Here is a 55,250-nt window from a genome sequence, read left to right on the forward strand (position 1 = left end):
CCAGGCTGAAAGTGCAGTTGACCGTCACGCAGCTGGATATACAGGCCAAGCTGCCGCTCCTCGGGTGTCGCGCCCTTGAGCAGCGAGCCGGTGTATTCAAAGATGGCCAATGGTACCCGACCCTTGGCCTCACTTGCGGCCAGCCATTTGGCCAGCGCCGGGCTGAAAGCCGGAGCACGCAGCGGCAGATAGGGTTGGTGGTGCTCTGCACTTGAGTTGCGCAAGGCCACCCGCAGATCCATGGTCGGTGTCTGGCCCTTTGGCGGCAGGTGCAGATCAAGCGCCGCGCTGGCCTGCCCCTGTGGTCCGCTGACTGCCATGCCCGGTGCATTCAGCTGCAGGCCCTGCTCACGCGACCAGCGCCAATTCAGCGCCCCCTGCGCCCGAGCATACTCCCAGGGCTGGGGGAACAGATTGGGCAGCTGCATGCTCCAGCTCTGACTGTCGACGCGCAGCTCACCCGCTGCCGGACTGCCGCTGATGGTGCCAGTGACGCCGCTGATCGCCGGTGCGTTGTGAAACGCCTGCACACCGACCTGCTCCAGCGCCGCGCTGAACTGCAGTGACTGCAAATCGGTAACCGCCCCCTGACCGCTGGCCGACAGTTGACGCAGTGTGCCTTGCGGCACCAGCTCCGACACCAGTTCGGCAACCGGCTGGTCAGGCGCCAGCGTAGTCACCCAGAGTGCCGCGCGATCCAGCCTCAGCCGGTCCAGCGCCAGAGACCAGTTGCCAGAGCTGCGCTGATGCTGACCTTGCAGGTTGGTTGTCGGCCAGACCTCTTCGCCAAGGTGCATGCTCAGATCCTGCACTGCCAACTGCTGCAAATCGCCGTCATCGCGATATTGAAACCGGGCAAACAGGTCATTCAGAACCGGCTCATCAGTCGCCGTCTGCAGCCCGATTTCGGGCGCAACCAGCGTGCCCTGAAGCAGCTGGAGACGGGCATCCTGCCAGTTGCCCCAGAAACGCCCGCCCAGCGTCAGCTCGCGCAGATGGGCGCGCTCAAGCCAGGCCGCTGGCAGCCAACGGCTCCAGTCGCTTGCAGGCAGCTCGAGGAAGAAGCCGAATGACGCCGCGTCTAGATTGCCTCCGGGCACCAGGGCACTGATCTGCCAGCGCAGCCGCTCGCCATCAGGCAGACTCAGACGACCATCCAGTCGCTGCCAGCCCTGGCCATTGAGCAGCGTCATCTCGCCACGGTCAAACCGCCACTGGGGTTCACCAAAGGGGCTGACCTGCACGCTCGTATCGAGCAGGGTGATCCGGTGATGCTCGCGCAGGGCGGCCAGCGCCTGCTCCAGCCCGCCCACCTGACGGGTGCGCTCGCCCAGCCCCTGCAGGTGCCAGCGTCCCTGCTCGTCCTGGCTCAGCGCCAGCGCCAGACCACGAATCTGCAGGGCATCCATCACCGGCCTGCGCAGCCAGAGGCTGCGCCAGACATCCAGCCGCGCCGTCACATCGTCCAGATCGAACAACACCGGGCTATCGGGGGCGGCATTTTCGTGAACCCGCAGCCCCCGCAACGTCAGCACCGGCTGGCTGCCCTGCATCTCGCCACTGAGCGAGCGCAGCTCGATGTGCCGGCCAGACAACGACTCGGCCTTGGCCACCAGCTCAGCCTGATAGTCGGCGACCACCGGCACCAGTTGGCGGCCAAGGCTGACATAGGCGGCCGCCGCCAGCAGCCAGGCGACCAGCAGCCAGATCAGGCCATTCAGACCACGGGTAAGCCAGCGTTGCCAGAGCACCGGATCAACGTCCCATTACATCAGCACCACGTCATACTGCTCCTGGGTGTACATGGTTTCCACCTGGAACTTGATCGGGCGCTCAATGAACAACTCAAGGTCAGCGACGTTCCCGGACTCCTCGTCAAGCAGCCGATCCACCACCGACTGTGAGGCCAGTACCATATAGGCTCCCGCCTGATAGGCACGCGCCTCACGCAGGATTTCCCGGAAGATTTCGTAGCACACGGTTTCCGGGGTCTTCTGAATGCCCCGGCCCTGGCAGCTGGGGCAGGGCTCGCACAGCACCTGCTCGAGACTCTCGCGGGTGCGCTTGCGGGTCATCTGCACCAGCCCCAGCTCGGTGATGCCGATGATATTGGTCTTGGCGTGATCGCGCTCCAGCTGCTTTTCCAGCGTGCGCTGAACCTGGCGCTGATGCTCCTCGTCTTCCATATCGATGAAGTCGATGATGATGATGCCGCCGAGGTTACGCAGCCGCAGCTGACGGGCAATGGCTGTCGCCGCCTCCAGATTGGTCTTGAAGATGGTTTCCTCAAGGTTGCGGTGACCCACGAAGGCACCGGTGTTGACATCGATGGTGGTCATCGCTTCAGTCTGATCGATCACCAGATGCCCGCCGGACTTGAGCATCACCCGGCGCTCCATGGCCCGCTGAATTTCATCCTCGACACTGTAGAGGTCGAAGATCGGTCGCTCGCCCGGGTAGTGCTCCAGCAATTCTTCGACCCCAGGCATCAGCTCACGGACGAACTGCTCGACCTTCTGAAAGGTCTCCCGCGAGTCGATGCGAATCTTTTCCAGCCTGGGGTTGGCCAGATCGCGCAGGGTGCGCAGGGCCAGCGGCAAGTCTTCGTAGATAACCGAAGGGGCAGGCGCGGAGCCCATCTGCTGGCTTATCTGCTGCCACAGGCGGCGCACGTAGCGGATATCGACCAGGATATCTTCCTGCCGGGCGCCTTCGGCGGCGGTGCGCAAAATATAGCCACCGGCTTCCTGAATCCCCTCCTGCTCAAGCGAGTCGGCAACCACCTGCTTGAGCCTTTCACGCTCGGCCTCGTCCTCGATTTTCAGGGAGATACCGACATGCGGTGTCCGCGGCATATAGACCAGATAGCGCGAGGGCACCGACAGATGGGTGGTCAAGCGTGCACCCTTGGTACCGATCGGATCCTTGGTAACCTGCACCACCAGCGCCTTACCCTCATGCACGAGTGCACTGATCGGCTCGACCGCCTGGCCCTCACGGTCGGAAATTTCCGAGGCGTGGATAAATGCGGCACGCTCAAGGCCAATATCGACGAACGCTGCCTGCATGCCAGGCAGCACACGAACCACCTTGCCCTTGTAGATATTGCCGACAATACCGCGGCGCTGGGTGCGCTCGATGTGGACTTCCTGCAGCACGCCGTTCTCGACCAGCGCAACGCGGGTCTCCATCGGCGTGATATTGATCAGAATTTCTTCACTCATGGGCTCTACCACTCCTGTTCTGTCACCAGAATACCGGTGATCCGAGCCCTGGAACAGCCGCGTCAGAAGCGCTGCCAGCAGGGGATGCCAAAGGATTTGAGTAACGTCGCGGTTTCCTGCAGCGGCAAACCCACCACGGCGCTGTAGCTGCCCTCGATACGCTCGACGAAAATCGCGCCCAATCCCTGAATGCCATAACTGCCTGCCTTATCAGCCGGCTCGCCGGTATCCCAGTAGGCAGCAATCTCATCAGCCTGCAACGCCCGGAAGCGGACCCGGGTATCCACCCGAACCAGCTCGATGCGTTGATCGCAACCAACGGCGACCGCAGTCATGACCACGTGCTCGGCGGCGGACAGGGCGCTGAGCATCTGCAGTGCATCGGCGCGATCAACCGGTTTGCCGAGAATCCGATCGCCCAGCACCACCGCCGTGTCGGCCGCCAGGACCACCCGCCCCGGCGCGGCCTGAATCGCGGCGCGGATCTTGTCACGGGTCACGCGTTCAACATAGTCCACCGGAGCCTCGCCCGGTCGGACCTGTTCATCAACGCTGCAGAGCAGGCGTGCTGTTGGCACCCCAATCTGTTCGAGCAGCTCGCGCCGGCGCGGGGAACCGGAGGCCAGCAACAGTTCAGTTGACATGGAATCGCCGCCTTACCCCGCGTAACAGGGAGACAACCCAGGGCCACAGCACTGCGCTGACCACGGCCGGGAGCAAAAACAGCAGCGTCGGCGGGCGATTGCCGCTGAGGCTGTTGAGCCACAGCAGAACCATCTGGGCGATGCCAAACACCGGCAGCATCACCAGGCTCTGCTGCCATAGCGGGAAGCGCCGGATGCGCTGGTACAGCAGCAAAACCATCCAGACCACCAGCGTCATGACCAGCGCATTCTGGCCGAATAGCTGACCGAAAAGCACGTCCGACACCAGCCCGGCCAGCCACGCAGTCAGCAGACCAACCCGGTGCGGCAGCGCCATGACCCAGTAGGCCAGCACCATTGCCAGCCACATGGGCCGCCCCAGGCTGACCGGATCAGGCATCGGCATGACACTCAGCAACAGCGCTGCCAGAATACTCAGGATAATGGCCAGACTAGTCTGCATTGCCTGCCTCCTCCGCTTCAGCATCCGCCGCAGATTCGACGTCCTCGGCAGCGTCCGGGGCGTCATCAGGCAACAGCTCCAGCGCCGGCAACACGTCGCCGTAGCCACTTTCCGGGCTGAACACCAGCAACAGGTAACGGCTGCGGTTAAGCTGGGCCGAGGGCGTCACCCGGACTTCGGCAAAGGACTGGGCCGGGTGACGAATCACCGAATGCACCCGACCAACCGGGTAGCCCGCCGGAAAGCGTTGCCCCAGCCCGGAGCTGACCACAATATCGCCCTCGCGCACATCGGCGGTATCACCCACAAAGCGCAGCTCAAGCCATTCGTTACGCCCGGTCCCGGCAGCCAGGGCGCGCAGGCCATTGCGATTGATTTGCACCGGCAGGCTGTGGGAGACGTCCGTAATAAGCAGTACCCGGGCACTGTGCGGCAGCACCTCGACAACCTGTCCCATCAGACCGGTTGCATCGAGCACCGGCTGACCGAGGAAAACACCATCAACCTCGCCCTTGTCAATCAGAATCCGCTGGGTAAAGGGGTTGGGATCGACGCCGATCAACTCGGAGACCAGCACCCGCTCGTCGACCAGAGAGGAGGAATTGAGCAATTCGCGCAGCCGCACGTTCTGCTCCGTCAGCGTTGCCAACTTCTGCAGCTTGCGCTGGGTCAGCAGCGCTTCGGCGCGCAGGCGCTCGTTCTCGGCAATCAGCTGAGCTCGGCTGGTCGTCAGTTCAGCCGCCATCTGCCAGGCGCGCACCGGTATCTCAGCAGCGGAATACAGCGGTGCGACCAGCAGACCCAGCTGGGCACGCAGCGGTTTGAGAGCGTCGAAGCGGGCGTCCACCACCATCAGGGCGATGGACAGCACCGTCAGCACAACCAGGCGAACGCCAAGCGACGGCCCCTTGATGAATAGCGGTTTGATGGCAGGCTCCTCGCAGCCACAGGTTAGTTGCCGTCAGCGGCAAGCCGGACAGAGCCGGCACTCCCGTCCCGCGCGGCTTGCCACCAGCCTGATCACTCGGTCGACAGCAGATCCATGGTGTGCTGGTCCATCATTTCCAGCGCCTTGCCGCCACCACGGGCAACGCAGGTCAGCGGATCTTCGGCGACAATCACCGGCAGACCGGTTTCCTGAGTCAGCAGCTTGTCCAGATCACGCAGCAGCGCGCCGCCGCCGGTCAGAATCAGGCCACGCTCGGCGATATCGGAAGCCAATTCCGGCGGAGACTGTTCCAGCGCGCTCTTGACCGCCTGAACGATGGTCGCCAGCGACTCCTGCAGCGCCTCAAGCACTTCGGTTGAGTTCAGGGTAAAGCTGCGCGGCACACCCTCGGCCAGGTTACGGCCACGCACATCCACTTCCAGCGTTTCACCGCCGGGGAAAGCCACACCAATTTCCTGCTTGATACGCTCGGCAGTGGATTCACCGATCAGGCTGCCATAGTTGCGACGTACATAGGTCACAATGGCTTCATCGAAGCGGTCACCACCAACTCGGACAGACTCGGCGTAAACCACACCATTGAGGGAAATCAACGCGATTTCAGTCGTACCGCCACCGATATCGACCACCATGGAGCCACGCGCCTCTTCCACCGGCAGGCCGGCGCCGATCGCCGCGGCCATCGGCTCCTCTATCAGATAGACTTCGCGGGCACCCGCGCCCAGAGCCGACTCACGAATGGCACGACGCTCGACCTGGGTCGATTTGCACGGAACGCAGATCAGCACGCGGGGGCTGGGCTGAATAAAGCTATTTTCATGCACCTTGTTGATGAAGTACTGCAGCATCTTTTCACAGACGCTGAAGTCGGCGATGACGCCGTCCTTCATCGGACGAATGGCCTGAATGTTACCGGGTGTACGACCAAGCATGCGCTTGGCGTCGGTACCGACGGCGACGACACTTTTCTGATTGCCCGCTGTGGTACGAATCGCGACCACAGACGGCTCGTCCAGTACAATACCGCGATCCCGGACGTAAATAAGCGTGTTGGCTGTACCCAGATCGATGGACAGATCACTGGAGAACATGCCACGAATTTTCTTGAACATGCGTTGACTAGACCCCGAAGACGCGTGGGTTAATTGGAAAAAAGCACGGATAAGCCACCTGACCCTGACGCTGCAAAAACGGGAACTGGTGGCCAAAGGCCTTGACTGACGGCCTTCTGCGCAGTGCGTGCAGGTGACTGATCGGTACTTTCAGAAGTGTCGCAACTCTAACAATGGCGGGGTTTTTGGGCAAGGCGCGACTGTGGTAAATTCGCGCCTTTGCCCGCATTTTCCGTGGCGAACCACCAAACGGCGCCTGTCGCCAGCATACGACCGGAAATCACCGGCAACATGGAGCATACGTACATGTCCCTGGACCGCACCGATGTGGAAAAGATCGCGCATCTGGCCCGAATTGCCCTCAGCGAAGACGACATCCCCGCAACCACCGCCAAACTGTCCGGCATTCTTGAGCTGATCGACAAGATGCAGGCGGTGGATACCAGCGCCGTCGCACCACTGGCACACCCGCTGGAAACCACCCAGCGACTGCGCGCCGACGAGGTCACCGAAAGCAACCAGCGCGAGGCCTACCAGGCCATTGCACCGGCTACCGAAGCCGGCCTGTATCTGGTTCCCAAGGTCATCGAATAATCCTGCCGCGCCGAGACAAGAGACCCACCCATGCACGAGAAAACTCTGGCCGAACTGTCACAGGCCTTGCAGAACAAGACGCTCTCGAGCGTCGAGCTGACCCAACACTACCTCAAGCGAATCGAACAGCTTGATGGCAGCCTCAACAGCTATATCACCGTTACCGCCGAATCGGCCCTTGAGCAGGCCGCCGCAGCGGATGCCCGCATCGCCGCCGGCAACGCCACTGCGCTCACCGGTATTCCGCTGGCGCACAAGGACCTGTTCTGCACCCAGGGCCAGCGCACCAGCTGCGGCTCGAAGATGCTCGACAACTTCATTTCGCCGTACGAATCGACCGTCACCCAGCGCTTCCTCGACGCCGGCGCGGTAAGCCTCGGCAAGACCAACCTCGACGAATTCGCCATGGGTTCGTCCACCGAGTCCAGTTTCTACGGCCCGACCCGCAACCCTTGGGACACCGACCGGGTACCCGGCGGCTCCTCCGGCGGCTCTGCTGCCGCTGTAGCCGGCCGCCTGTGCGCTGCGGCTACGGGCACCGACACCGGCGGCTCGATCCGCCAGCCCGCCGGCTTCACGGCTCTGACCGGCCTGAAGCCGACCTATGGTCGGGTTTCGCGCTGGGGCATGGTGGCCTACGCTTCGAGCCTGGATCAGGGCGGCCCGATGGCCCGCACCGCCGAAGACTGCGCGCTGATGCTGCAGGTCATGGCCGGTTTCGACGCCAAGGATTCCACCAGCGTCGACCAGCCGGTGCCGGACTACAGCGCCAGCCTGAACGACTCGCTCAAGGGCCTGCGCATCGGCCTGCCAAAGGAATACTTCGCCGCCGGCCTGGACGCTGCGACCAGCGACGCCATCAGCGCCGCGGTCAAGCAATTTCAGGCGCTCGGCGCCGAAGTCAGGGAAATCAGCCTGCCGAACGCCGAGCTGGCGATTCCGGCCTACTACGTCATCGCCCCGGCTGAAGCCTCCTCCAACCTGTCCCGCTTTGACGGCGTGCGCTTCGGCTACCGCTGCGACCACCCGGCCGACCTGACCGACCTGTACAAGCGCTCACGTGCCGAAGGTTTCGGCGCCGAGGTCAAGCGCCGCATCATGGTCGGCACCTACGCGCTGTCGGCCGGTTACTACGATGCCTATTACCTGAAAGCCCAGAAGATCCGTCGCCTGATCAAGAACGACTTCATGGCCGCCTACGAACAGGTCGATGTGATCCTCTGCCCGACCTCGCCGACCCCGGCGTTCAAGATCGGCGAGAAGATCGACGACCCGGTCAGCCTGTACCTGACCGACATCTACACCATTACCGCCAACCTGGCCGGGGTTCCGGGCGTTGCCCTGCCCGCCGGGTTTGCCAACGGTCTGCCGCTGGGCATGCAACTGCTGGGGCCCTACTTCAGCGAAGCCCGCCTGCTCAACATCGCGCACCAGTACCAGCAGGTTACCGACTGGCACCAGCGCGCTCCGGCCGGCTACTGAGAGGATTGACAGCAATGCAATGGGAAATCGTCATCGGGCTGGAAATCCACGCCCAGCTCACCACCGCGTCGAAGATCTTCTCCGGCAGCGCCACCACCTTCGGCGCCGAACCCAACACCCAGGCCAGCCTGGTTGACCTGGGCATGCCGGGCACCCTGCCGGTGCTCAACGCTCAGGCCGTGCGCAACGCGGTCAAGTTCGGCCTGGCGATCGACGCCGAGATCGGCATGACCAACGTCTTCGCGCGCAAGAACTACTTCTACCCTGACCTGCCCAAGGGCTACCAGACCAGCCAGATGGATCATCCCATCGTCGGCAAGGGCTACCTGGACATCACCCTGGAAGATGGCACGGTCAAACGCGTCGGTGTTACCCGCGCGCACCTGGAAGAAGATGCCGGCAAGAGCCTGCACGAAGACTTCCATGGCATGAGCGGCATCGACCTCAACCGCGCCGGCACCCCGCTGCTGGAGATCGTTTCCGAGCCGGACATGCGCAGCGCCAAGGAAGCCGTCGCCTACGCCAAGACCATCCACTCGCTGGTGCGTTATCTCGGCATCTGCGACGGCAACATGGCCGAAGGATCCTTGCGCTGCGACTGCAACGTCTCGGTGCGCCCCAAGGGCCAGACCGAGTTCGGCACCCGCTGCGAGATCAAGAACGTCAACTCGTTCCGCTTTATCGAGAAGGCAATCAACACCGAAGTCCAGCGCCAGATCGAGCTGATCGAGGATGGCGGCAAGGTGGTCCAGGAGACCCGCCTGTACGATCCAAACAAGGACGAAACCCGGTCCATGCGCAGCAAGGAAGAAGCTAACGACTACCGCTACTTCCCCTGCCCTGACCTGCTGCCCGTGGTGCTGGAACCGAGCTTTATCGAAGAAGTCCGTGGCGAGCTGCCGGAACTGCCGAAGCAAAAACGCGAGCGTTTCGAAAGCCAGTTCGGCCTGTCAACCTACGACGCCAGCGTCTTGAGCGCCAGCCGCGAACTGGCCGACTACTTCGAGCAGGTGCAGCAAACCTGCGGCGACGCCAAGCTGGCGGCCAACTGGGTGATGGGCGAGCTGTCCAGCCTGCTCAACAAGGAAGGCCTGGAGATCGAGCAATCGCCGGTCAGCGCTGCGCAACTCGGCGGCATGATCCTGCGCATCAAGGACAACACCATCAGCGGCAAGATCGCCAAGATGGTATTCGAGGCGCTGGCCGCCGGCGAAGGGGACTCTGCCGATGCGATCATCGAAGCCAAGGGGCTCAAGCAGGTCACCGACAGCGGCGCCATCGAGGCCATGCTGGACGAGGTACTGGCCGCCAACGCAGCACAGGTCGAACAGTACCGCGCCAGCGACGAAGCCAAGCGCGGCAAGATGTTCGGCTTCTTCGTCGGTCAGGCGATGAAGGCCTCCAAGGGCAAGGCCAATCCGCAGCAGGTCAACGAACTGCTGCGCAAGAAGCTGGAAGGCTGAACCGGAAGGCGGCGGCGCGGTCATACAGGCTCCGCCGCCTAACCGGACGTCACCCCATGCTGCGCTTTCTGTTGACCGTACTGACTGCACTGATAGCGCTGAACGCCAGGGCCGATGCGCTATCGCTCGGCGATCCGGGCTGGAGCCAGACTGGCAAAGCCTCCTACTACTCGTCCCGCCTGCACGGCAAGCGCACCGCCAGCGGCGAACCCTATGATGAAACCGACCTGACCGCAGCCCATCCGGCACTGCCATTCGGCACCCTGATCAAGGTCACCAATACCTACAACGGCCGCAGCGTGGTCGTGCGCGTCAATGATCGCGGCCCCTTTGTCGGCCACCGCATCATCGATGTCTCCCAGCGCGCCGCAGAGCAGCTGGGCATGATTCGCGCCGGCAGCGCCCGCGTGCGCATCGAGTTGCCAGACCCGGATCAGCCTAGCGACTGAGCGGAACTTTTCTCCCTGAGCTACCCTCCACTGACAGTCAACGACTGAACACGCTCGCCGAACGTCCGGCCTGTGGCGCGCTCAGCGCGGCCTGTTCAGCGCCCCATTGGAGCAGCCGGTGCATAGGACCGGCTTACGCAGGACAAGGAGATCTGCATGACTGACGTCAAGCGTGGCTGGCAATCAACCGTTCTGGTTCCGGTCTTTGCCCCTGCCGTTATCGTTACCCTGCTTCTGGTGATCGGCACCATCAGCAATCCGGCGCTGGCCGGCAGCCTGTTCTCCAGCACGCTGAGCTACATCACCACCACCTTTGGCTGGTTCTATATGCTGGCCGTCGCCAGCTTTCTGCTGTTTGTGGTGCTGGTCGCCTGCAGCAGCTGGGGCAATATCCGGCTGGGGCCGGATCACGCCGAGCCGCAATACAGCTTCCCGGCCTGGTTCGCGATGCTGTTCTCGGCCGGCTACGGGATCGCCCTGCTGTTCTTCGGCGTCGCCGAGCCGGTGACCCACTTCGCCAGCCCGCCTGCCGGCGCCCCGGAAACGCTGGACGCGGCCAAGCAGGCCATGCAGATCGCCTTCTTTCAATGGGGTTTTCATATCTGGGCGATCTACGGCCTGGTCGGTCTGGTACTGGCCTACTTTGCCTTTCGGCACGGCCTGCCCCTGTCCATGCGCTCGGCCCTCTACCCGCTGATTGGCGAGCGCATTCACGGCCCCATCGGGCACGCCGTCGACGTGGTCGCCATCCTCGGCACCCTGTTTGGTATCGCCACCACCCTGGGCCTGTCGGTCGCGCAGATCAACGCCGGGCTGAACTACCTGTGGCCGAGCATTCCGGTAGCCAGCAGCGTGCAGGTGATTACCATTGCGGCCGTGACCGCGCTCGCCCTGTTTTCAGTGGTGGCCGGGCTGGACAAGGGGGTAAAGAACCTGTCGATCCTGAACATGGTGCTGGCGGTGACGCTGATGCTGTTCGTCTTTCTGGTCGGCCCTTCCATCTTCATCCTCGAAGCCTTCCTGCAGAACACCGGTAGCTACCTGAACAACATTGTCGAGCGCACCTTCAACCTGCAGGCCTACACCCACAGTGACTGGATCGGCAACTGGACGCTGTTCATCTTCGGCTGGACCATCGCCTGGGCGCCCTTTGTCGGACTATTTATCGCCAAGATCAGCCGCGGCCGCACCATCCGACAGTTCGTCTTCGGCGTCATGCTGGTGCCAACCATCTTCACCTTCCTCTGGTTCTCGGTGTTTGGCGATACCGCCTTGCACCTGATCATGAACGAGGGCTACACCACGTTGATCAGCGAAGTGCAGGCAGACAAGGCGATTGCGCTGTTCAAGCTGTTCGAGCATCTGCCACTGACCAGCATCGTGTCGTTCGTGACCGTGGTACTGATCGTCACCTTTTTCGTCACCTCATCGGACTCCGGTTCGCTGGTGATCGACTCGCTGGCCTCCGGCGGCGTGCTGCAGACACCGGTATGGCAACGCGCCTTTTGGGCGATCCTGGAGGGGGTAGTTGCCGCGGTATTGCTGATCGCCGGTGGCCTGAGTGCCCTGCAGACCATGACCATCGTCACCGCCCTGCCCTTCGCCATCATCATGATCATTGCCATGCTCGGCATGTGGCGCGCGCTGGTCATCGAAGGCCACCGTGACATCAGTCTGCTGCATCACATGCAGGTCAGCCGCTACAGCGACAACAGTCTGGCAGCCAACTGGAAGAAACGTCTGGCCAGTATCGTCAACTTTCCCGATCGCGCGGCGGTGGAGGGCTTTATCCACAACACAGCCATGCCCGCCATGCAGCGCCTGAGCCAGGCACTGGTTGCCCAGGGCTGGCCGGCAGAAGCGGCCCTGGATGCCGATAACGGCCGCGCCTATCTGCAGATCAGCAAGCCCGACCAGCTGGATTTCGTCTACGAAATACGTCTGCGCGAATACCTGCGGCCGGACTTCGCCTACCCGGAAATGCGCCGCACCGACGATGATGCTCAGCAGCATTACTATCGGGCCGAGGTCTTCCTGCGCCGCGGCGGGCAAACCTATGATGTTTATGGCTATGATGAGCAGGAAATCATTGGCGACATCCTCGACCACTTCGAAAAATACCTGCATTTTCTGCACATCTCGCCGGGCGTCCTGCCCTGGAACATGGCCGAGCACGACGAGATGCTGCAACAACCACCCACCTGAGTGGGCCGAAGGCAAAAAAAACCGGCACATGGCCGGTTTTTTTGTTCAGTCGCACAAGCCTTACTGCTGCAGCACCTGAAGAATCATCGGGTCCTGGAACACCCGAGTCAGGGCATCACTCATCACGTCGGTAACCAGCTTGGTATTGGTTTCCTGGTTAGGCGCGTAGCCAAAACGCTGCTGCAACGAGGAGCTGAAACGTCCCTGATAATTACGGTTCATATTGCTGGCTTCGGCAACGAAGGTCGCGCTGATATCCGCCTGGGTCACATAGACCGAGCTCTTCGGCGACTGATAGCGCAAATCTGCCAGATTCAGCGTCAAGCGGTTCGCATTTGGCGTGCCCTCCGGCACAACACTGAAGCCCAGTTGCCGCAGCGCCTGCTCAACCTGCTGACGAATCACCGGCAGCGCACTGTCGCTGATAGTGATGTTGCTGGAGTCGGGGTAAATACCGCCGCGGGTTCCCAGCACCTTGTTCTGCCGGGTGTCCTGCACCTGCACACTGACCGGCTGCTGGCGGGCAACCGGGCTGAGCGGCTTGTTGATCTGGGGCTGCACTGTCAACTGCTGAGGACTGTGGGCACAGCCCACCAGCACCGCGGCCATAAGAGCCAGCAGCAACATGCCTGAACGCTTGAGCATAAGAACCTTACTCCTGCCGTCTGTCGGGATTAAAAAAGAAAAGTGGTCGGCGCCACCTTGGACAGGCGCAGCATACTCCGGTTCCGAAAGCGCCAACAGAGGGCCAGGTGAACTGTCATCAGGCTGACATCTCGATGGGCGATGCTGCGCGCAAAGTCGCAGAGGAAAAATTGTCATGTTCGCCAATCTGTTCGCGCGCCGCCGCTACTACGCCCAGCTTGACGCCCAGGCTGTCTGCGTTGCCGTGTGGGCGCTGTCGCAACAGCCGCAGCAGGGCTGCTGGGTCGAGATCAACGAGCTGCAACCCCGCTGGATCGGCAAGCCGCTACCGGCAGCTGCCCGTATCAGCCGGCGCGAGACCCGCGCCAGCTGGAGAATGCTGCCGGCTTAACGGGCGCCTGCTGCTTCCAGGGCCGCGACGTAGTCTTCGGCCTGCGCGTGTTCACGCACGATGGCCAGGAAGGTACGGCCATCGGCACCCACTGCATTCAGGTCGTGCCCGGCGGCCTTGAACATCACCAGAAAGCGCTCGAAATCTTCCACACGCAGGCCGCGATAGGCGCGCACCAGCAGATGCAACTCAACCGACTCGTCGCTGTTGTAGGGGCGTGCGTTCAGAAATACCGCAACCTGTTCGTCGGTCATCGGCTCACCGATCACCTTCTGCTTGTCTTTACGCATGAAACGTCCTCAGAGAGTTCAGGGCCGGCATTGTAACCATCCCCCGAGCGTCCCACCAGTTCGGAACTCAGTCCGCAGCCGGGACCGGCGCAGAATGGAGATCGGCCCAGATCAGACCGTTACCGTAGAACCGCCCCTGCACGTAATCCGTACCGGGGCTATCGAGCATTTGCCGGATAGCGGGCAGCAGGGCCAGCGGATAGTTGATGACGAGCAGAGCACCGTCATCGGCAAGGCGTGCGCCGCGCTGCCCACCGGCGCCATCGACAAACTGCAGGCGCGCCCGCTGCACCGGCGAACCGGGCAATACGCTGCGCCCCTCCAGCAGAAGCGAGACGCTGGCCTGCGCATCATTCGGGCGAGCCCCCGGGCGCAACTCGCTGGCAACCGTCAGACTGTAGCGTTGCACCTCGAATAACACCTGCTCGGGCTTATCCTGACGCTGACCGTAGAGATCTTCCGGCAGATATTCATCGTGCGGCAGCGCCACCGGGGCAGCGGCAAGCGACTGCACCAGCAACGCCCCCAGGGTCAGCGCAACCGCCCGACGCATCATGCCTCAGTGCCCCTTGAGGGCAAAAATGCCGGCGGCGTTGCGCCAGTAACCCTTGTAATCCAGACCGTAACCGAAGATGTAGCGATCCTCGACATCCAGCCCGGTAAAGTCGGCACGCATGCCCGGATAGGCCTTGCGGTCGTGCTGTTTGTCGAGCAGCACAGCAGTATAAACATTCTCGGCACCGGCATCCCGGCAATACTCGACGATGGCGGCCAGGGTATGACCTTCATCCAGAATGTCATCGATGATCAGCACGGTACGGCCGACCAGTGAATGCTCGGCACGCGCCTTCCAGAACAGTTCACCACCGGACAGTTTGTTGCGATAGCGAGTCGCGTGCAGATAACCCACTTCCATCGGGAACGGCAGCTTCGGCAGCAGCTTGCCACTGATGATCAGGCCACCGTTCATGACACTGTAAACGATCGGGTTGCTGTCGCTCAGACGCGCCCTGATCTCGGCTGCCATGTTGTCCAGCGCACCCTCGACGTCGGCCTCGGTAAACAGGCAATCAGCCTCTGCCATAACCTGCTTGATGTGATCCAGTTCTACCGCCATGCATGACCTCCGCCGGTCCCGGTATGGAAAAAGGGGCGAAAAATACCCATGTCGCCACGAAAGCACAAGTATAGAGACGGTTTTCCGACAGACGAGCCCCTGCTGTCAACGCCAATGCTGTGCCATAATTGCCGCGCCCTTCCACGCAAGAGAGAAGTTCCAGCATGAACGTGAAAGAAATCCGCCATCCTTTGATACGACACAAACTGGGCCTGATGCGCCGCAGTGACATCAGCACCAAGAATTTTCGTGAGCTTGCGCAGGAAGTTGCTGCGCTGCTGACCTACGAAGCAACCCAGGACATGGCGGTCGAGACCCACACCATACAAGGCTGGTGTGGCGATGTGGAAGTGGAAAAACTGAGCGGCAAGAAAGTAACCGTGGTGCCGATTCTGCGCGCCGGTCTCGGTATGCTGGACGGCGTACTCAGCCTGGTGCCCAGCGCCAAGGTCAGCGTCATCGGCCTGGCCCGCAACGAGGAAACCCTCGAAGCCGACACCTATCTGGAAAAACTGGTCGGCGAGCTGAACCAGCGTATGGCGCTGATCATCGACCCGATGCTGGCCACCGGCGGCTCCATGGTGGCTACCATCGACATGCTGAAGAAGGCCGGCGCGCGCGAGATTCGTGCCCTGGTGCTGGTAGCAGCGCCCGAGGGAATCCAGCGTGTCAACGATGCCCATCCCGACGTGCAGATCTACACCGCATCAGTTGATCAGCGTCTGAACGAGCACGGCTACATCATCCCGGGCCTGGGCGATGCCGGCGACAAGATTTTTGGCACCAAGCAGAAGGATATCGTTTGATGGAAGGCGTTCAGACCCACGGCTGGCGCACTGCGCTGGCAGGTTCCCAGATGCTGTTTGTGGCTTTCGGCGCACTGGTACTGATGCCGCTGATTACCGGCATGAACCCCAGCGTTGCCCTGTTTACCGCCGGTATCGGCACCCTGTTGTTCCAGTTCACCACCCGCCGGCAGATTCCAATCTTCCTGGCCTCCAGCTTCGCCTTCATCGCCCCGATCATGTACAGCAACCAGACCTGGGGCCTGCCCGCCACACTCGGCGGTCTGGTCGCCGCCGGCGTGGTCTATATCCTGCTCAGCCTGCTGGTACGCCTGTGGGGCCCAGGCTTCATTCAGCGCCTGCTGCCACCGGTTGTGGTAGGACCGGTGATCATGGTCATTGGTCTCGGTCTGGCCTCGGTCGCCGTCAACATGGCCATGGGCAAGGCCGGAGACGGCAGCGCCCAGCTGGTCGAATACAACACCGCCATTCTGATTGCCGGCGCATCGCTGATCACCACCATCATCGTGGCCGTGTTCGCCAAGGGCATTTTCCGTCTGGTACCCATTCTGGCCGGCGTATTGGTCGGCTATGCCCTGTCCTGGCTGCTGGGCGTCACCGACTTCACCCAGGTTGCCGCAGCGCCCTGGCTGGCGGTGCCGGATTTTGTTACCCCCGAATTCCAGCTGGCGGCGATCCTGTTCATGATCCCTGTGGCAATTGCACCCGCCATCGAACACATCGGCGATGTGCTTGCGATTGGCGGCGTGACTGGCAAGAACTATCTGGAAAAGCCCGGCCTGCAGAACACGCTGCTCGGCGACGGTATTGCTACCTCGGCAGCAGCGTTCTTCGGTGGCCCGCCCAACACCACCTACTCGGAAGTCACCGGCGCAGTCATGCTGACCCGCAACTTCAACCCCAACGTAATGATCTGGGCGGCGGTGTTTGCCATCGTTCTGGCCTTTATCGACAAGTTCGGCGCCGTCCTGCTGGGCATGCCGGTGCCGGTCATGGGCGGGATCCTTTGCCTGCTGTTCGGCTCCATCGCGGTGGTCGGCCTGAACACTCTGGTGCGCCATCAGGTCGACCTGTCCCAGGCCCGCAACCTGTGCATCGTCTCGGTGACACTGGTCTTCGGTATCGGTGGCATGGTGATCGGCAATGACAGCTTCAGCCTGCAAGGCATCAGCCTGTGCGGCGTGGTTGCCATCCTGCTCAACCTGATCCTGCCCAAGGCCGACGAAGAAGCCCCTGCGGCTCACTGATCGACCTCAACGACGCCAGCAGAGCGCATCTGCTGGCGTCCGTTGCCCCGCCTGATTGAGGCTGTACGCAGCGCACACGTCTGCGGCCATGATCCCCTCCGCCTCTGCCACTGCCGTCAGCACAAATGTTTGCGCTTGCCGTTGCACCGCCAACCGGTACACGGCGCGCCCGCGAGCCGGACTCTGCACATGCAGCCCTGCCACCTCCCCCTGATCATAGCGCCCGCCGCTGGCGTAAAGACGCTCGAGCCGCTGCGCATTCTCCATCAGTAACGCGCTCACCTCGACGCGCTGCGCCTTGCGCACGTGATTGAGATAGGACGGATAGGCGAGGCTGGCCAACAGGCCGGCCACAACCAGCGCAATCAGAAGCTCAAGCAGGCTGAAGCCGCGCGGAGCCTTCATTGCAGCTGCCGCCAATGGATGCGGGTCAACTGGCACTGCCCCTGCGCCAGCAGCTCGGTCACACCGGCACTGCCCGCCACCCGATAGTGCTCGCCCTCACACCCGGCCGGCGGCAGCGGCTCTGTGGTATGCCCGCGCGTCATCTGCAGCCCAAGCGGCAGACCGATATCCAGAAACTGGCCGGCGGCAAGCGGGTCGCTGTCATCCACTCGCCGGTCACGATTAGTGTCCAGGGTGGCATGGGGCGGCATGGCACCGTCATCCAGGGTCAGCATCATCAACCAGCCGCCCGCCGTCGAGACACAGGGATCGGGATCCTGCCCTTGCGGTGTCACCGTGGTAAACACCACCCGACCGCCCTGCACCATCGCCGGCGATGTAACCCGCTCCGCCGAGCGTTCTCCCACCGACAGAGGCAGATACCAGCCTGCCTTGAAACGCCAGTCCACGGACTCGCCGGAGGCCTGCCGCATGCCGGACTGCGAACCGCCCAGCAGCCGCTGAGCATGCAAATCGCGGGGGGACAGGGTTTGCCCCAGCTCGGCGGGCTGGCGGCGCACCGCATAAAATGCCTGCTCCTCGGTGCTGCCGGGATCACTTACATCCAGCAGTCGGCCGCTCCCTATCAACAGCAGATCGGCCCGGGCCGCTGCGCTGTAGGACAGGACCGGCGCCGCCGTGAGCGGCTGGCCGGGCTCCGCACGAAACAGGGGGGCGCCCTGATTGCCGATCTGCCAGTCAGTCGGATCATCCGCCGAGAGATCGAACTGCCAGAGCTGGCCATGCAGGTCGCCACCATAAGCGGCAACAGGACGTCCCTGACTGTCACGTTCCAGCATCAGCGCCGACAGACCATTGTCACTGCCAAGGCCGGGACGGGCGGGCAGATCAAGCTGGCGAACCAGCTCGCCGCTCAGCGCATCGATCACCAGCAGTGCGGCCTGGCCGGCAGCGCTGCCATACCCGTTTCCGGTCAACAACAGATCGCGGCCTGCCCGCTCCATGAACAGGGGCGCAGCGTAGACGTGCCCCAACGCGGCCCACTCCGGCTCGCTGGCATCATGCTCCCAAAGCGCCTCAGGGTACGTTTGCCCCGGCGCCTCAGCAAACAGTCGCAACATGATCAGCCCCCGACCACCGGCGCCAAGCCCCGCAGCAGCGAGCGTGTGCCAGTCACCATCATGGCGCAGATCAGCCAGCGCAATGCGTCCGTCAACACCTGCGCGATGGGAGTGTGACGCAGGATAATCCACTGCAGCCCAGGCTCGCAGTGAGGGCAATAACGCGGCCACGAAATAGCTGTAGAGGCGCTCGCCACCAACCCCTACCACGTGCAGGAAGCCGTCGTTGCTGCCCAACAGCAGCAGATCGCCAAGCTGTGCCCGCTCACCTAAATAGTCCGCGTAGCCGCCATCCGCTGAGGTGTTCAAGGGCGCCCCGGCCGGCAGCAGGACCGGCCCGTAGCGTCCGGGATCGCCAAGCAGGTTCTGCCGCTGGCGCAGGCCGGCAACCGGCTCCCCACGCAACCAGTTCAGCATTTGCTGGCCTCCGTCTGCCGACTCGCCAAGCAAATCCGTCGCCATCTCCTCCAGCAGCTGCCGCTGTTCTCTTCCCAGAGCAGCATAGGTTGCCCCATCCAGCGCCAGCACACCCGCCGAGCCGGCCGCCCGCCGCCAGGTCTGAAGTCGGCCGCGCGGAGCGTCGCGGGCGTAGGCCTGCTCAGTGCTCCAGTGGAGCTGCGCTGGCGCTCCGACAGCATCAAGGGTTCGGAGCTGGACCTCACCACCGACACCGTCCGCTGACTGGTAAATTTGCAGCAGCAGCGCCTCATCAACCTCGCTATCGGAAGACGTCAGATCCAGTCTCTGACTCAACAGCAGACGCGGCTCCGACGATTCGCTGATCATCTGGGTCAACGCGACCCCGAGTTCGCCTGTGTCCTCAACCGTCCGATACAACCCACCGCCAGCCAGTGCTGCAGAGCGCAATCTTACGTCGTCGATGGCAAACCCCAGCACATGGGTACGTAGAGACTGACGCGGGTGAAGCGGGTCATCCCAACTCGCACCGGCGGCATCCTGGCCGCCGCTGCGCAGATCCAGATCGCGGGCAAAGGCAGCCACATCATCGAGGTAGAAGGTGCTGCCAGGCTGATGCAGCGGCTCACCATTTGCATCGTTATCGGCATTGCCGTCCCAGTCGGGCAACCCGAAGTGGCCACCCGAAGCAGACAGCAGGCCGGCCGGATCCTGATCCCCCGAGGTAGGGAACTGGCTGTCGTAGGTGGGCAAGCCATCGGTAATCAGCAGCGCAGCGCTTGGCTGGCAGCGCCACTGCAGGGGGCTGCTGTAGGTGGCCTGTGCGGGGTTGTAAAACGAATCCATGCCACGCAGGTAGCGGCTGATTTCGTAATGGGTTTCCGCCAGTGGCGTCCAGGTATAAAGATCGGGATTGGTACCGGTGTCAGGCGCCAGAGCGTCCAGTGCCTGCTCCAGCCGGCGCAGATGCTCCTCACCGGCAATGCCGGGCGAGATACCAGCCACCTCAACCAGCAACCGGCCGCCCGCCGTTTCCCGTGAAGTACCGATACCGCTGGACGAATTGAACGCAAACAGACCAAAGCGCGTGTTGCGCTGCTGATGCAGCAATCGCCACACCGCCTCGCGGGCAACCTGCAAACGGCTCTGCTCACCCATCATGGTCATCGCCATGCTGCTGGAGCTGTCGAGCAGGATAACCACGTTGGCCGGGACCGCCGCTTGCGACCTGTACGCCCGACTCATAGGCTCAAAGCCGGCAGCAGGGGCACTCAGCAACAGGCCGAAAGCAACTCCGGCAACGCTGCTGCTAGCGTAAGGTATAGGCATAGATCGCCTCCAGTTGCCGGCGGCTGCGCCCCAGCCTTGCGTCGACCTGAAGCAGGTAAACACGGCTTTCGCCGCTTACCTCCAGCTGAGCAGGCATGCGGCTGGTACCCACCCACTCAATTCGGTAACGAACATCTACCGCACCGGCAGACTGCCGCCGGCGCCAGCCATCCTCGTCCGAACTCGGCACGGCGGAACACTGCATTCCGTCACAGGGCTGCGCAGGGACCTCAAGTTCACCTGTAGCCAGCTCGCTCTCAAGCTCACGCATGGCGCTTTCCGCCGCCTGAAAGCAGCGCGTCGCCAACATCAGATTGGCCGCCTGTTGCTGCTGAATACGGGCCGAGCTGCTCGCCGCCAACGCACCGATTGTCAGGGCCAGCAGACAGATCAGAGTAATGGGCAGCACACTGCCCGACTGCCGGCTATTCATTGACGAACCCATCCGGCCGATTGCGCAGACGCGTGACCTGGCGAAATACCTGCCCACGCCCAGAGCCCACACTCACACCAGACGCGCCAGGCTCCAGCGCCAGCTCGATACGCACACTGCGCAGACGTGCCTGCTCAGCGCTGCTCAGGGTAGCCTGATAGCCCCCGGATACCCCAACGTTGCCGATATTCTCCGCCAGTGCGAACCCGGGCTCGAAGCGTGCAACGTGCTCGATCAGCGTTTCAAAGTTGCCGACACCATTGACCCGAACCTGAATTCGCCCTCCCTGTTGCCGGTAGTCGATCTGACGCAGCGGCACCAGCCAGTCGCCCGGCAGCACCATCAGGGTATGCTCCTCGCCCAGACTGACCCGCTGCCGGCAGTCGCCCGCCAGCAGCCAGCGTGCGCCATAATCGGCGGCTCGAATCGTTTGTGGTGTCTCAAAGACAGGCTGCACAGGTAAACCGGTAATCAGCGTCAACACTCCCTGCTCAAAACGCACCGGCCGGGCCAGCACCTCCGGCAGTCCTCCCGGTAACGCCTGCTCCAGATCCAGACAGCCGTAACTGCCACTGGCCCGCAGGTCACGGGACAGGCGCCCCAGCACATAGCGTGCGTCCTCCTGCATCCGTGCACTCTGCTGCTGCCACAACCAGGTTTGCCGGCTGCTTGCAAGGTACTGGACCAGCGCCAGCACCAGCGTCAAACCGAGCAGCATCGCGACCATCAGTTCAACCAGACCGAACCCGCGCAAAGATCCCGTCATGCCCCACCGCCCAGCTGCACGGCGAGCACCAGTTCGTCGTCCGTGCTGCCCTCGATGCGCGCCTGTGACCAACTGACACGCACGCTCACGGCCTTGCCATCCACCGTTATCCGCGCGCGTCCCTGCGGCAACTGACAGGTCACGCCACTGGCGAAGTCGACCCGATCCTGTTCCAGCACCGACAGCGGCGGGTCGAATTCCTCTGTGCACTCGCCAGCGATGCTGCCGGCGTAAAGCGCGCGCTGATCGGGATTGGCACGCATGCGCTCCAGCAGATCGGTTACCAGCAGGGCCGCCTGGGCACGATAGGCGCTGTCCTGGGTGTAGCGCAGGGCGTTGAGCTGAAGCGCCGCAGCCCCAAGCACGCCCAGAGCAACCAGCAGCAGGGCAATCAGGACTTCAATGAGAGAGAAGCCGCGCTGGCCGCCGGCCGCGGCAGCGCGAGAGTGGTAAGCCATGACGGCTGAATCCTTGAGCCAAATCCATTTGGCGGATCTGCCGGACTGCAGCTACGCGGCGAACGTCATCCGTTGACGGCCCCATACTAGGGTGATCAGCCCGCGGCAACCTCACCCCTATGGGTGAGCCAGGCCCGCCTGATGTGATCGCGATAACATCCCGTCAGGGATTGACCTGACGTTGTGGCCGACCGGACACAAAGCTGTGCAGGTTGGCTTCCAGCTGCCCGACGATACGTTGACGGGCCTCCCGACTGCCCCAGGCGCTGTGCGGGGTGACGACCAGATTCGGTATGCTGTTATCCAGCAACGGATTTCCGTTTACCGGCGGCTCAACCGTCAGGACATCACAGGCGGCGCCGGCCAGATGGCCATCGCGCAAGGCGGCGGCAAGCGCCTTCTCGTTGACCAGTCCTCCGCGTCCGGTGTTGATCAGCAAGCTGCCGGGCTTCATCAGGGCAAGTTCAGCTTCACCTATCAGATCACGGGTTTGCTCGGTCAGCGGACAATGCAGGCTCAGCACATCGATCTGCGGCAGCAAATCGGTGATTGCAGGACGTCCGCTGCGTTCACGTCCGGGCAGGGAGCCAACCAGTACCTTCATGCCAAAGGCCTCGGCCAAACGAGCGACCGCCTGCCCCAGTTCGCCGTAACCCAGAATGCCCAGCGTTCGCCCTGCCAGTTCGCCAATCGGGTAATCCAGCAAACAAAACTGCTCGCTGCGCTGCCACTCACCGTCACGCACTGCATGACGGTAGGACTCGAACCGGGTGATCAGTACCAGCATCAGCATCAATGTGTGCTGAGCTACCGCCGGCGTGCCGTAAGCTTGGCAATTGCAGACCACGATACCCAGCTCCCGCGCCGCCTGCAGATCGACATTATTGGTGCCGGTTGCGGCGATCAGGATCAGCTTCAGCTGCGGGTTGGCCTGCATCATTGCCCGGTCAATCACCACCTTGTTGGTGATGACGACCTGCCTCCCCGCAAGCCGTTCGGCCGTCTGCTGCGGGCTGGTCCGGGGATAGCTGGTGAAGGAGGCGCAGGCTTGCTCCAGTGCTGTCAGATCAAGATCGCCCAGATCCAGCGTAGCGCGGTCGAGAAAGACTGTAGAGAGTTCGTGTTGCATCTTGACTGTACCTGTCTGCTGGCGCGTTGGACGGGTAAACTCACCGCTCCAAGGAGAACGCCCATGTACCTGAATGAGTTTCTGCTGGTGGCTCTGGTCCACCTGCTGGCGGTGATCAGCCCCGGCCCTGACTTTGCCGTCGTCATCCGCAACAGCGTAAGCGCAGGCCACCGCATTGGTCTGTATACGGCAATAGGCATTGGTCTGGGCATCTTTGTGCACGTAGCCTATTCGCTGCTGGGCATTGGCCTGATTGTGTCGCAGTCGGTGTGGCTGTTCAATCTGATGAAGCTGCTGGCGGCGGCGTACCTGCTCTATATCGGCTTTCGCGCCCTGCAGGCCCAGCCTGCTTCAGCGGATAGCGCATTGTCCGAGACCAGCCGTTTATCGGCACGACAGGCATTCGTACAGGGTTTCATTACCAACGGCTTGAACCCCAAGGCCACCCTGTTCTTCCTGTCACTGTTCACGGCAGTCATCAGCCATGACACGCCGTTGCTGGTGCAGGCCGGCTACGGGGTTTATCTGGCGTTCGCGACCGGAGCCTGGTTCTGTCTGGTCGCCATGCTGTTCAGTCGGGAGGTCGTACGCCGTACCTTCAATCGGTTGGGCCACTGGTTCGACCGGCTGATGGGAGGTGTGCTGATCGGGCTTGGACTGCATCTGGCCCTGTCACAGTGGCTGAAGCGCGACTAGCGCGCCTCGCCACTGCCAGACTGGGCTGGGGCCACCGCCAGCTCAGGCCAGCGCAGGCGTCTCGCGCGCCCAAGCGGCCAGCACGTCGATCCACTGCGGCTGATCGTTCAGACAGGGAATCAGTACCAGCTCCTCGCCACCCGCTGCAATAAATTGCTCGCGGGCACGATCACCGATCTCCTCCAGAGTTTCGATGCAGTCGGCAACAAAGGCCGGGCAGGCCACCAGCAGGCGCTTGACGCCCTGTGCGGCCAACTCGTCGATACGCGCTTCAGTGTAGGGCTCAATCCACTTGTCACGGCCCAGTCTGGACTGGAAAGCCTGTGACCACTGCGCCGATTCCAGCCCCAAGGCAGCCGCCAGTTCCCGACTGACATGGCTGCAGTGGGCCCGATAGCAGGTTGCCGTGGCTGCAGACGCCCGTTCGCAGCAATCGCCGCTGGCCAGACAATGGGAGCCAGTCGGATCAGCCTTGCGCAGGTGCCGCTCCGGCAGTCCATGATAGCTGAGCAACAGATGGTCAAATCCCTCTGCCAGATAAGGCTGCACCGACTGCGCCAGCGCGGCGATATACTCCGGCCGGTTATAGAACGCCGGTACCACATTGAGCTTGAGGTCCAGACCGTGTTTGGCGATCACCCGCTTGGCCTCTTCAACCGAGGTGGTGATGGTGCTGTCGGCATGTTGCGGATACTGCGGCATGAACAGCACCTCGCGCACGCCTGGCCGCTGTGCCAGCGCCAGCAGCCCCTGCTCAATCGAGGGCTCACCATAGCGCATCGCCAGTTCGACCGGCATGTCGAGCCGCTGCTGCAGAGCCTGCTGTACCCGACGGCTGATGACCACCAGCGGTGAACCCTCATCCCACCAGATGGAGGCATAGGCATGCGCAGATGCCTTGGGCCGGGTAGCCAGAATCAGGCTGACCAACAGGCGCCGCAGCGGCCAGGGCAGGTCAACGACATAGGGATCCATCAGAAACTGGTTCAGATAACGCTTCACATCGGCGACCTGCGTGCTGCTCGGCGAGCCCAGGTTAACCAGCAGTACCCCACGATCAGACATCAATTCACTCCAGCAGACAAAAACAAAAAAGGGACACTCCGCTCACTGCAGGACATCCGCCAGAGCGGTCTCCAGATGACGGAACCTGAAACAGAACCCGGCTTCCTGCGCCCGCGCCGGCACCACGCGCTGACCAGTCAGCAACAGCCGCGACATTTCCCCCAGCACCAGCTTCAGAGCCACTCCCGGCACGGGCAGAATCGTCGGCCGCCCGAGCACCTTACCCAGCGTTTTGGTGAACTCCAGGTTACTCACCGGGTTGGGCGCAGTGCCGTTATAAACGCCGCGGCAGTCCGGCGATTCCATCAGCCACTGCAGCATCGCCTCGATATCCTGATGGTGAATCCAGGACATGTACTGCTCCCCCGAACCAAGCCGACCACCCAGTCCCAGGCTGAAAGGCAAGCGCATGCGCTGCAAAAACCCGCCATCCGGTGCAACGACAAGACCAATGCGCAGCACACACACACGAATACCGTATGAGCCCGCGCGCTTGGCAGCCTGCTCCCAGGCATCACACAACGTGTGGGTATATTCTACCTGCGGCGCACTGGCTTCCGTCAGCAATTGATCTGCGCCATCGCCATACCAGCCAATGGCCGATGCACTGACCAGCACCTGCGGCCGCTGGCTCCGCGCGCCCAGCCAGCGCACCAGCTCCTCAGTCAGAGACACCCGGCTTTCCCAGAGCAAGGCCTTGCGCGCCTGGGTCCAGGGCCGGTCGGCAACGGGTGCACCGGCCAGATTGATCACCGCATCCAGCGCCTCCTGGTCCAGCTGATCCAGGCTCGCGATGCCACGCACTGCCTCGCCACACAGGGCCGGGACCTGGGCCGGACGCCGGCTCCACACCACCAGTTCGTGTCCAGCCTCAAGCAACTGGCGGCACAACCGGCGACCGATCAGCCCTGTCGCTCCAGTCAGCAATACCTTCATCTTCGACCTCCCCGCCGCACCCGGCTCAGTTGGTACCCCGGCACGGACATCCGCACGGCAGGGCTACTCTCGACGAAAACAGCATGACACACGCTATCCTCGAACGGCCCACAATGCTATACAAATGAAAAAACTTGTATAGCCTTTTGCACAAGTTTGCCTATCATCGACCACAAAACCCAAATCAGGATCCAGTATGTCCCTACCTACCAGCGTAGCCATAATCGGCGCCGGCATGGCCGGTATCAGTGCCGCCCGTGTACTCGACGAAGCCGGCATCGCCGTTGAGCTGTTCGACAAAAGCCGCGGTACCGGCGGCCGCATGACCAGCAAGCGAACCGATCATGGCGAGTTCGACATCGGCACCCAGTATTTCACCGCACGCCACCATGCATTCCGCGCCGAGGTTGAGTCCTGGTACGAACAGGGATGGGTAGCACGCTGGCAGCCCCGCCTGTGTCGCATCGATGAACACGGCATCCACCCCTCCGACGACGAGCAGGACCGCTACGTTGGCAGCCCGCGGATGACCGCCCTCAGCCGCGGGTTGCTGGGCAACCTGACGCTGCGCGGGTCGGTGCGCATTACCAGGCTTGAGCAGCACGATCAGGGCTGGATACTGGTTGACAGCGAAGAGGGCCAATATGGGCCGTTCGACCGGGTCATAGTCGCAACCCCGGCACCGCAGGCCGCGCCGCTGCTGGCCGCCGCACCGCAGTTGGCCCGCGCCGCCGAACAGATGGCCATGGAACCGGGCTGGGCAGTCTCAGTCGGCTTCGCCCAACCGCTGGACACCGATGTGGATGCCGCCTTTGTGCGCACCGGCCCGCTCGACTGGATTTGTGCCAACCACAGTAAGCCCGGACGCGCCGAAAACTGTAACTGGGTATTGCAGTCCACGCCGCAATGGGCGCAGCAGCATCTCGATACGCCTCCGGCCGAAGTTGCCGGCCTGTTGCTGCACGCACTGGGCGAAGCTTTGCAGACGCCGTTGCCCCCAGCGCAACTGCTGCAGGCCCACCGCTGGCTATACGCGCGACCCGCCGAGGATTGCGACTGGGGCGCGCTGGCGGCGCCCGATCTCGGGCTTTACGCCTGCGGCGACTGGTGTCTGGCAGGACGGTTGGAGGGTGCGTGGCTCAGCGGTCGCCATGCGGCTCAAGCGGTATTCGGCCACCACTGATCAGTGGCAGACCGTTCGTCAGCAGAATCCACTGACGGACGGTCAATAAACTTGTACAAAAATACTTAAATCGAGCTTATCCTTGTACAAACAGAAAATTGTTGTACAGGAGAGCAGCCATGCAACCCAGATCCAGTGCACGCATTCCAGTCGGTATCAGCCAGTGCCTGATTGGCGATCCCGTCCGCTTCAACGCCGGCCACAAGCATTCACGCCTGTGCACTGATCAACTGGGCGCCCTCTTCGATCTGCGACCGGTTTGCCCGGAAGTGGCCATCGGTCTGGGCACACCGCGCAAGCCTATCAGGCTGGTCGGCGACCCGACCGCTCCCCGTGCTGTTGGCACGGTGAACCGTGACATGGATGTGACCGAGGCACTGCAACACTACGCCGACGAAGTTCACGCGGGCAGCAATGACCTGTGCGGCTTTATCGTCATGCAGAAATCCCCCAGCTGCGGCATGGAGCGGGTCAAGGTCTATGAAGAAAACGGCCACCCCGCATCAGCGACCGGCCAGGGCGTTTTCACCGCTCACCTCATGCAGCACAACCCGCTGCTCCCGGTGGAAGAGGAAGGCCGCCTCCACGACCCGGTACTGCGCGAGAACTTCGTCAACCGCGTAATCGTCTACGCTGACTGGCAACAGTTGCTTCGCGACGGCCTTAGCGCCAGCAACCTGCTGGCTTTTCACGCCAAACACAAATACCTGCTGATGGCCCACCAGGCACCCGGCTACAAGCGCATGGGTCAACTGCTGGCCAATCCGGGGAAGGGCGAGCAATTGGAACAGACTGCAACAGCGTACTTCAGCGAATTGATGACGGCGCTGCGTCGCCCGGCCAGTCGTCGCGGCCACAGCAACGTGCTGCAGCACGTTGCCGGCCACTTCAAGCGGGTGCTCAACCCGCCGGAAAAAGCCGAGCTGCAGCAACTGATTGTGCGTTATCGCAACGGCGTGGTGCCGCTGGTAGTGCCCATGACCCTGCTGCAACACCATTTGCTGCGTCACCCGGACCCCTATCTGCTGCAACAGGCCTATCTGCAGCCGCACCCACCTGAGCTGAGCCTGCGTAACGCCATTTAGTAAAACCAGTAAAGCGGGGCGGAGGTCCCGCCCGCCCGACGGGAGAGTGATTTGAGCAACAACCTGCAACTGTGCTGGCTCCGCGCCGACTTGCGCATTACCGACAACCAGGCGCTCTGGCATGCCAGTCAGAGCGGACCGGCAGTGGCGGTTTTTATCGTCACCGCCAACGACTGGCGAGCCCACGATGATGCACCCGTCAAGATCGACTTCTGGCGCCGCAACCTGCAGGCGCTGACCGATGAGCTGTCACAACGGCACATACCACTGCAGATTCTGCATGCCGACGCCTGGAGCGACTGCCCGACACTGCTGCTGGAGCTGGCCCGCAAGACCGGTGCCGGCGCCCTGCACTTCAATGATGAGTACGGTATTCACGAACAGCGGCGTGACGACGCCGTCAGCGAGGCCTTTGCCGCTGCCGGCCTGACCTGTCAGCGCTATACCGACCAACTGCTGTTCGCGCCGGGCAGTCTGACCACTCAAAGTGGCGGCATGTACAAGGTCTACAGCCAGTTCCGTCGTCAGGCCTACACCCGACTGCACCAGCAACTGCCCAGCCTGCTGCCGGCACCCGCCAAGCAAGCGCAGCTGGCGTTGCAGGCTTCGTCTGTTCCCGAACAATTCGGCGACTTTGCCCCTGCCGAACCCGCACTGCAGCAACGCTGGCCGGCTGGCGAGCGGGCTGCAGCAGAGCGCCTGCAGCTGTTCTGCAATCAGCTCATCGACGACTACGCAGAAGATCGCAACCGTCCCGATCTGGACGCCACCAGCCGGTTGTCGCCCTATCTGGTCGCTGGCGTACTGTCGCCCCGTCAGTGCCTGCACGCTGCGCTGCAGGCCAACGGAGGCGAGTTCGACACAGGCAGCAGTGGTGCCGTGAGCTGGATCAACGAACTGCTCTGGCGTGAGTTCTACAAACACATTCTGGTGTGCTATCCGCACGTTTCGCGCCACCGCGCGTTCAAGCCGGAGACCGAAAACGTCGCCTGGCGCGACGATCCGCACGGCCTGGCCGCTTGGAAAGAAGGCCGAACCGGTATTCCGCTGGTCGATGCGGCCATGCGCCAGTTGCTTGCCACCGGCTGGATGCACAACCGACTGCGCATGGTCAGCGCCATGTTCCTGACCAAGAATCTGCTGATCGACTGGCGCGAAGGCGAGCGCTGGTTCATGCAGCACCTGATCGACGGCGACCTCGCCGCCAACAACGGCGGCTGGCAGTGGAGCGCATCGACCGGCACCGACGCGGCCCCCTACTTCAGGGTGTTCAATCCGGTCAGCCAGTCCGAGAAGTTCGATCCCGATGGCAGCTTCATCCGTGAATGGGTCCCGGAGCTGGCGCACCTGCCAGCCAGCCAGATCCACCTGCCACCCGCCGCTGACCTGTTTTCCGCCACTGCCTATCCGCGTCCGATTGTGGACCTGCGCAGCAGCCGCCAGCGCGCAATCGACGCCTTCCGCAATGCAGGAGAGATGGCATGATTGACCGCAGTCTGATCGCCAGTTTTGCCCAACGGTTTGCCGCCATCGACCGCGACAACCTGCATATTCTGGAGCAGATTTATCACTCGGACGTCCACTTCAGCGACCCGATCCACGACGTCTTCGGGCTCGCCGCCTTGCAAGGCTACTGCGCCAATCTCTATGAAAACGTCAGCGCCCTGCACTTCGATTTCACCCAGCTGAGCCCGATCGACGACGAGCAGGCGCTGCTGTGCTGGACCATGACCTATCGCCACCCCAGGCTGGCCGGCGGCCGTCCCATCCAGGTGCCCGGCGTCAGTCAGGTCTGGTTTCGCGAGGGCAAGGCCTACCGACATATCGACCACTACGATGCCGGCACCCTGCTGTACGAGCATGTGCCGGTACTTGGCACACTGATCCGCTGGCTGAAGAGGCGAATGACATGAACCTGCAACGCAGAATCTGGCTCACCGGCGCGTCCAGCGGTATCGGCCTGGCATTGGCGGAACTGCTGGCCGCCGAGGGTCACCGTCTGGCCTTGACCGCACGCCGACGTGAACCCTTGCTCGAACTGGCAACCCGTTACCCGGGACAAATACTGGTCATCACGGCCGACCTGACCGACCGCGATGCGATTGGAGAGATCGCAGAACAGATCGACGCGGCCTGGGGCGCTCTGGACTGGGCCATTCTCAATGCGGGGGCCTGTGAATACATGGAGCTGCCCGCGTTTTCCGCCAGCCTGGTCGAGCGGGTCATGCAGGTTAACGTGCTGGCGACCGCCAACTGCATCGAAGCCGCCCTGCCCCTGCTGCGCCGTGGAACCCAGCCACGTCTGGTTGCGGTTGGCAGCAGCGTCACCTATCTGCCGCTGCCACGCGCCGAAGCCTATGGTGCGTCCAAGGCTGCTCTGCGCTACCTGATGCAATCGCTGGAACTCGATCTGGTCGACGAAGGGATCGCCACCACCCTGGTCAGCCCCGGATTCGTCGAGACGCCCATGACAGCCAACAACGATTTCCCGATGCCCATGCAACTGACTAGCGCCCAGGCCGCCCAGCGCATCCTGATCGGGCTGGAACGGGGCAAACGCGAAATCCGCTTCCCCGGTCCTTTTATTGCCATTCTTCGCCTGATGGCAGCGCTGCCAGGCTGGCTGCGCGTTGCGCTGACCAAACGCAAGACCGGAGCAGCTTCACAACGTCAGGAGACCAACTAATGCGCATTGCAATTGTCGGCAGCGGTATTGCCGGCCTGGTATCGGCCTATTTGCTGTCCCGACGTCACGAAGTCACGGTGTTTGAGGCCAGCGACTGGGTCGGCGGCCATACCCACACCGTCGATGTCGAAATCGACCAGCAGCGTCACGCCATCGATACCGGATTCATCGTCTTCAACGACTGGACCTATCCCAACTTCATCCGCCTGCTTGAGCAGCTTGGTGTTGAGTCCCAGCCGACGGAAATGAGCTTCTCCGTCTGCGATCCGCGCAGCGGCCTGGAATACAACGGCAACAATCTCAACACCCTGTTCGCCCAGCGCAGCAACCTGCTGTCACCCGGTTTTCTGCGCATGCTGATGGATATCCTGCGCTTCAACCGTGAAGCCATCGCGGACCTCGAGGCAGGCGGCCTGCATGGCCAGATGACGCTCGGCGACTACCTGCAGCAGCAGCGCTACAGCCAACGCTTCATTGACCATTACATCGTGCCCATGGGCTCGGCGATCTGGTCGATGTCGCTGAAGGAGATGCTGAATTTCCCACTCGCCTTCTTCATCCGTTTCTTTCACAACCACGGCCTGCTGTCGGTGAATGATCGCCCGCAATGGCGGGTTATCAAGGGCGGCTCACGCAGCTACATCCCGGCTCTGAGCAAGCCCTTTGCCGACAACATTCGGCTTGATTGCCCGGTGCAGCGCATTCGCCGTGACGAGACCGGCGTTACCGTGCTCAGCCGCCAGGGAGAGGAGCGCTTCGACCGGATTGTACTGGCCTGCCACAGCGATCAGGCCCTGAAGTTGCTGGAGCAACCCAGCCCCGAGGAACAGGCGATTCTCGGCGACATTCGCTATGCCGACAACGACGTCGTGCTGCACACCGACACCCGCCTGCTGCCCAGCCGCAGGCTGGCCTGGGCCAGCTGGAACTATCGACTTGGCGGCGACCCGGAGCAACCTGCAGCGCTGACCTACAATATGAATATCCTGCAGGGTCTTGATGCCTCGCGCACCTTCTGCGTCAGCCTTAACCAGACCGATCAGATTGACCCTGCACAGATACTCGGCCGCTTTACCTACGCGCACCCGCAGTTCAGCGTGGCCGCCAGCGCGGCGCAACAGCAGTGGCAGACGCTGCTGGGCAAGCAGCACACATTCTTCTGTGGCGCCTGGTGGGCCAACGGTTTTCACGAGGATGGCGTCGTCAGCGCACTGCGCGTGGCGTCGCACTTTGGCGAGGTACTCTGATGGCACTGCAAAGTGCTCTGTACAGCGGGTTGCTCCAGCATCGACGGCATCAGCCGCGCGCGCATCAATTCCGTTATCGCAGCAGCCTGCTGTTGCTTGATCTCGACGAGCAGCAGCAGGTATTCGGCCTCAGCCAGCTCTGGTCGGGCCGCTGGTGGTCACCCATGCGTTTTCGTGAAGGCGACTACCTGCGCGCCGAACGCCAGCCGGGAGAATCCCTGAAAGCCTGTGCCCAGCGTCTGATCAGGGATCACCTGCAACTGGAGCTCAACGGTGCCGTGCAACTGCTGACCCAGGTTCGCAGCTTCGGCATGCTGTTCAATCCCGCCTCGTTCTTCTATTGCTACGACCAACAGGGCGCACTGCGCGCCATCATCTGCGAGGTGACCAACACGCCCTGGGGCGAGCACTTCTGTTACGTCATGGAAGCCGACCCGAGCCAACAGCAGCAGCAATTTACCCTGCACAAGCGCTTCCACGTCTCGCCGTTCCTGCCGCTACAGGCCGACTATCACATGCGTTTCAACCGGCCCGGTGAGCGTGTCCAGGTGCAAATTGCCCATCAGCAGGGCGATCAGCGCCTGTTCGACGCCACCCTCAGCCTGCAGCGCAAGCCGCTCAGCGCTGCCCTGCTGCGCCGCGAGGCCCTTTCATTCCCCTTTATGGTGCTGCGTACGTTGACCGGCATCTACTGGCAGGCGTTGCGCCTGCTGATCAAACGTATTCCGCTGTTTGACCATTCGCCCACCAGCCAATCGGTCGCAGCGCACCCATTGCGCCCCGTCAAGGAGTCCCGACATGAAACCGAGCAGATCTGAACTTACCTGCAACAGCGACTACCGCGAGCGCAGCGGCTGGCTGCAACGCCTCTGCCGTCAGGCAGTGCTGCGCCAGCTACAGGCCATCAAGCGCGGCACATTGCGTCTGCAGACCGATGATGAGGAGCTCAGCTTTGGCCAACCTGACCGTGACGGGCTGCACGCAGAAATTCGCCTGCATGACCCGGCCGCCTGGACCCAAATCGCCTGCAACGGCAGCGTAGGTGCCGGTGAAGCCTACTTCAACGGCTACTGGAGCAGCCCGGATCTGACCGCCGTGACCCGTCTGTTTGTCCGCAACCTGGACGTCCTAGATGCCATGGAGACCGGGCTGGCCCGGCTTGGACAACCTGCCCTGAAGTGGCTGCACCGTCTTAACCGCAACAGCCTCAAAGGATCACGCCGCAACATCAGCGCCCACTACGATCTGGGCAACGAGCTGTTCTCGCGCCTGCTGGACGACAGCATGATGTACTCGGCGGCAATCTTCCCGCCGGACAGCGACGATCTGCACCACGCCCAACTCAACAAGCTGGATCGGATCTGCCGCAAGCTGGAGCTGAGCCCAGACGATCACCTGCTGGAAATCGGCACTGGCTGGGGCAGCATGGCAATCTACGCCGCCCAGCACTATGGCTGCCGGGTAACGACCACCACGCTGTCGCAGGAGCAGTTCAACCATACCGAGCAGCGTATCCGCGATGCCGGCCTGCAGGACCGCATTACCCTGCTGCTCAAGGACTATCGCGAGCTGGAGGGTCAGTACGACAAACTCGTTTCGATCGAAATGATCGAGGCGGTCGGTCACGAATACTTTGCCACCTACTTCAAGGCCTGCGCAGCGTTGCTCAAACCCGACGGGCTGATGCTGCTGCAAGCCATCACCATGCGCGACCAGCGCTACGAGCAGGCACGTCGCAGCGTCGACTTTATCCAGCGTTATATCTTCCCGGGCGGTTCGCTGCCGTCGGTGAGCCTGATCGGGGAACTGACCCGCCGCCACACCGACCTGGCGATGCTGCATCTGGAGGACATCGGCCTGCACTATGCCCGTACCCTGCGCCACTGGCACCATAACCTGCAGCGCTACCGTGGAGAGCTGGCGCAACTCGGGTATGAGGACGTCTTTTTCCGGCTCTGGGAGTTCTACCTCTGCTACTGCGAGGGTGGCTTCCGCGAGCGCGGTATCGGCACAGCGCAGATTCTGCTCGCCAAGCCCGACGCCCGCCCCGCCGAGAGCACCTGCGTCATAGGAGCCTGACATGCCTGACCGCCGCCTGATCGCCAACGCCGTGCTGTTCCAGCTCAGCTGGCTTGCCTGCGTACTGGGCGGCAACAGCTACTGGCTGGCAGTGCCGGCGGTCGCCTTGCTGATCCACTTTTTCTGGGTCAGCAGCTGGGCAGCCGAAGGCAAGCTGGTGGTATCAGTGATGCTGGCAGGGACTGCGCTCGACTCCTTCCTGCTGCAGCTGGGGGTATTCACCTTTGTCGGCCAGGAGCTGCTGGCGCCGCTCTGGCTGGTCATGCTCTGGGCGATGCTGGCCACAACGCTCAATCACAGCCTGGGCTGGACCGCCCGCCCGATCTGGCGAGCTGCCCTGCTGGGCGCAATCGGCGGTCCGCTGAGCTACGTGGCCGGTGCCGAGCTGGCGGGCGTCGGCCTGCCACTGGGCGAACGCAACAGCGCACTGCTGCTGGCCGCCATCTGGGCGCTGGTCATGCCACTGCTGCACGGCTTTGCCCATCTGTACCGGGAACAATATCGCGTGCAGCAGTTGGCCAGACGCCGCTCCGGCGCCTGAGCCGCAGACCTACAGCGGGTAGCGGAAATACACCGCAGATTTATTGATGCCCGAATTGGGCTGTTTGATACCCGCGTTGGAGTAGTGATACCAGCGCACGCCCAGCTCGGCACCGGAGGCAAAGCGCAGGCCGGCGCCGATACGGTCTTCGAACTGGAACTTGGAACCCAGATCTCGGCGATCAGCCAGATTGGTCTCGGTAAAGACCGCAGGCCCGATCCCGCCTTCAATAAACGGCGTCACCGCGCCGTTACCGGGGAAATTCAGCGTGAATACCGGAGCCAGACTGATGGTTTCGGCGTCCAGACCACTCCAGTGGGTGTAGCCGGCATCCCAGAAACCGGTCAGCACCGCGCCGCCGCCATCGCTCTGCCACAGGGTGCGCCCGAAATCGAACTGCACTCCCACGCGCCACACATTGGTCGACTCACTGCTGTCACCGCCTTCTACGGTGATGCCATCCAGCGCAAACACTGAAGGGCTGAGGGTCATGGCCGTAAATACGGTACCGATGATCAAACCTGAACGTCTCATGGCGTTTTCTTCCTTATGTCTTCAACACGTACCGTCTGATAGACAGATTTATAGCTGATAGTTCGCCACCACGCCTCAAACCGGCAGCCTGGACACGGCACCGGCGCTGCCCCACAACACCGGCAGCACTGCTGCCATCAGCTGTGGATCACCACTGCTCCAGAAGCCTACATCGCCTGTACCATCAGAGGCCTGGCGGCCGCTTTCGTTGAGTCTGGCCTGCAGCTGACGCGCTACCGCCTCGCCGGTATCGACCAGTTGCACACCCGCCGGCAGACACTCCCGCAACAGCGGTTTGAGAAAGGGATAATGGGTACAACCGAGGATCAGAGTGTCGCACCCGGCCTGCAGCAGGGGATCGACATAGCGCGTCAGCAGCGCGCGTACCTCAGGCCCCTGGAGCTCGCCCCGCTCGACGCACTCGACAAGCCCCGGGCAGGGCTGAGTCAACACCTGTACATCGCGGGCAAAGCGGTCCAGCAACGCGGCGAACTTGGCGCTCTGCAATGTACCGGTGGTCGCCAGCACGCCGACCTTACCGTTGCGGGTAGCCGCTGCTGCCGGTTTGACCGCAGGCTCCATGCCGATAATCGGCATGTCGAAGGTGCTGCGCAATTCGTTGACCGCAGCGGCGGTGGCCGTATTGCAAGCCAGCACCAGAGCACGGGCACCCTGTTCGATCAGAAACTCGGCAATCCGCAGGCTCCGCTCACGAATCATCTCCGGCGGCTTTTCACCATAGGGCACGTAGCCACTGTCGGCGACATACAGCAGATTCTCGCGGGGCATCAGACGGCGAATTTCGCGCAATACCGACAGCCCTCCCACACCGGAGTCGAACACACCAATGGGCGCACTCATGCCGCCGCTCCGCAGCAACTGCAACCCGGGTCCCGGCGCACACGCAGCTCTCGGAAGCGACTGTCGAGGGCATCAATCAGCAACAGGCGTCCAACCAGCGGCTCGCCAAACCCGGCCAGCAGCTTGAGCGCCTCCAGCGCCTGCAGGCTACCGACCAGGCCAACCAGCGGACCGACTACACCGGCTTCGCTGCAACTGAGCGCCTGCTCGTCGCCATCACCGTAGAGGCACTGATAGCAGGGGCTGTCGTCACGGCGCGGATCAAATACACTGAGCTGGCCTTCCAGCCGAATCGCCGCGCCCGACACCAGCGGCTTGCCGAGCCTGACACAGGCAGCATTGACCGCGTGACGGGTGGCGAAATTGTCGGAGCAGTCCAGCACCAGATCGACCTCGGCCACTGCGCCGAGCAATGCATCGTCAGCCAGCGCGACCGGCAATGTGCGGCAACGTACCTGCGGATTGATCGCGGCGACGCGCTCTGCTGCCGACGCAACCTTGTTACGACCGATGTCGGCCGCGTGATGAATAATCTGCCGCTGCAGGTTGCTCAGATCGACCTGATCCGGGTCTGCCAGCACCACTTGGCCAACGCCCGCGGCGGCAAGGTACAACGCGACCGGCGAGCCCAAGCCGCCAACCCCAACGATCAGAACCCGACTGTCCAGCAGCCGTTGCTGACCGTCGATATCGATCTGTGGCAGCAGTATCTGCCGGCTGTAACGCAGCAGTTGCTGGTCATCCACGCCATTGCCCTCCGGTTACCCTCAGCTGTCCACCCAGGTCGCGCCAGCTCTGTACCTGCTCAAAACCCTGCTCGCGCAGCAGTTGCGCGACCGCGTCGGCCTGCTGCCAGCCGTGCTCAAACAGCAACCAGCCAGTGGCCTGCAGATGCGCCGGCGCGAGCTGCACCAGCGTGCGAATATCATCCAGCCCGTCGGCACCGCTGACCAGCGCACTACCCGGCTCAAAACGCACATCGCCCTGCTGCAGATGAGGGTCATCGGCAGCAATGTACGGCGGGTTGGAGACAATCAGATCAAAGCGCCGGCCCGCCAGTGCAGTGAACCAGTCGCTCTGTTCAAAACAGGCATTACCGATCCGCAGACGCTCGGCGTTGCGCCGGGCCAGCGCGACGGCCTCGGCGACCCGGTCCACCCCGGTCAGTTGCCAGTCAGGGCGCTCGGCCGCCAGCGCCAGCGCGATCGCACCGGTGCCGGTGCCGAGATCCAGAACCTCGGCAGCCCCCTGCGGCCCCAGTTCCAGCGCAACCTCAACCAGCCGCTCGGTATCCGGGCGCGGAATCAGGGTGCTTTCGCTGACCTCCAGCTGCAGACTCCAGAAGCCCTGTTCACCGAGCAGATAGGCAATCGGCACACCGCTGCGCCGCTGGCTCAGCAGCTGTTCGAAGCGGCGCAGTTGCTCGGCATCGGGTCGGCGTTCAGGCCAGGTGCGCAGATAGGTACGGGGCTTGCCGATGGCATGACAGAGCAGCAGCTCTGCATCCAGCCGAGCGGTGTCCGAGTCTGGCAGTTCGGCGCTGGCCAGCACCTCGGCCAGGGTCGGCGTCATGCCGTCTCCAGCGCCGCCAGTTGGTCGGCCTGATATTCGCGCAGCAGCGGCTCGATGACGTTGTCGAGGTTACCGGCGATGATCTCATCCAGACTGTAGAGCGTCAGGTTGATACGGTGATCGGTCACCCGGCCCTGCGGAAAATTATAGGTGCGAATGCGCTCGGAGCGGTCCCCGGAGCCGACCAGCGAACGGCGGGTGTCGGACAGCTCCTTTTCCTGCGCTTCGCGCTGCTGGTTGACCAGTTTGGCCTGCAGCAGGCTCATGGCGCGGGCGCGGTTCTTGTGCTGTGAACGCTCATCCTGACACTCGACCACGATGCCGGTCGGCAGGTGGGTCAGGCGGATGGCCGAATCGGTCTTGTTGACGTGCTGACCGCCAGCACCGGAGGCGCGGTAGGTATCGACCCGCAGATCCGCGGGGTTGATCTCGATTGCGGCTTGCTCGTCCATCTCCGGCAGGATGGCAACGGTACAGGCAGAGGTATGAATCCGGCCCTGGGATTCGGTTTCCGGTACACGTTGCACGCGATGCGCGCCGGACTCGAACTTGAGTTTGGCGTAGACCGACTGGCCTTCGACACGGGCGATCACTTCCTTGTAGCCACCATGCTCACCGGGGTTTTCCGACAGCACCTCTACCCGCCAGCCCTGACGCTCGGCGTATCGGCTGTACATGCGAAACAGGTCACCGGAGAAGATCGCCGCCTCGTCGCCACCGGTTCCGGCGCGAATTTCGAGGAATACGTTGCGATCGTCGTTAGGGTCCCTCGGCAGCAGCAGGCGATTGAGCTCTTCTTCCAGCTCGGCCAGTTGCGCGCTGCTGCTCTCCAAGTCCTCTTCGGCCATGGCCCGCAGGTCCGGGTCGCTGTCCTTGAGCAGGCCACGCGCCTCTTCGATGTCACCCTGCACCCGACGCCACTGCTCGTAGCATTTGACCGTACCCTCAAGTTCGGCGTACTCCTTGGAGTAAGCCCGGAAGCGGGTCTGATCGCTGATGACCTCGGCGTCGCTGAGCAGCGCAGACAGCTCCTCGAAGCGTTCGCCAAGGGAGTCCAGCCGATTCAACAGGGATGCTTTCATGAGTCGCCTTGTACCGTGGTATTGCGGTTGCCCGGGGCGCTGTCACCCAGGGCAAAGAGTTCCTGCGCCAGCGCCAGCGCTTCGATCCGCCCCTGCGCTGTCATCTGCTTGAGCTGCACACTGGGTTCGTGCAGCAGCTTGTTGGTCAGCAGACGAGCCATTTCGGTCATCACCTGCTCGGGATCGGCACCGCGCTGCAACTTGGCCAGCGCTTTCTGCAGTTCCTGATCGCGCGCCTGCTCGGCCTTCTGCCGGTAGCTGCGCACCACATCCACCGCCGCCAGCGCCCGCAGACGCTGCATGAACTCGCCAGTGCCCAGCTCGATCAGCCGTTCGGCCGCCTCGGCTGCGCCCTGACGCGAGCGCATGTTCTCTTCGATCACTTCATGCAGGTCGTCGACGGTATAGAGGTACACGTCGGCCAAACTGCCAACTTCCGGCTCGATGTCGCGCGGCACGGCAATATCGACCATGAACATGGGTTTGTGCCGACGCTGCTTGAGCGCCCGCTCGACCGCGCCCTTGCCGAGGATCGGCAGCGGGCTGGCGGTTGAGCTGATCACCACATCACATTCGGCGAGAATATCGGGAATCTGGTTCAGCACGATGGCCTGGCCACCCAGCGGCTCACTCAGCAGTTCAGCCCGCTGCAGCGTTCGGTTGGCAACGATAATCCGGCCAACGCCCTGTTCAAACAGGTGACGGGCAACCAGCGCGATGGTCTCGCCAGCACCGATCAGCAGCGCGGTGCTGCGGCGCAGGTCGGCAAAGATCTGACGGGCAAGACTGACTGCGGCAAAGGCCACCGACACCGGATTCTCGCCAATTGCGGTGTCCGTTCGCACCTGTTTGGCCATGTTGAAGGTGCTCTGGAACAAGCGATCCAGATACGGGCCAAGCGTGCCGGCAGTACGCGCGGCCTGCCAGGCATCCTTCATCTGGCCGAGAATCTGCGGCTCGCCCAGTACCATCGAGTCAAGCCCGGCGGCTACCCGCATCATATGGTTAACCGCACCGGCATCCTGATGCAGGTAGCTGGAACGGCGCAGCTCTTCTGCGGTCATACCATGAAAGCGGGCGACCCACTCGACCAGACGATCCGCGTCGAGCTCCTCCTGAGCACAGTAAAGCTCGGTGCGATTGCAGGTAGAAAGAATGGCAACCTCGTCAGCACCGGCCTCGGCACGCAGACGCTGCAGTGCATCGGGCAATTGCTCGGGTGAGAAGGACACGCGCTCGCGTACTTCAACCCCTGCGGTCCGATGATTGATGCCCAGTGCGATAAAACCCATGATGCCTCGTATTGCGAGAACGGAGCTGCTGCCAAACGTGCGATTGTCCTATGTTAAGTCAAGCCAATCAATCACGGCATGGCGAACGGTTACTCGACGCTCAGTGGCAGGATGCCGCACAGGCACCTTTCATGGCGCCCACTGGGTTTGTCCCCACGCCTGTGTCATGATTCCCCAATGCCGCGCCGGACGCCGTCCTCCGCCCGGATCGGCCCACCGTTTCGCACGAGATCCGATATGAAGGCTACACTCATTCCGTCCTTGCCAGCACTGCTGTTCGCAGGCCTGCTGCTCGGTGGCTGCAGCACACTGGATCAGGCCGGCGCGCCTGCCGACAGCACGCCCCAGAAGCCGGAGACGGCAAGCCAGCCGGAGCCAACGGTCTACGGCCAGTTCCGCCAGGACACTCTGTTTGATCTGCTGACCGCCGAAATCGCGGGCCAGCGCAACCGCTTCGATATCGCACTCGACAACTATCTGAAACAGGCACGCAGCACCCGTGATCCCGGGGTGACCGAGCGTGCCGTCCGCGTTGCAGAGTTTCTGGGCAATGAGCAGGCCGCCAACGAACTGACCCAACTCTGGGTCGAGATCGCTCCGCAGGATCCGGAAGCCCTGCGCTCGGCCGCCATTCACCTGGCCCGTGCCGGCCGACATGAGCAGGCCATGGACATGATGCAGCGCGCGCTGGACCTGCATGGCGAAACCCATTTTGATTTTCTCGCGCTGGCGGCCGCCCAAACCGACCCCCAGACCCGCAACGCCCTGCTGACCAGCCTCCGCCAAATGCAGGAACGCCACCCGGACAACGCGCAACTGGTATTTGCCCGTGCCCTGCTTCTGCAGCAGGCAGACCGCCCCGAAGACGCCCTGCAACTGCTGGAGGAACAACCGCGAGGTAATGAGGTACCACCAATCATCCTGCTGCACAGCCGACTACTCGCCGAGCAGGACCCGGATCGGGCAGAGGCGTTGCTGTACGACAGCCTTGAGCGCTTTCCCGACGAGGTTCGATTGCGTCTGATGCTGGCTCGACTGCTCGTCAGCAAGGGTAATTTCAGGGATGCCCGCGTGCAGTATATGAAGCTTGCTGCCGACAACCCGGACGACGCCGACCTGCAGTTATCACTCGGCCTGATCGAACTGGAACTAGAGCAGGCGCAAGACGCCGTCATTCACCTGCAGCACACGCTTCAGCTTGCACCCGGCAACAATACTGCGCGCTATCACCTGGGTAATGCCTATCTGGCGGCCGGCCGCACGGATGATGCACTGCTCACCTGGCAAAGCATCGACAGTGGCAATGAACTGCTGACATCCCGCGTGCAAATCGCCCGCCTGCTGCTTGAGCAAAACCGCATGAAGGCACTGCAGGCGCAATTTCAGCAGGACAGGGACCAGCATCCGCAACACGGTCTGACACTGTTCCAGATAGAAATAGAAGCCTTGATGCCGGACCATCCCGAACTGGCAATGGCACAGGTTAACGCAGCCCTGCAGGCCTACCCGCAGGACAGCGGCCTGCTCTACAGTCGCGCCATGCTGCACGAGCAGCTGGGCAACCTGCGCGGCCTGCAAGAGGACCTTGGCAGCATCATCGAACAGGAACCGAACAACGCGATGGCGCTCAACGCCTTGGGCTACACGCTCGCCGACCACAATATCGAGCTGGATCGTGCCCTGTCGCTGATCACCCGCGCCGCCGAACTGGCACCGGACGACCCTGCAATCAAGGATAGTCTGGGCTGGGTTCACTACCGCCTGGGCAATTTGGAGCTGGCCGAGACGCTGCTGCGTGAAGCCTACGACGCCTTCCCTGACCAGGAAGTAGCGGCCCACCTGGGCGAAGTGCTCTGGCGCCAAGGCAAAGAACGCCAAGCACGCAGGATCTGGCGAGATGCCCTCAAGCTGGACCCGCAAAGCCCACTCATTCCTGAAACCCGCGAACGCCTGGAAGCCGAATAAGACATGTCCGTGCTGCGCCTGCCTCTTTTGTTCTGCCTGCTGTCAACCCTGGCCGCCTGCGGCAGCCTGCATCAACGCGAAACCATCGAGTTTGGCGGCGACCAGAACGCTTGGAAAACCCACCGAGCACAACTGGAGCCGTTGGACCGCTGGATCCTGCAAGGCAAGATCGGCATCCGCAGCCCGCAAGAGTCGGGCAGCGGCACGCTGTTCTGGCTGCAGCGCCGAGCCTACTACGATATCCGCCTGTCAGGCCCTCTGGGGCGCGGAGCTACCCGCATTCAGGGCGACCGCAACAGCACCACGCTGGAGGTAGCCGGCCGGCCGACCGTCTCCGCCAGCTCGGCTGAAGACCTGGTCGCCGAACAGATAGGCTGGCACTTGCCGGTCGACCAGTTGCTCTGGTGGGTGCGCGGCCTGCCCGCACCCGATTCAGCCAGCCGCCTGCAGCTGGATAGCCAAAGCCGGTTGGGCCGTCTCAGCCAGAGCGGCTGGACAGTCGAATACAGCCGTTACCAGCAAGTTGACGGACTGGAACTTCCCCAACGTCTGCAGATATCAGGTCACGATCTGCTGCTGACGCTGGTCATCACCGATTGGAAACCCGGCATCACCGAATGAACACCGCGACACTCAGCCTGCCCGCACCGGCCAAACTGAATCTGTTCCTGCATGTTACCGGCCAGCGCGACGACGGCTACCACACACTGCAAACCCTGTTTCAGTTTCTCGACTACGGAGACACCCTGCATCTCAGCAGCCGCAGCGACGGCAAAATTGCCTTGCTAAGTGACCTGCCGGGCGTGGATGCGGAGGACAACCTGATCGTCCGCGCCGCGCGCCTGCTGAAAGAGGCCAGCGGCACACCGCTGGGTGCCGACATCAAACTGGACAAGATTCTGCCCATGGGTGGTGGTATCGGTGGCGGCAGTTCAGACGCGGCTACCACCCTGCTTGGCCTCAACCACCTGTGGCAAACCGGCTTGAGCATCGACCAACTGGCCGAGCTGGGCATCCATTTGGGCGCTGACGTCCCCGTCTTTGTCCGAGGGCATGCCGCCTGGGCCGAAGGAGTGGGCGAGCAATTGACCCCGGTAGAACTGGAAGAGCCCTGGTTCCTGGTAGTGGCGCCGGACTGCCCTGTCAGCACCGCTGAAATTTTTTCAGATGAGAGGTTGACGCGAAACTCATCGCCCATTACATTAACGGCCTTCGTCGCAGGCGGTGGTCGGAATGACTGTCTGCCGGTCGTTACAACGCGTTACCCTGAAATTCGTAACACGTTGATCTTGCTAAACAAATATTGTGAGGCTAAGATGACCGGGACTGGCAGTTGCTTGTTTGGGGCCTTCCCAAACGAACGCGAAGCTGATAAAGTTCGCGCCCGGTTGCCAGCCACACTGCGAAGTTTTGTAGCAAGAGGTTGTAACGTTTCTCCGTTACACCGCGAACTGCAAAAGCAAGCATGACGGATGCAGCCGTGCATCCGGACAGATACAGGGGCGTCGCCAAGCGGTAAGGCAGCAGGTTTTGATCCTGCCATGCGTTGGTTCGAATCCAGCCGCCCCTGCCATTTTTCTCTCCGGCAGCAATCAACTACAGAATTGTTCAAGTCTGGCTGGTTGAGGCCGTTTCGGCATTCCCGCAGACCTGAATTCTCCACCTAGCCACTACCCACAAAAGGTATTGCTGCGTGTCCAAGATGATGGTTTTCACGGGGAACGCCAACCCCGATCTGGCACGGCGCGTCGTGCGTCAACTGCACATCCCGTTGGGCGACGCTACCGTCGGCCGATTCAGCGACGGTGAAGTCAACGTCGAGCTGAACGAAAACGTACGCGGCAAGGACGTCTTCATCCTGCAGCCCACCTGCGCCCCGACCAACGACAATCTGATGGAACTGATCGTCATGGCTGATGCCCTGCGTCGTTCCTCAGCCTCGCGAATCACCGCAGTGGTCCCCTACTTCGGTTATGCCCGCCAGGATCGCCGCCCGCGCTCGGCACGCGTTGCCATCAGCGCCAAGGTGGTCGCGGACATGCTCGACACCGTAGGCGTTGACCGCCTGCTGACCGTTGACCTGCACGCAGACCAGATCCAGGGCTTCTTCGACATCCCCGTCGACAACATTTACGGTTCGCCGGTGCTGATTGACGATATCCAGGATCAGCGCTTCGAGAATCTGATGATCGTCTCCCCGGACATCGGTGGCGTCGTGCGCGCACGCGCCGTAGCCAAGAGCCTCGGTGTCGATCTTGCCATCATCGACAAGCGTCGCCCCAAGGCCAACCAGTCCGAAGTGATGCATATCATCGGCGATGTAGAAGGCCGCACCTGCGTACTGGTCGACGACATGGTCGACACCGCCGGGACTCTCTGCCATGCCGCCAAGGCACTGAAGGATCACGGCGCCGCGCAGGTATTTGCCTATTGCACGCACCCGATCCTGTCCGGCAAGGCAATCGAGAACATTACCAATTCCGTGCTGGACGAGCTGGTGGTGACCAACACCATCCCGCTGACCCCGGCCGCGGCTGCCTGCGAGCGCATTCGCCAGCTGGACATGGCCCCGATTGTGGCCGAGGCCATGCGCCGTATCAGCAACGAAGAATCCATCAGCGCGATGTTCCGTTAAGGTACGAGCGCTGATTTAACAGCCCGCAAGGGCATCACCCATCACCCGATGCGTTGGTCGCAAATGCCCGGGTGAGTTAGCAAGGAGACTACAATGGTCGACTTCACTCTTAATGCGAAAGCGCGTACTGACCTGGGGAAAGGTGCGAGCCGCCGCCTGCGTCGTAACGCTGATCTGGTTCCCGCCATCGTTTACGGTGGTGACAAGGCTCCTCAGAACGTTGCTCTGGAAGCACGCGAACTGAAAAAAGCCCTGGAAAACGAAGCTTTCTACTCCCACGTCATCAGCCTGTCCATCGACGGCAAGAAAGAAGACGTGCTGCTGAAAGCACTGCAGCGTCACCCGGCCAAGCCGGTAATCATGCACGCTGACTTCCTGCGCGTTGTTGCCGGCCACGAAGTGACCGTCAACGTTCCGCTGCACTTCGTTAACGAAGACAGCTGTGCAGGCGTCAAGAAAGGCGGCGTTATCTCCCACACCATGACTGAAGTGGAAGTTCACTGCCTGCCGAAAGATCTGCCTGAGTTCATCGAAGTCGACATGGCTGCCGTTGAACTGGATCAGATCGTCCACCTGTCTGACCTGAAGCTGCCGAAAGGCGTTGCTATCACTGCTCTGGCTCAGGGCGCTGATCACAACCTGCCGGTTGCCAACGTCCACGCTGCTCGCGTTGCTGCTGACGCGCCGGCTGAAGGCGAGGAGTCCGCGGAGTAACCTCCCGCACGACTCTGAAGAGGGCGCCCGTTGTGACGCAGGGAATCAAGTTGATCGCTGGACTGGGAAATCCTGGCCCGGAATACGAACTGACCCGCCACAACGCTGGCGCCCTTTTTATTGAGCGTCTGGCCGCACGGCACAACACCAGCCTGCGTCCGGAGAGCAAGTTTTTTGGCCTGACGGCACGCATCAGCGTGAACGGTCAGGACGTTCGCCTGTTGATACCCACTACCTTTATGAACCGCAGCGGTCAGGCCGTCGCCGCGCTGGCGAGCTTCTATCGCATTGCACCCGAAGAAATTCTCATTGCCCACGACGAGCTGGATTTACCCCCGGGCGTGGTCAAGTGCAAGAAAGGTGGCGGACACGGCGGACACAACGGTCTGCGCGACATCATCGCCAAACTGGGCAACAACAACGGCTTTCACCGCCTGAGACTGGGTATCGGCCACCCCGGCCACAGTTCACAGGTGACCGGCTTTGTACTGGGCCGCGCGCCCCGCGCCGAGCAGGATGCGCTGGATGCCTGCATCGACGAGGCCATCGGCGAACTGCCGGGCATGGTCGAAGGCAACTGGACCGCCGTCATGCAACGCCTGCACAGCTTCAAGGCCTGAATCTCATTACGCCGAACCAACGGCAGAGGACAACACCATGGGTTTTAACTGCGGCATCGTCGGACTGCCCAACGTCGGCAAATCCACCCTGTTCAATGCACTGACCAAAGCCGGTATCGGTGCCGAGAACTTCCCCTTCTGCACCATCGAGCCGAACAGTGGCGTGGTCCCCATGCCCGATGCCCGCCTGGACGCCCTGGCCGCCATCGTCAAGCCCGAGCGCGTCATCCCGACCAGCATGGAGTTCGTCGATATCGCCGGCCTGGTAGAAGGCGCCTCCAAAGGTGAAGGCCTGGGCAACAAGTTCCTGGCCAACATCCGTGAGACCGACGCCATCGCCCACGTGGTGCGCTGCTTTGAAGACGACAACGTCATTCACGTTTCCAACAGCGTCAACCCGCGCCGCGACATCGAAACCATTGATCTGGAGCTGATCTTCGCCGACCTGGAAAGCTGCGAGAAACAGTTGCAGCGCGTTGCCCGCAACGCCAAGGGTGGCGACAAGGAAGCAGTCGCACAGAAGGCGCTGCTGGAACAGCTGATTCCGCACTTTGAAGAAGGCAAGCCCGCCCGCTCGCTGCTGAAAAACCTCAGCCCGGAAGAGCGCCAGCTGGCCAAGGGTTTCCACCTGCTGACCAACAAGCCGGTGATGTATATCGCCAACGTGTCCGAAGAGGGCTTCGAGAACAACCCGCATCTTGACGTGGTGCGCGAGATAGCCGCGGAAGAAGGCGCGGTCGTGGTTCCGGTCTGCAACAAGATCGAAGCGGAAATCGCCGAGCTGGATGACGACGAGGAAAAGCAGATGTTCCTCGAAACCATGGGCATGGAAGAACCGGGCCTGAACCGCGTAATCCGTGCCGGCTACGAGCTGCTGGGTCTGCAGACCTACTTCACCGCCGGGGTGAAGGAAGTACGCGCCTGGACCGTCAAGATCGGCGCCACCGCACCGCAGGCCGCCGCCGTCATCCACACCGACTTCGAGAAGGGCTTTATCCGTGCCGAAGTCGTCGCCTATAACGACTTCATTCAGTACAACGGCGAAAGCGGTGCCAAGGAAGCAGGCAAATGGCGCCTGGAAGGCAAGGAATACATCGTCAAGGATGGCGACGTAATGCACTTCCGTTTCAACGTCTAAACAGAAATTAGGATTTCACCGGATCTTACCGGATACGAAACCCCTTGAGGAATAAAGCCTTAAGGGGTTTTTCTTTTCCGAAAAGGTCCGAAAAGAATCTATACGATCCGCATATTTACCGGGTACGCTACCGGGTATCGAAAAATTCACCTCCCCATATAACCGGGTATACCAGGATTGAGCAGCCATGCCGCTTACCGATACCGAGTGCCGTACCGCCAAGCCCAAGGAAAAGCCCTACAAGCTCACAGATGGCAATGGCCTTTACCTTGAGGTGAAGCCTAACGGGGTTAAGGCATGGCGCTATCGGTTCGAGCTGAACGACGGAACTAGCAGGAAGGAAAGCGTGTTCGCGATTGGGGACTATGTAATCGCGCCCAAAGGGGAATCACCCGAGCACGCCGAAGAGCGCCGCAAAGGGCGCCGCTTCACTCTTGCAGAGGCACGCGATGAGCGCGTGAAAGCCCGTGCCCTAGTCATACAGGGCATCAATCCCGCGCACCACCGGCAACAGGAGCGGGTGAAGCGCGACCACGAGAAGGCCATTACGTTTGAAGCCGTCGCCAAAGAGTGGCTTTCACTGAAGGACTGGGAGGAGATCACCAAGTCCAGACGACTCAACATGCTTGAACGCGTCGTATTTCCCAAAATCGGTGAACTGCCGATCAAAGCCATCACCCCCATGCACATTCTTGAAGTGCTCAGAGCAGCCGCTCAAGATAATGGCCCATCTGTTGCCGCAGAGGCCAAGCGGAGCATGTCCGGAGTTTTCGAACTGGCAATTTCCACGTTGCGAGCCAGCACCGACCCGGTACACCCCGTTCGAAAAGCCCTGCCAGCCAACAAGACTCAGCACAAACGCCCTCTCTCCACCGAAGAAATTGGCCAACTGTTACGCGATGTCGAATCTCACGGCGGACGCCATGAGACCCTCTGCGCTTTCCAGCTCATGTGGCTGACTCTGTGCCGCCCCAATGAAGCTGTAGAGGCTCAGTGGGCAGAATTTGACCTGGAGAAGGCGCTTTGGCGCATTCCCGCCGAGCGGATGAAAAAGCGCAAAGAGCACACGGTGCCACTGCCGCGACAGGCAGTCGAAATACTGCGAGGCCTGCATTCCATCACAGGAAAATACACCCACGTATTTCCTCACCGCGACGTACGCACCCGCCCAATGGTTGCGGCCTCATTCCGCCAGATGCTCAACACCCTTGGCTGGGGAGGTAAATACAGCCCGCATGCCACGAGGACAACGGGCAGCACCAGACTCAATGAGATGGGCTATTCAGCAGACTGGATCGAAAGACAGCTCGCCCATACCGAGCAAAACGCTGTCCGCCGCACCTACAACCATGCCGAGTATTTGAGTGATCGAGCCATGATGATGCAGAGATGGGCGGACATGCTGGACAGCTGGAAAAAGGACTTAGGCTGAATGGAAAGAGACGTCGCTGATTACGAAAACATCGGCTGGCGCTTTCACCCGAATGCACCAACTACCCGAGAGAGGTTTGTGAGCTTGCGCTTGCCCATGATGAACGCGACCAGACCGAGGCGGCCTATTCGCGCTCCGACCTTCTGGAGAAGCGCAGTGCACTGATGGCGGAATGGGCCAAGTTCTGCACGAGCAAGAAGTGACCCACAGCAAGCCCAAAGCAGCCGGTAACAACAGGCAGTTCCCCACGCATAGGCCACGCATGCCGCATTAGGATCATTAGGATCATTAGGATCATTAGGATCATTAGGATCGGGCGAACCCTGGGTGAGAAGAACGGCTCTAGGCAGCCACTCTGCTATGTCGACAGCCGGCCTAATAAATTAGCACCGCCCATTTACAGCGATAGCTGCACCTGTGATTGCACTAGCCTCCTGAGAGGCTAAAAATACGATCACATTAGCGACCTGCTCTGGCGTAACCCAGCGGGTGGCATCCGCATCAGGCATATCGAGGCGGTTCTGCGGGGTATCGATGATCGATGGCATGATCGCATTGACCGTGATGCGCTGATCTTTCAACTCTTCGGCCAACGCCTCCGTAAGGCGCATCACCCCGGACTTTGCTGCAGCATAGGCCCCCATGCCTAGGCTGGCCTTACTGGCCGCTCCGGCTGCAATGTTGATAATGCGCCCGGCTTCGGCTTTCTTCAGGTGTGTCAGCGCGGCCATGCTAGCCGTTGCGGCAGTGCGCACGTTCATTTGATACATCAAATCCCAGGTCGCAAGATCGCCGCCCTCGATGGTCTCCCAGCGAAAACCACCCGCCACGTTGATGAGCGCATCTAATCCTTGAAAATGCTGCTGCACCTGCTGCATTGCACAATTTGCCATGTGCAGATCGGTTAGATCGACCGCGCCGATAAGCAGTTTTTCAGAGCGCGCCGTGTCGGCCAGGGGTCGCGGCACGCTGGCCTGATCAATCAGGGCCACCCGCCAACCATTGGCCGCGAACGCCTCGCCTACCGCTATACCTAGACAACCGAATCCACCGCTAATTGCGACTACTTTACTCACGCTTATTCTCCTTGAAGTGGACTACACCAGGGCTGCACTGAGCACTGAGCCCCGGCACGAGTGGTCAGCTAGGTTGCCACTATTGCCGTGCAGAACCTGTCGCCGAGCCGACAAGTGGGCACAGTCAAGAGTGCTAACTTGCCTGGTCGCTGAGTCGCTGAAAGCCATCAGCCGCTCAACTTTCTTGAGTCGAGAGAAAAGGATCGCGCGCAATGAATCTGATCGTGTTTGCCATACCGATTTTTTTAACCACCACCTTGCTGGAAGCATGGCTGGCGCACCGCCGCGGGCTAGCGGCGTATTCCATACCTGATGCCATCAGCAGCTACCAATATGGTCTATTGAGCCAGGTGGTTGGGGCGTTCACCAAGTTGGCGAAACTGGGCGTTTACACTCTGGTATTCGAAGCCTACCGCGCCACGACCTTGCCTAGCGATAGCCTGTGGGTATGGGTCGGAGCCCTTGTGGCCTACGACTTTTTCTACTACTGGCATCACCGTATGAACCATGAAATTGGCTTGCTGTGGGCCGGGCACGTATCGCATCACTCTTCCGAGTACTTCAACCTGGCAACAGCCCTACGCCAGTCCTCGACGAGCGCACTTCTGGGCTGGATATTCTATCTACCGATGGCAGTGGCCGGTGTGCCGCCCAGCGTGTTTGCCGGGGTGTTGCTGATCGACTTGCTTTACCAGTACTGGGTGCATACCGAGGTAATTGGTCGTTTGGGCTGGCTTGATCGCATCTTCGTCACACCCTCAAACCATCGCGTCCATCATGGGCAAAATGACTACTGCATGGACACAAACTACGGGGGCATTCTGATTCTCTGGGATCGCCTATTCGGTACCTTCGCCGAGGAGCGCAAGGACGAGAAGGTCATCTACGGCGTGCGCACACCGTTGCAGAGCCTTAACCCATTCTGGGGCAACATGCATTACTACATTGAGCTCTGGCAGAAATCCAAAGCCACCCCGGGCTGGCGGGCTAAACTTGGCGTCTGGCTGGCACCACCTGGTGGCTGGCACGATGAGGCGAGCGAGCCTTACGAGCCGTCGCAGTTTAAGTATTACGATCCGTGTACACCCGATGCGGTCAAACGCTATGCGGTAGTGCATCAGGTGCTTGCAATGTTGTTCCTCATGCATTTTCTGACGCTACTCAACACCTTGCCGAAGACCTTACTGGCACTCTACGCCGCTGGCTTTGCCATTTCGGCAATCTCTCTCACGTCACTATTGGAAGGACGTGCCAATGCACGGCGTTTTGAGCAGTGCCGTGTCATAGGACTGGGCATTGCCTTTGCTGCTCTACCTGACTGGTTCGGTTTTAGTATGCCCATCGCACTCAAGCTGATGTTATTGGTTGTAATGCTAGGCAGCGCTGCATGGCTCAGCCGCACTTCCTTCAAACCTGCTGCTTTGTGGACTTCCCAATGAATGCCGATGCCATTTCCGACTTGATCTTGGCTGTGGTTGCCTTTTCCATTGCCTTTGTCCAGCTGCGCCAGCGCCCTGCTCTAGCCATTGGTTGCGGCCTGATCGGCCTGGCGGCAGCGATTGGTACACTGCATTACCAGTATGGTGAGTTGTTCGCCGGCCCACATCGCTTTACCGGCCTGGTTGCCGCCAGCGCAGGTTTCCCGCTGCTGGTCATTGCACTGCGCTGGCCAGATGACTCTGTTGCTCAGCGCATCACGGCCGCAGGGCGCTTCGCGCTCTTGGTTGGGAGCTTCGGGGTGGTGATTAGCGTGTCGGGATTTGACACCTGGCGCATGCTGGTGCCTCTTGGCTCTGTCTTGTTAATCTGTGCCACAGCCTTAGTGACGCGGCGGGTAATGCCACTCGGGGCGGCGCTAGTGTTCATCGTTAGTCTAGCGGCCGGTGCAACCGGTGAAGAGATGCTCGGACCGCTATCTGGCATCCAATGGCTGCACTACTTGCTGTCTTTAGCCCTGCTGCTGCTGCACCGGGATAGGGTGGTGCCGCTGTTAGCTGCGAGCCGTTAATTCGGCTTCCCCTGCATCCCATATCTTGGGAAACTGTCGAATGTGGTTAAGACCCAACATCGATGTTTCCAAGGTTTCCAAATGCAAAACATAGATGACGCAGCCCATCAGACAATCTACCGCCTGCGCGAGGCAGATGACTGGTTCGCAAGCTTGCCGGGGGAAGTGCAAGACAAAATCATCCAGTCTTCCGTATTGCGCCACTATCGCAAAGGGCAGGTGATCACTGCCCAAGGCAGCCGACCGACTGCAGCCTCAGTAGTGCTTGAGGGGCGCGTGCGGGTTTCGCGGCTGCTATTCGAGGGTGAGGAGAAGCTTTATATGATTGGCGAGAGAGGATTTTGGTTCAACTTCCTCGACCTGATTACAGGCGAAAAGGCCGATGTGGCTGTGATCGCCGATACCAATGTGCAATTACTAATGCTGCCTCTGCAGCAATTCGAGCGAATCCTTGAAGAGGAACCTCTCTATTGCAAGGCAATTACACTTTTTATTGCCAAGCGCTATGCCGCTTTTATGCGGCACTTTGCCGATGGCCAGATGATCGTGCCGCTGCAACGGCTGCGTACAGGTTTAGCAGAACTGTTGTTGCTGCAACCACCGGCAACAGGCTATGAGGAAGTTATTTTGAATGTTTCTCAGGCGGATTTAGCCTCCATACTTGGTTTTTCCCGCCAGACTATCAACGGGCTGCTAAAACAACTGGAAAAGGCGGGACTGATTAAGATCGGTTTTCGGCATATTCGAGTAATTGATCCAGCTGGGCTTTCTGAGCACGCGGCTAACTGAGCCGGCACTAATCTCGATGTAATTTTCGCAGGGCCGAGTGCATCGCTGTTGATCATGAGTGGACTCACCACCTGACTTCATCAGTACCACCTGACCACAATGCTAGAGGTGAACCGGCCCTATCAATAGCCCCGGCTTTCCTAGAGACCTTTGGGCCTAATAACTGCCCCCGCACGAGGGCCGCTTGGTCACCAATCAAAGACTGCTTTTGGCCGACTCCAGCCAGTTCGCACTCAGTTAGCGCTGCTGAAAAGCAGCCATTCGATTCAAAAAAATCTCAACCACACATTACTGCAATGACATCCGCACCAAAGAGGTTCCCCCCATGTCATTGCAGTGCCCTCGCTGTCACTCCCCCAAAGTCGCTTCGTTCCATCACGCCATGAAAACCGGCGCGGCCATCGGCGCTGTCGGCGGCCTCGCACGCGGCATCAGTGCTGCTCTGGCAGGCGGCAAGGCCGGCGCAGCACTCGGCGTAATTGCCGGCCCTGTAGGTATCACACTCGGCTCGGCATCCGGCGCCATTCTCGGTGGCCTGGTCGGAGGCGTCGGTGGTTGTGCGCTCGGCGCTCAGCTCGGCGAGTCACTCGACCGTCACGTCCTGGCCCACAACCTCTGCCTGATCTGCGGTCATCGCTTCAACCTGCCGACCTGATCCGGCCACCGCTCTCCTCTTCCTTCTCCATCACTGATTGCCGGTGCTGCGCCATGCGCAGCGCTTTTTGCCGGCCTGCACCTAAAGGAAACTCGTCATGGCTCATCAAATCGAACAAATGGCCTACGTTGGCGCTACTCCGTGGCACGGCTTGGGCAACAACCTGCCGCAGAAACAGCCCATCGAAGTCTGGCAACGCGAAGCCGGTATGGACTGGCAGATCATGGAAAGCCCAGTGCACTTCAAGTCGGACGCCATCGGCCATCTGGGCGCGATCCACTCCTTCCCCGAGCAGAAGGTGCTCTACCGTTCGGACACCAAGGCACCGCTGTCAGTGGTCTCGCAGCGCTATCACACCGTGCAGCCTCGGGAAGTGCTCGAATTTTATCGTGACCTGACCGAGGTCTCCGGCTACGAGCTGGAAACCGCTGGCGTGCTCAAGGGCGGTCGCAAGTTCTGGGCACTGGCGCGTACCGGACAGGGCGCTGCGCTCAAGGGCAACGACCAAGTAAATGGCTATTTGCTGCTGGCCACTTCCTGCGACGGCACACTGGCCACCACAGCAACGCCCACTACTATCCGTGTGGTCTGCAACAACACGCTGACCATCGCCCTGGACGGCACCAGCCGTGCGATCAAGGTGCCGCACAGCACCCGCTTCGACGGTGATCTGGTGAAGAAGCAGCTCGGCATTGCTGTCTCGCAATGGGACGACTTCATGTACCGCATGCGCCACCTGGCTGAACGCAAGGTGCAGTGGCATGAGGCACTGGGCTTCTTTATGAACGTGATGTGCGAGACCAGCCCGACCGGCGCCTTGCCGGAGCAGCTGCCGAACGAGCGCGCCCTGCGCAAAGTGCAGGAGCTGTACGAAGGCCGTGGCCGGGGCAGCCAGCTGGACTCAGCTCGCGGCACCGCCTGGGGCTTGCTCAATGCCGTGACCGAGTACGTTGATCACGAGCGACGGGCACGCAGCACAGAGTACCGCCTCGACTCTGCCTGGTTCGGCCAAGGTGCCCAGATCAAGCAACGCGCTCTGGATACGGCCCTGCAACTGGTCGCCTGACCTTTTACTAATCCCACCCCATAACGCCCGACCCGCTTCGCTGCAGGTCGGGCGTTTCTATTTCTGCAAGGTGAACGCTATGAAAGCCACTTCATTGAATCGCAGCACCAGCAAATCCCGCCCCGCCCTGCGTCTGGTCAGCACCAAGGAGCTGCCGCGCGAGGACTGGCTGCAGATCCGCAAGCAAGGTATCGGCAGTTCCGATGCCGCCGCTGCCGTTGGTCTGAATCCCTACAAGTCGCAGCTGGAGCTGTGGATGGAGAAGACCGGTCGCGATTCCGGCATGCCCAAGGCTGATCCTCAGGATGAGGAAAGCCCGATGTACTGGGGCAACGTGCTGGAGCCTATCGTGGCCTGGCACTACAGCAAGCGTACGAATAACAAGGTACGGCGCATCAACGCCGTGCTGCAGCATCCTGATCCGGAGTTGCCCTGGATGCTGGCCAACATCGACCGCGAGGTGATCGGGGCCGACGATGTGCAGATCCTCGAATGTAAGACAGCCGGCATAAACGGGGCACGCCTCTGGAAAGAGGGCGTGCCTGAGTATGTGCAGCTGCAGGTGATGCACCAGCTCGCCGTCACCGGCAAGCAAGCGGCGGATGTGTCGGTGCTGCTGGGCGGCCAGACGCTGGAGATCCATCGCATCGAACGAGACGAGCAGATGATTGCTCGCCTGATCGAGCTGGAGCGCCAGTTTTGGCACTACGTGGAAACCGACACACCACCGCCGGCCGATGGCACCGCTTCCGCTGAGTCAGCACTTCGCTGCCTCTATCCAGAGGACAACGGCCAGGTCGTCGACTTCAGCCAGCATGCCGGGCTCACTGCAGCCTATATAGAGCTGAAAGCCGTGCGCCAGTCGATTGCCGACAGGGAAAAGCGTGAGGCTGAACTTAAGCAGATGCTGCAGCAGGCCATGGGCGACGCCAGTCGGGCGGAGTTCTCCAGCGGCTACATCAGTTGGCGCAAAGCCAAGGACAGCATCGGTTTCGATGTCGCTCAACTGCTCAAAGACAAGCCGCACCTGCAGGCCAAGTACCCACTACTGAAGCTGGGTGCGCGGCGCTTTCTGGTCGGCTGAAACCCAACCCCTCCAATCCTTTCCCCCTTGGCCAGTCCATGCAGTTCGCGCTGCGTGGCTGGCCTTTTTT

General features: G+C 61.6%; 57 protein-coding genes, 1 tRNA gene and 1 pseudogene (1 of these 59 only partly in view). 34 read left to right on the top strand and 25 right to left on the bottom strand.

Annotation, left to right across the window (positions count from 1 at the left end; genetic code table 11):
- The 6 genes from ACZ5WQ_RS10650 to ACZ5WQ_RS10675 form a co-directional block, all read right to left on the bottom strand.
- Window positions 1-1,751, bottom strand: the 5' portion of a protein-coding gene (locus ACZ5WQ_RS10650; protein WP_464382298.1) for a YhdP family protein. The gene continues 2,143 nt to the left of window position 1, outside the view; only the first 1,751 of its 3,894 coding nucleotides appear in the window; the start codon lies at window positions 1,749-1,751; its stop codon lies beyond the left edge, outside the window.
- A gap of 15 nt (window positions 1,752-1,766) precedes the next feature.
- Window positions 1,767-3,224 carry a ribonuclease G gene (rng, locus tag ACZ5WQ_RS10655; RefSeq protein WP_228246651.1) on the bottom strand — a complete coding sequence of 486 codons (1,458 nt, stop codon included), beginning with the start codon at window positions 3,222-3,224 and terminating at the stop codon, window positions 1,767-1,769.
- Window positions 3,225-3,286: 62 nt separating this feature from the next.
- Window positions 3,287-3,868: a Maf family protein gene (locus ACZ5WQ_RS10660; protein ID WP_228246650.1), complete on the bottom strand. Its 582-nt coding sequence runs from the start codon at window positions 3,866-3,868 to the stop codon at window positions 3,287-3,289.
- The gene (mreD, locus tag ACZ5WQ_RS10665) at window positions 3,858-4,331 is read right to left on the bottom strand and encodes a rod shape-determining protein MreD (RefSeq protein WP_464382299.1); all 474 of its coding nucleotides are present in this window, start codon (window positions 4,329-4,331) and stop codon (window positions 3,858-3,860) included. Before mreD ends, ACZ5WQ_RS10660 begins: the two co-directional genes overlap by 11 nt.
- Window positions 4,321-5,211: a rod shape-determining protein MreC gene (gene mreC, locus ACZ5WQ_RS10670; RefSeq protein ID WP_464382300.1), complete on the bottom strand. Its 891-nt coding sequence runs from the start codon at window positions 5,209-5,211 to the stop codon at window positions 4,321-4,323. Before mreC ends, mreD begins: the two co-directional genes overlap by 11 nt.
- 140 nt (window positions 5,212-5,351) lie before the next feature.
- Window positions 5,352-6,392, bottom strand: coding sequence for a rod shape-determining protein (locus tag ACZ5WQ_RS10675; RefSeq protein WP_088273181.1), 1,041 nt, complete (start codon window positions 6,390-6,392; stop codon window positions 5,352-5,354).
- A 306-nt stretch (window positions 6,393-6,698) separates the two neighbouring features.
- Here ACZ5WQ_RS10675 and gatC point away from each other — a divergent pair, with 306 nt between their 5' ends.
- From gatC to ACZ5WQ_RS10700, 5 genes are all read left to right on the top strand, one after another.
- On the top strand, window positions 6,699-6,986 hold the full coding sequence (gene gatC / locus ACZ5WQ_RS10680) for an Asp-tRNA(Asn)/Glu-tRNA(Gln) amidotransferase subunit GatC (RefSeq protein ID WP_088273180.1): 288 nt from the start codon (window positions 6,699-6,701) through the stop codon (window positions 6,984-6,986).
- A gap of 30 nt (window positions 6,987-7,016) precedes the next feature.
- Window positions 7,017-8,468 carry an Asp-tRNA(Asn)/Glu-tRNA(Gln) amidotransferase subunit GatA gene (gene gatA / locus ACZ5WQ_RS10685; protein WP_228246648.1) on the top strand — a complete coding sequence of 484 codons (1,452 nt, stop codon included), beginning with the start codon at window positions 7,017-7,019 and terminating at the stop codon, window positions 8,466-8,468.
- 14 nt (window positions 8,469-8,482) lie between these two features.
- Window positions 8,483-9,931, top strand: coding sequence for an Asp-tRNA(Asn)/Glu-tRNA(Gln) amidotransferase subunit GatB (gatB, locus tag ACZ5WQ_RS10690; RefSeq protein ID WP_464382301.1), 1,449 nt, complete (start codon window positions 8,483-8,485; stop codon window positions 9,929-9,931).
- 56 nt (window positions 9,932-9,987) lie between these two features.
- On the top strand, window positions 9,988-10,380 hold the full coding sequence (locus ACZ5WQ_RS10695; protein ID WP_269688618.1) for a septal ring lytic transglycosylase RlpA family protein: 393 nt from the start codon (window positions 9,988-9,990) through the stop codon (window positions 10,378-10,380).
- Window positions 10,381-10,536: 156 nt separating this feature from the next.
- Window positions 10,537-12,585, top strand: a complete 2,049-nt coding sequence (locus ACZ5WQ_RS10700) for a BCCT family transporter (RefSeq protein ID WP_464382302.1) — start codon at window positions 10,537-10,539, stop codon at window positions 12,583-12,585.
- A 60-nt stretch (window positions 12,586-12,645) separates the two neighbouring features.
- Here the strand turns inward: ACZ5WQ_RS10700 and ACZ5WQ_RS10705 are convergent, their stop codons facing one another.
- Window positions 12,646-13,230, bottom strand: coding sequence for a YajG family lipoprotein (locus ACZ5WQ_RS10705; RefSeq protein ID WP_088273175.1), 585 nt, complete (start codon window positions 13,228-13,230; stop codon window positions 12,646-12,648).
- Window positions 13,231-13,405: 175 nt separating this feature from the next.
- Between ACZ5WQ_RS10705 and ACZ5WQ_RS10710 the strand changes: the two genes are divergently transcribed.
- Window positions 13,406-13,621, top strand: a complete 216-nt coding sequence (locus ACZ5WQ_RS10710) for a hypothetical protein (RefSeq protein WP_464382303.1) — start codon at window positions 13,406-13,408, stop codon at window positions 13,619-13,621.
- Here the strand turns inward: ACZ5WQ_RS10710 and ACZ5WQ_RS10715 are convergent.
- The 3 genes from ACZ5WQ_RS10715 to ACZ5WQ_RS10725 form a co-directional block, all read right to left on the bottom strand.
- Window positions 13,618-13,911, bottom strand: a complete 294-nt coding sequence (locus tag ACZ5WQ_RS10715) for a PA4642 family protein (RefSeq protein WP_088273173.1) — start codon at window positions 13,909-13,911, stop codon at window positions 13,618-13,620. The genes ACZ5WQ_RS10710 and ACZ5WQ_RS10715 overlap by 4 nt on opposite strands.
- 67 nt (window positions 13,912-13,978) lie before the next feature.
- Window positions 13,979-14,467, bottom strand: coding sequence for a hypothetical protein (locus ACZ5WQ_RS10720; RefSeq protein WP_228246643.1), 489 nt, complete (start codon window positions 14,465-14,467; stop codon window positions 13,979-13,981).
- Window positions 14,468-14,470: 3 nt separating this feature from the next.
- On the bottom strand, window positions 14,471-15,028 hold the full coding sequence (locus tag ACZ5WQ_RS10725) for a hypoxanthine-guanine phosphoribosyltransferase (RefSeq protein ID WP_088273171.1): 558 nt from the start codon (window positions 15,026-15,028) through the stop codon (window positions 14,471-14,473).
- A gap of 164 nt (window positions 15,029-15,192) precedes the next feature.
- On the opposite strand from ACZ5WQ_RS10725, the gene upp reads away from it, so the two are divergent.
- Window positions 15,193-15,834 carry a uracil phosphoribosyltransferase gene (gene upp / locus ACZ5WQ_RS10730; RefSeq protein WP_088273170.1) on the top strand — a complete coding sequence of 214 codons (642 nt, stop codon included), beginning with the start codon at window positions 15,193-15,195 and terminating at the stop codon, window positions 15,832-15,834.
- Window positions 15,834-17,081, top strand: a complete 1,248-nt coding sequence (locus ACZ5WQ_RS10735; RefSeq protein WP_228246642.1) for a uracil-xanthine permease family protein — start codon at window positions 15,834-15,836, stop codon at window positions 17,079-17,081. Before upp ends, ACZ5WQ_RS10735 begins: the two co-directional genes overlap by 1 nt.
- Before the next feature lie 6 nt (window positions 17,082-17,087).
- Here ACZ5WQ_RS10735 and ACZ5WQ_RS10740 read toward each other — a convergent pair whose 3' ends face one another.
- The 6 genes from ACZ5WQ_RS10740 to ACZ5WQ_RS10765 all read right to left on the bottom strand — a co-directional run bounded on the left by ACZ5WQ_RS10740 (window position 17,088) and on the right by ACZ5WQ_RS10765 (window position 23,139).
- The gene (locus ACZ5WQ_RS10740) at window positions 17,088-17,486 is read right to left on the bottom strand and encodes a type IV pilin protein (protein WP_269688615.1); all 399 of its coding nucleotides are present in this window, start codon (window positions 17,484-17,486) and stop codon (window positions 17,088-17,090) included.
- The gene (locus tag ACZ5WQ_RS10745; RefSeq protein WP_269688614.1) at window positions 17,483-20,353 is read right to left on the bottom strand and encodes a pilus assembly protein; all 2,871 of its coding nucleotides are present in this window, start codon (window positions 20,351-20,353) and stop codon (window positions 17,483-17,485) included. Before ACZ5WQ_RS10745 ends, ACZ5WQ_RS10740 begins: the two co-directional genes overlap by 4 nt.
- A complete protein-coding gene (locus tag ACZ5WQ_RS10750; RefSeq protein WP_269688613.1) occupies window positions 20,334-20,786 on the bottom strand; it encodes a pilus assembly PilX family protein in 453 nt (150 codons plus the stop codon). The genes ACZ5WQ_RS10745 and ACZ5WQ_RS10750 overlap by 20 nt, the downstream gene beginning before the upstream one ends.
- Window positions 20,779-21,552 (bottom strand): PilW family protein, encoded by a 774-nt coding sequence (locus tag ACZ5WQ_RS10755; RefSeq protein ID WP_269688612.1) that lies wholly within the window; start codon window positions 21,550-21,552, stop codon window positions 20,779-20,781. The genes ACZ5WQ_RS10750 and ACZ5WQ_RS10755 overlap by 8 nt, the downstream gene beginning before the upstream one ends.
- Window positions 21,549-22,010, bottom strand: coding sequence for a type IV pilus modification protein PilV (gene pilV / locus ACZ5WQ_RS10760; RefSeq protein WP_269688611.1), 462 nt, complete (start codon window positions 22,008-22,010; stop codon window positions 21,549-21,551). The genes ACZ5WQ_RS10755 and pilV overlap by 4 nt, the downstream gene beginning before the upstream one ends.
- 163 nt (window positions 22,011-22,173) lie before the next feature.
- Window positions 22,174-23,139, bottom strand: coding sequence for a 2-hydroxyacid dehydrogenase (locus ACZ5WQ_RS10765; RefSeq protein ID WP_269688610.1), 966 nt, complete (start codon window positions 23,137-23,139; stop codon window positions 22,174-22,176).
- A 63-nt stretch (window positions 23,140-23,202) separates the two neighbouring features.
- On the opposite strand from ACZ5WQ_RS10765, the gene ACZ5WQ_RS10770 reads away from it, so the two are divergent.
- A complete protein-coding gene (locus ACZ5WQ_RS10770) occupies window positions 23,203-23,835 on the top strand; it encodes a LysE family translocator (RefSeq protein WP_269688609.1) in 633 nt (210 codons plus the stop codon).
- Between the two features lie 42 nt (window positions 23,836-23,877).
- On the opposite strand, the gene hemH is transcribed toward ACZ5WQ_RS10770, so the two are convergent.
- Window positions 23,878-24,900, bottom strand: a complete 1,023-nt coding sequence (hemH, locus tag ACZ5WQ_RS10775) for a ferrochelatase (RefSeq protein ID WP_228246634.1) — start codon at window positions 24,898-24,900, stop codon at window positions 23,878-23,880.
- 42 nt (window positions 24,901-24,942) lie between these two features.
- Window positions 24,943-25,836, bottom strand: a complete 894-nt coding sequence (locus tag ACZ5WQ_RS10780; protein ID WP_088273161.1) for a TIGR01777 family oxidoreductase — start codon at window positions 25,834-25,836, stop codon at window positions 24,943-24,945.
- A 196-nt stretch (window positions 25,837-26,032) separates the two neighbouring features.
- Here ACZ5WQ_RS10780 and ACZ5WQ_RS10785 point away from each other — a divergent pair, with 196 nt between their 5' ends.
- The 9 genes from ACZ5WQ_RS10785 (at window position 26,033) to ACZ5WQ_RS10825 (ending at window position 34,657) form a co-directional block, all read left to right on the top strand.
- Entirely contained in the window at window positions 26,033-27,019 is a 987-nt protein-coding gene (locus ACZ5WQ_RS10785) for an NAD(P)/FAD-dependent oxidoreductase (RefSeq protein ID WP_464382304.1), read from the top strand.
- 119 nt (window positions 27,020-27,138) lie between these two features.
- Window positions 27,139-28,104: a YbgA family protein gene (locus ACZ5WQ_RS10790; RefSeq protein ID WP_464382305.1), complete on the top strand. Its 966-nt coding sequence runs from the start codon at window positions 27,139-27,141 to the stop codon at window positions 28,102-28,104.
- A gap of 63 nt (window positions 28,105-28,167) precedes the next feature.
- On the top strand, window positions 28,168-29,589 hold the full coding sequence (gene phrB, locus ACZ5WQ_RS10795) for a deoxyribodipyrimidine photo-lyase (RefSeq protein ID WP_269688683.1): 1,422 nt from the start codon (window positions 28,168-28,170) through the stop codon (window positions 29,587-29,589).
- Window positions 29,586-30,017, top strand: coding sequence for a nuclear transport factor 2 family protein (locus ACZ5WQ_RS10800; RefSeq protein ID WP_335598906.1), 432 nt, complete (start codon window positions 29,586-29,588; stop codon window positions 30,015-30,017). Before phrB ends, ACZ5WQ_RS10800 begins: the two co-directional genes overlap by 4 nt.
- A complete protein-coding gene (locus ACZ5WQ_RS10805; protein WP_464382306.1) occupies window positions 30,014-30,790 on the top strand; it encodes an SDR family NAD(P)-dependent oxidoreductase in 777 nt (258 codons plus the stop codon). The genes ACZ5WQ_RS10800 and ACZ5WQ_RS10805 overlap by 4 nt, the downstream gene beginning before the upstream one ends.
- A complete protein-coding gene (locus tag ACZ5WQ_RS10810; protein ID WP_464382307.1) occupies window positions 30,790-32,037 on the top strand; it encodes an NAD(P)/FAD-dependent oxidoreductase in 1,248 nt (415 codons plus the stop codon). The genes ACZ5WQ_RS10805 and ACZ5WQ_RS10810 overlap by 1 nt, the downstream gene beginning before the upstream one ends.
- Window positions 32,037-32,855 (top strand): DUF1365 domain-containing protein, encoded by an 819-nt coding sequence (locus ACZ5WQ_RS10815; protein ID WP_464382308.1) that lies wholly within the window; start codon window positions 32,037-32,039, stop codon window positions 32,853-32,855. The genes ACZ5WQ_RS10810 and ACZ5WQ_RS10815 overlap by 1 nt, the downstream gene beginning before the upstream one ends.
- Entirely contained in the window at window positions 32,836-34,116 is a 1,281-nt protein-coding gene (locus ACZ5WQ_RS10820; protein ID WP_464382309.1) for a class I SAM-dependent methyltransferase, read from the top strand. The genes ACZ5WQ_RS10815 and ACZ5WQ_RS10820 overlap by 20 nt, the downstream gene beginning before the upstream one ends.
- Window position 34,117: 1 nt before the next feature.
- A complete protein-coding gene (locus ACZ5WQ_RS10825) occupies window positions 34,118-34,657 on the top strand; it encodes a DUF2878 domain-containing protein (RefSeq protein WP_464382310.1) in 540 nt (179 codons plus the stop codon).
- A gap of 9 nt (window positions 34,658-34,666) precedes the next feature.
- Here ACZ5WQ_RS10825 and ACZ5WQ_RS10830 read toward each other — a convergent pair whose 3' ends face one another.
- The 6 genes from ACZ5WQ_RS10830 to hemA form a co-directional block, all read right to left on the bottom strand.
- Window positions 34,667-35,191, bottom strand: coding sequence for an acyloxyacyl hydrolase (locus ACZ5WQ_RS10830; RefSeq protein WP_228246624.1), 525 nt, complete (start codon window positions 35,189-35,191; stop codon window positions 34,667-34,669).
- A gap of 75 nt (window positions 35,192-35,266) precedes the next feature.
- Window positions 35,267-36,052, bottom strand: coding sequence for a glutamate racemase (murI, locus tag ACZ5WQ_RS10835; protein WP_464382311.1), 786 nt, complete (start codon window positions 36,050-36,052; stop codon window positions 35,267-35,269).
- On the bottom strand, window positions 36,049-36,798 hold the full coding sequence (locus ACZ5WQ_RS10840; RefSeq protein ID WP_464382312.1) for a molybdopterin-synthase adenylyltransferase MoeB: 750 nt from the start codon (window positions 36,796-36,798) through the stop codon (window positions 36,049-36,051). The genes murI and ACZ5WQ_RS10840 overlap by 4 nt, the downstream gene beginning before the upstream one ends.
- The gene (prmC, locus tag ACZ5WQ_RS10845) at window positions 36,791-37,624 is read right to left on the bottom strand and encodes a peptide chain release factor N(5)-glutamine methyltransferase (protein ID WP_233048339.1); all 834 of its coding nucleotides are present in this window, start codon (window positions 37,622-37,624) and stop codon (window positions 36,791-36,793) included. The genes ACZ5WQ_RS10840 and prmC overlap by 8 nt, the downstream gene beginning before the upstream one ends.
- Complete coding sequence (gene prfA, locus ACZ5WQ_RS10850) at window positions 37,621-38,706, bottom strand: peptide chain release factor 1 (RefSeq protein ID WP_464382313.1); 1,086 nt, start codon at window positions 38,704-38,706, stop codon at window positions 37,621-37,623. The genes prmC and prfA overlap by 4 nt, the downstream gene beginning before the upstream one ends.
- A complete protein-coding gene (gene hemA / locus ACZ5WQ_RS10855) occupies window positions 38,703-39,998 on the bottom strand; it encodes a glutamyl-tRNA reductase (RefSeq protein ID WP_464382314.1) in 1,296 nt (431 codons plus the stop codon). The genes prfA and hemA overlap by 4 nt, the downstream gene beginning before the upstream one ends.
- 237 nt (window positions 39,999-40,235) lie before the next feature.
- Here hemA and ACZ5WQ_RS10860 point away from each other — a divergent pair, with 237 nt between their 5' ends.
- The 10 genes and pseudogenes from ACZ5WQ_RS10860 to ACZ5WQ_RS10905 form a co-directional block, all read left to right on the top strand.
- Window positions 40,236-41,963 carry a tetratricopeptide repeat protein gene (locus ACZ5WQ_RS10860; RefSeq protein WP_338213625.1) on the top strand — a complete coding sequence of 576 codons (1,728 nt, stop codon included), beginning with the start codon at window positions 40,236-40,238 and terminating at the stop codon, window positions 41,961-41,963.
- Window positions 41,964-41,966: 3 nt separating this feature from the next.
- Window positions 41,967-42,584 (top strand): lipoprotein insertase outer membrane protein LolB, encoded by a 618-nt coding sequence (lolB, locus tag ACZ5WQ_RS10865; protein WP_464382315.1) that lies wholly within the window; start codon window positions 41,967-41,969, stop codon window positions 42,582-42,584.
- Entirely contained in the window at window positions 42,581-43,432 is an 852-nt protein-coding gene (ispE, locus tag ACZ5WQ_RS10870) for a 4-(cytidine 5'-diphospho)-2-C-methyl-D-erythritol kinase (RefSeq protein WP_464382316.1), read from the top strand. The genes lolB and ispE overlap by 4 nt, the downstream gene beginning before the upstream one ends.
- A gap of 29 nt (window positions 43,433-43,461) precedes the next feature.
- Window positions 43,462-43,536 (top strand) — tRNA-Gln (locus ACZ5WQ_RS10875).
- Window positions 43,537-43,656: 120 nt separating this feature from the next.
- Window positions 43,657-44,598, top strand: coding sequence for a ribose-phosphate pyrophosphokinase (locus ACZ5WQ_RS10880; protein ID WP_088273144.1), 942 nt, complete (start codon window positions 43,657-43,659; stop codon window positions 44,596-44,598).
- A gap of 93 nt (window positions 44,599-44,691) precedes the next feature.
- Window positions 44,692-45,312: a 50S ribosomal protein L25/general stress protein Ctc gene (locus ACZ5WQ_RS10885; protein ID WP_088273143.1), complete on the top strand. Its 621-nt coding sequence runs from the start codon at window positions 44,692-44,694 to the stop codon at window positions 45,310-45,312.
- Between the two features lie 44 nt (window positions 45,313-45,356).
- Window positions 45,357-45,932, top strand: a complete 576-nt coding sequence (gene pth, locus ACZ5WQ_RS10890) for an aminoacyl-tRNA hydrolase (protein WP_088273889.1) — start codon at window positions 45,357-45,359, stop codon at window positions 45,930-45,932.
- Between the two features lie 37 nt (window positions 45,933-45,969).
- Window positions 45,970-47,070 (top strand): redox-regulated ATPase YchF, encoded by a 1,101-nt coding sequence (gene ychF / locus ACZ5WQ_RS10895; protein WP_228246615.1) that lies wholly within the window; start codon window positions 45,970-45,972, stop codon window positions 47,068-47,070.
- 187 nt (window positions 47,071-47,257) lie between these two features.
- On the top strand, window positions 47,258-48,502 hold the full coding sequence (locus ACZ5WQ_RS10900; RefSeq protein WP_042855650.1) for a tyrosine-type recombinase/integrase: 1,245 nt from the start codon (window positions 47,258-47,260) through the stop codon (window positions 48,500-48,502).
- A gap of 50 nt (window positions 48,503-48,552) precedes the next feature.
- Window positions 48,553-48,705, top strand: a pseudogene (locus tag ACZ5WQ_RS10905) (integrase); the annotation flags it as partial.
- 180 nt (window positions 48,706-48,885) lie between these two features.
- Here the strand turns inward: ACZ5WQ_RS10905 and ACZ5WQ_RS10910 are convergent.
- Window positions 48,886-49,578 (bottom strand): SDR family NAD(P)-dependent oxidoreductase, encoded by a 693-nt coding sequence (locus tag ACZ5WQ_RS10910; RefSeq protein ID WP_021219117.1) that lies wholly within the window; start codon window positions 49,576-49,578, stop codon window positions 48,886-48,888.
- Between the two features lie 212 nt (window positions 49,579-49,790).
- Between ACZ5WQ_RS10910 and ACZ5WQ_RS10915 the strand changes: the two genes are divergently transcribed.
- The 6 genes from ACZ5WQ_RS10915 (at window position 49,791) to ACZ5WQ_RS10940 (ending at window position 55,180) form a co-directional block, all read left to right on the top strand.
- Complete coding sequence (locus tag ACZ5WQ_RS10915) at window positions 49,791-51,017, top strand: sterol desaturase family protein (protein WP_042855648.1); 1,227 nt, start codon at window positions 49,791-49,793, stop codon at window positions 51,015-51,017.
- Window positions 51,014-51,586 (top strand): hypothetical protein, encoded by a 573-nt coding sequence (locus ACZ5WQ_RS10920; protein ID WP_021219115.1) that lies wholly within the window; start codon window positions 51,014-51,016, stop codon window positions 51,584-51,586. Before ACZ5WQ_RS10915 ends, ACZ5WQ_RS10920 begins: the two co-directional genes overlap by 4 nt.
- 81 nt (window positions 51,587-51,667) lie before the next feature.
- Window positions 51,668-52,375, top strand: a complete 708-nt coding sequence (locus ACZ5WQ_RS10925; protein ID WP_464382317.1) for a Crp/Fnr family transcriptional regulator — start codon at window positions 51,668-51,670, stop codon at window positions 52,373-52,375.
- 325 nt (window positions 52,376-52,700) lie between these two features.
- Window positions 52,701-53,030 carry a hypothetical protein gene (locus ACZ5WQ_RS10930; RefSeq protein ID WP_042855647.1) on the top strand — a complete coding sequence of 110 codons (330 nt, stop codon included), beginning with the start codon at window positions 52,701-52,703 and terminating at the stop codon, window positions 53,028-53,030.
- A gap of 97 nt (window positions 53,031-53,127) precedes the next feature.
- Window positions 53,128-54,096, top strand: coding sequence for a DUF932 domain-containing protein (locus tag ACZ5WQ_RS10935; protein WP_042855646.1), 969 nt, complete (start codon window positions 53,128-53,130; stop codon window positions 54,094-54,096).
- 79 nt (window positions 54,097-54,175) lie between these two features.
- The gene (locus ACZ5WQ_RS10940; RefSeq protein WP_042855645.1) at window positions 54,176-55,180 is read left to right on the top strand and encodes a YqaJ viral recombinase family nuclease; all 1,005 of its coding nucleotides are present in this window, start codon (window positions 54,176-54,178) and stop codon (window positions 55,178-55,180) included.
- The last annotated feature ends 70 nt before the right edge of the window (window positions 55,181-55,250 follow it).

Source organism: Halopseudomonas sp. T1L2 (assembly GCF_055397385.1).

What these genes read in the sequence shown, in the direction of transcription:
- ACZ5WQ_RS10860 (WP_338213625.1), top strand. Translation starts at nt 40,236, where the DNA reads ATGAAGGCTACACTCATTCCGTCCTTGCCAGCACTGCTGTTCGCAGGC.
- ACZ5WQ_RS10800 (WP_335598906.1), top strand. Translation starts at nt 29,586, where the DNA reads ATGATTGACCGCAGTCTGATCGCCAGTTTTGCCCAACGGTTTGCCGCC.
- hemH (WP_228246634.1), bottom strand. Translation starts at nt 24,900, where the DNA reads ATGTCTGATCGTGGGGTACTGCTGGTTAACCTGGGCTCGCCGAGCAGC.
- ACZ5WQ_RS10725 (WP_088273171.1), bottom strand. Translation starts at nt 15,028, where the DNA reads ATGGCGGTAGAACTGGATCACATCAAGCAGGTTATGGCAGAGGCTGAT.
- upp (WP_088273170.1), top strand. Translation starts at nt 15,193, where the DNA reads ATGAACGTGAAAGAAATCCGCCATCCTTTGATACGACACAAACTGGGC.
- ACZ5WQ_RS10915 (WP_042855648.1), top strand. Translation starts at nt 49,791, where the DNA reads ATGAATCTGATCGTGTTTGCCATACCGATTTTTTTAACCACCACCTTG.
- lolB (WP_464382315.1), top strand. Translation starts at nt 41,967, where the DNA reads ATGTCCGTGCTGCGCCTGCCTCTTTTGTTCTGCCTGCTGTCAACCCTG.
- ACZ5WQ_RS10695 (WP_269688618.1), top strand. Translation starts at nt 9,988, where the DNA reads ATGCTGCGCTTTCTGTTGACCGTACTGACTGCACTGATAGCGCTGAAC.
- ACZ5WQ_RS10935 (WP_042855646.1), top strand. Translation starts at nt 53,128, where the DNA reads ATGGCTCATCAAATCGAACAAATGGCCTACGTTGGCGCTACTCCGTGG.
- prmC (WP_233048339.1), bottom strand. Translation starts at nt 37,624, where the DNA reads ATGACGCCGACCCTGGCCGAGGTGCTGGCCAGCGCCGAACTGCCAGAC.
- ACZ5WQ_RS10720 (WP_228246643.1), bottom strand. Translation starts at nt 14,467, where the DNA reads ATGATGCGTCGGGCGGTTGCGCTGACCCTGGGGGCGTTGCTGGTGCAG.
- ACZ5WQ_RS10755 (WP_269688612.1), bottom strand. Translation starts at nt 21,552, where the DNA reads ATGACGGGATCTTTGCGCGGGTTCGGTCTGGTTGAACTGATGGTCGCG.
- gatA (WP_228246648.1), top strand. Translation starts at nt 7,017, where the DNA reads ATGCACGAGAAAACTCTGGCCGAACTGTCACAGGCCTTGCAGAACAAG.
- ACZ5WQ_RS10660 (WP_228246650.1), bottom strand. Translation starts at nt 3,868, where the DNA reads ATGTCAACTGAACTGTTGCTGGCCTCCGGTTCCCCGCGCCGGCGCGAG.
- ACZ5WQ_RS10820 (WP_464382309.1), top strand. Translation starts at nt 32,836, where the DNA reads ATGAAACCGAGCAGATCTGAACTTACCTGCAACAGCGACTACCGCGAG.
- ACZ5WQ_RS10710 (WP_464382303.1), top strand. Translation starts at nt 13,406, where the DNA reads ATGTTCGCCAATCTGTTCGCGCGCCGCCGCTACTACGCCCAGCTTGAC.
- ACZ5WQ_RS10805 (WP_464382306.1), top strand. Translation starts at nt 30,014, where the DNA reads ATGAACCTGCAACGCAGAATCTGGCTCACCGGCGCGTCCAGCGGTATC.
- ACZ5WQ_RS10765 (WP_269688610.1), bottom strand. Translation starts at nt 23,139, where the DNA reads ATGCAACACGAACTCTCTACAGTCTTTCTCGACCGCGCTACGCTGGAT.
- ACZ5WQ_RS10675 (WP_088273181.1), bottom strand. Translation starts at nt 6,392, where the DNA reads ATGTTCAAGAAAATTCGTGGCATGTTCTCCAGTGATCTGTCCATCGAT.
- ACZ5WQ_RS10700 (WP_464382302.1), top strand. Translation starts at nt 10,537, where the DNA reads ATGACTGACGTCAAGCGTGGCTGGCAATCAACCGTTCTGGTTCCGGTC.
- ACZ5WQ_RS10930 (WP_042855647.1), top strand. Translation starts at nt 52,701, where the DNA reads ATGTCATTGCAGTGCCCTCGCTGTCACTCCCCCAAAGTCGCTTCGTTC.
- ACZ5WQ_RS10735 (WP_228246642.1), top strand. Translation starts at nt 15,834, where the DNA reads ATGGAAGGCGTTCAGACCCACGGCTGGCGCACTGCGCTGGCAGGTTCC.
- ACZ5WQ_RS10810 (WP_464382307.1), top strand. Translation starts at nt 30,790, where the DNA reads ATGCGCATTGCAATTGTCGGCAGCGGTATTGCCGGCCTGGTATCGGCC.
- mreD (WP_464382299.1), bottom strand. Translation starts at nt 4,331, where the DNA reads ATGCAGACTAGTCTGGCCATTATCCTGAGTATTCTGGCAGCGCTGTTG.
- ACZ5WQ_RS10785 (WP_464382304.1), top strand. Translation starts at nt 26,033, where the DNA reads ATGTCCCTACCTACCAGCGTAGCCATAATCGGCGCCGGCATGGCCGGT.
- rng (WP_228246651.1), bottom strand. Translation starts at nt 3,224, where the DNA reads ATGAGTGAAGAAATTCTGATCAATATCACGCCGATGGAGACCCGCGTT.
- ACZ5WQ_RS10830 (WP_228246624.1), bottom strand. Translation starts at nt 35,191, where the DNA reads ATGAGACGTTCAGGTTTGATCATCGGTACCGTATTTACGGCCATGACC.
- prfA (WP_464382313.1), bottom strand. Translation starts at nt 38,706, where the DNA reads ATGAAAGCATCCCTGTTGAATCGGCTGGACTCCCTTGGCGAACGCTTC.
- ACZ5WQ_RS10715 (WP_088273173.1), bottom strand. Translation starts at nt 13,911, where the DNA reads ATGCGTAAAGACAAGCAGAAGGTGATCGGTGAGCCGATGACCGACGAA.
- ACZ5WQ_RS10815 (WP_464382308.1), top strand. Translation starts at nt 32,037, where the DNA reads ATGGCACTGCAAAGTGCTCTGTACAGCGGGTTGCTCCAGCATCGACGG.
- murI (WP_464382311.1), bottom strand. Translation starts at nt 36,052, where the DNA reads ATGAGTGCGCCCATTGGTGTGTTCGACTCCGGTGTGGGAGGGCTGTCG.
- ACZ5WQ_RS10940 (WP_042855645.1), top strand. Translation starts at nt 54,176, where the DNA reads ATGAAAGCCACTTCATTGAATCGCAGCACCAGCAAATCCCGCCCCGCC.
- ACZ5WQ_RS10740 (WP_269688615.1), bottom strand. Translation starts at nt 17,486, where the DNA reads ATGAAGGCTCCGCGCGGCTTCAGCCTGCTTGAGCTTCTGATTGCGCTG.
- gatC (WP_088273180.1), top strand. Translation starts at nt 6,699, where the DNA reads ATGTCCCTGGACCGCACCGATGTGGAAAAGATCGCGCATCTGGCCCGA.
- ACZ5WQ_RS10925 (WP_464382317.1), top strand. Translation starts at nt 51,668, where the DNA reads ATGCAAAACATAGATGACGCAGCCCATCAGACAATCTACCGCCTGCGC.
- gatB (WP_464382301.1), top strand. Translation starts at nt 8,483, where the DNA reads ATGCAATGGGAAATCGTCATCGGGCTGGAAATCCACGCCCAGCTCACC.
- ACZ5WQ_RS10770 (WP_269688609.1), top strand. Translation starts at nt 23,203, where the DNA reads ATGTACCTGAATGAGTTTCTGCTGGTGGCTCTGGTCCACCTGCTGGCG.
- ACZ5WQ_RS10900 (WP_042855650.1), top strand. Translation starts at nt 47,258, where the DNA reads ATGCCGCTTACCGATACCGAGTGCCGTACCGCCAAGCCCAAGGAAAAG.
- ACZ5WQ_RS10790 (WP_464382305.1), top strand. Translation starts at nt 27,139, where the DNA reads ATGCAACCCAGATCCAGTGCACGCATTCCAGTCGGTATCAGCCAGTGC.
- ACZ5WQ_RS10780 (WP_088273161.1), bottom strand. Translation starts at nt 25,836, where the DNA reads ATGAAGGTATTGCTGACTGGAGCGACAGGGCTGATCGGTCGCCGGTTG.
- hemA (WP_464382314.1), bottom strand. Translation starts at nt 39,998, where the DNA reads ATGGGTTTTATCGCACTGGGCATCAATCATCGGACCGCAGGGGTTGAA.
- ychF (WP_228246615.1), top strand. Translation starts at nt 45,970, where the DNA reads ATGGGTTTTAACTGCGGCATCGTCGGACTGCCCAACGTCGGCAAATCC.
- ACZ5WQ_RS10705 (WP_088273175.1), bottom strand. Translation starts at nt 13,230, where the DNA reads ATGCTCAAGCGTTCAGGCATGTTGCTGCTGGCTCTTATGGCCGCGGTG.
- ACZ5WQ_RS10750 (WP_269688613.1), bottom strand. Translation starts at nt 20,786, where the DNA reads ATGAATAGCCGGCAGTCGGGCAGTGTGCTGCCCATTACTCTGATCTGT.
- ACZ5WQ_RS10920 (WP_021219115.1), top strand. Translation starts at nt 51,014, where the DNA reads ATGAATGCCGATGCCATTTCCGACTTGATCTTGGCTGTGGTTGCCTTT.
- pilV (WP_269688611.1), bottom strand. Translation starts at nt 22,010, where the DNA reads ATGGCTTACCACTCTCGCGCTGCCGCGGCCGGCGGCCAGCGCGGCTTC.
- ispE (WP_464382316.1), top strand. Translation starts at nt 42,581, where the DNA reads ATGAACACCGCGACACTCAGCCTGCCCGCACCGGCCAAACTGAATCTG.
- ACZ5WQ_RS10745 (WP_269688614.1), bottom strand. Translation starts at nt 20,353, where the DNA reads ATGCCTATACCTTACGCTAGCAGCAGCGTTGCCGGAGTTGCTTTCGGC.
- ACZ5WQ_RS10825 (WP_464382310.1), top strand. Translation starts at nt 34,118, where the DNA reads ATGCCTGACCGCCGCCTGATCGCCAACGCCGTGCTGTTCCAGCTCAGC.
- ACZ5WQ_RS10885 (WP_088273143.1), top strand. Translation starts at nt 44,692, where the DNA reads ATGGTCGACTTCACTCTTAATGCGAAAGCGCGTACTGACCTGGGGAAA.